This is a genomic window from Streptomyces sp. NPDC058157 (genome assembly GCF_042884105.1).
Classification (GTDB): Bacteria; Actinomycetota; Actinomycetes; order Streptomycetales; family Streptomycetaceae; genus Streptomyces.
This window is the reverse complement of sequence record NZ_JBHVUQ010000029.1, coordinates 1-55,994: the sequence shown is the minus strand read 5'-3', so window position 1 is coordinate 55,994 and position 55,994 is coordinate 1. Positions and strand designations below refer to the sequence as shown.

The window sequence follows — 55,994 nt, the reverse complement described above, 5'->3', positions numbered from 1 at the left end:
GGCGTGCGGGTCTGGCTGCGGCGGCTGCTGGAGGACTGCGACCAGGCCTTCTTCGCGGAGACCTGGCGGCGGATCGAGCCGCGCCAGACGGCCGACGCCCGGCACAAGACGGAGGTGCTGCGCCACCGGGGGCTGCCGGCGGTGCTGAAGGAGGTGTCCTCGGCGCTGGGCGTGGACGAGGCGCACACCGTGATCACCGCCGACAAGATGGTCAACGGCCAGGCCACCGCCACCGATCCGCAGGTCGGGCCGGGCCTGCTGTTCGTCCCGACGAACTTCGGCTGGCCGCACCTGCTCGTGCTGCACGCGCCGGGCTGGATGCCGGTGGTCCACTACCCGCTGGAGTCGCCGGAGCTGGCCTCGGAGCCGCCGTCGGTGGAGCAGGTGCAGCGCCGGATGGAGGCGCTGGCGCACCCCATGCGGATGCGGCTGTGCCGCAGCCTGGCGCGGGCCCCGTACACGACCAGTGAGCTGGCCCGGGTGTACGGGATATCGGCGCCGGAGGTCTCCCGGCACCTGGCCGTGCTGAAGCGGGCAGGGCTGATGCAGACCAGGCGTCAGGGGCGCTACGTGCAGCACCAGTTGGACCTGTCGGTGGTCGCGCGCATAGGCCCCGACCTCATCGAGGGGATCCTCCGCTGAACACCCGGTCCGGCGCCGGGCGATCCGGGGTGCGGACAGTGGCCGGATTTCGCCGTTCCCCGTCGGCGCGGACCGACCGATATCCGGATTTCACAAACCGGAAGCAGTGAAAAGTCTGGCGACGGCGGCCGATTGCTGCCTAACGTGCCCCCACCGCTCACCCCGCAGGTCGCTCCACCCGCAGTCGCCTCCGTGCCGTGAAAGGACTTTCATGCCTTCTCGCCGTATAGCCGCAGCCACCGCCGCCCTGGCGGCCGCGGCCCTCGTCTCCCCGCTGCTCCTCGCCGGCCCGGCCGGCGCGTCGAGCCCGCAGAGCGACGCCGCCCGGGGTGACGCCCTGGCCAGGAAGCTGGTCAAGGAGGCGACCGGCAAGGGTGCGAACAATCACCTGAAGGTCTTCCAGTCGATCGCCGACTACAACAACGGCACCCGCGTCGCCGGGTCGAAGGGGCACGAGCAGTCCGCCAAGTACGTCGAGGGCGTGCTGAAGGCCGCCGGGTACGAGGTCTCGCGGCACGAGTTCGACTTCGTGTACGTCGAGACGATCGCGGAGACCCTGAAGGTCGACGGGGCGAACGGACGGGACGTCCCGCTCAAGCTGATGACGTACACCGCGAGCGGCCCGGAGGGCGGGGTCACCGCCCCGGTCGCGGTCGTCCCGGTCGACGCGGACGGCTCCAACGGCTGCGAGGCCTCCGACTTCGCCGCCGGGGCCTTCACCGGCAGGATCGCCCTGGTCAAGCGCGGCGGCTGCACCTTCGCCACCAAGCAGGCCAACGCGGCGGCGGCCGGTGCGGTCGGCGCGGTGATCTACAACAACACCGCGGGCGCCCTGAACGGCACCCTCGGCGACCCGAACGTGGGCAAGGTCCCCACCGGCGGCATCAGCCAGGCCGACGGCGAGAAGCTGGCCGCCGAGGCCTCCGCCGGGCCGGTGGAGGTGACCCTCGACGTCCGCCAGTTCCGCGAGAACCGCAAGACCTGGAACGTCGTCGCCGAGACCAAGGGCGGCGACGCGGACAACACGGTCTTCCTCGGCGCGCACCTGGACTCGGTCGCCGCCGGTCCCGGCATCAACGACAACGGTTCCGGCTCGGCCGGCATCCTCCAGGTCGCGCAGCGCCTCGCGAGCGAGCAGAAGAAGATCAAGAACAAGGTCAAGTTCGCCTGGTGGTCGGCGGAGGAGTTCGGCCTGCTCGGCTCGGAGGCGTACGTGGCCTCGCTGACCCCGGAGCAGAAGAAGCAGATCAAGCTCTACCTGAACTTCGACATGATCGCCTCGCCCAACGCCGCCTACTTCGTCTACGACGGCGACGACTCCGACAAGGTCGGCTCGGGCCCCGGCCCGGAGGGTTCGGCGCAGCTGGAGAAGCAGATCACCGACTTCCTCGACGCGCAGAAGATCCCGCACGAGGGCAGTGACTTCACCGGCCGCTCGGACTACGGCCCGTTCATCGAGGCGGGCATCCCGTCCGGTGGCACGGACACCGGCGCCGAGGGCATCAAGACCGCCGCGCAGGCCGCGAAGTTCGGTGGTCAGGCGGGTGTCGCCTACGACGTGAACTACCACGGCAAGGGCGACGACATCACCAACATCGACCAGAAGGCCCTCGACATCAACGTCGACGTGATCGCGAACGCGGTCGGCCACTACGCCTACGACCTGGCCCCGCTGTCGCAGCCGGTCGTCTCGAAGCCGACCACCGGCTCGGGCAACGGCGGCGGTCTGCGCCCGGGCCACGACCACGAGGCCGCCGAGTAGCAGCGGCGGGGGGCGGTCACCGTCACGGAGGGGCCGGCGTTCGGGGGGATGCCGGCCCCTCCGCCACGCCCGGCGGGAGGGCCGGGAGGGCCTACCCGCCGAGGGCCGGGCCCGGGACGCCGACCGGCTGGAGCAGCCAGCCGAAGTCGCCGAGGCCGCCGCGCGCGGTGAGCTCGGCCGCCTCCCCCGCCGAGGCCAGGGCGCGCACGTAGCCCGCCGGGTCGGTGGAGGCCAGGGCCAGCGGGGGCCGGCCGCCCGAGACGCCGAGGGCCGTGAGCGCCTCGCGCTGGGTGAGGAGGCGGGCGCCCGGGCCGGCGCAGGAGTCGAGGGCGACGTGCGCGGTGACGTCGCGGCCGCCGTCCGGGACGGGGGCCACCTCGCGGCCCTCGCGGAAGCCGGTGAGGGTGCCGTACGGGGGGCGGGCGGCGCGGGTGTGGGCGTAGTCCACGGCCACCGCCAGCCCCCGCTCCAGGGTGGCGACGGCCGCCGCCCAGGCCTCGTCGCGAGCCCGGCCGATCTCCGCCCGGCCCTCCCGCTCCCCGCCCGGCCACCACCGCTCCAGCCAGGCCCGGTCGGCGGACTCCAGCGGGCCGCCCGGGGTCTCCGTGCCGTCGGGGGCGACCAGGACGTACCGGCCGTCCTCGGCGATGTCCAGCGGTACGTTGTCCAGCCACTCGTTCGCGAACAGCAGGCCCGTCGTCCCCGCGGGCGGCGCGTCCACCCAGCGGATCCGCGGGTCCAGCCCCTCGGGGGCGGCGGCGCGCTCGACGGCGTACGGGACCACCCGCGCGGCCGTCGCCTCCGGCAGGGCGGCGAGCACCCCGGCCAGCAGCTCGCCCCGCCCGGCGCCCACGTCCACCAGGTCGAGCCGCTCCGGATGCCCGAGCTCCGCGTCCACCGAGGCCAGCAGCCGGGCCACGGCCCCCGCGTACAGGGGGGAGGCGTGCACGGAGGTCCGGAAGTGCCCGGCGGGCCCGGGACCGCCCGGCCGCACGTAGAAACCGCCCGGCCCGTACAGCGCGGCCTCCATGGCCGCCCGCCACCGGACCGGCTCCCCGGCACCACCCTGAGCGTTCATCCCGCTCAGGTTAAGGGCACCCTCCACCTTGGGGAGTACTCCCCCGTCACAGGGATCGCACCTGTGGTTGACTCCAGCACCTATCCCCTTTCCCTACTCTGGGTTACGTGCAGCGCCTCTACGACTTCATCCGCAGACACCCGACGGGCGTCGACAGCTTCTGGGCTGTCCTCTTCTTCGGGTTCTCGATGCTGAACGTCGCCGACCTCGGCGGGGCGAGCCGGACGCTGCGGCTGGCGACGGTGCCCGTCGTGGTCGCGCTGACCGCCGTCATCGCGCTGCGCCGCAAGTGGACCGGGCAGATGTTCTGGCTGACGGTGGGGGCGGGCCTCTACCAGCTGGTCATCGGCTCGCAGGCGCAGTTCTGCGACATCGCGATGCTGGTGGTCCTCTACACGGTCGCCGCCTCCGGCGACGTCCCGCGCTGGATGTCGCGGACGGCGCTGGTCTCCGGGCTGCTGGCCTCCCCGCTCTACTTCGTGCGGTTCGGCGTCGACAAGAGCGAGAGCCCGGCGCAGGAGGTCCTGTTCGTCCTGTTCATGCTGGTGCCCTTCGCCCTCGCCTGGGTGCTGGGCGACTCGCTGCGCACCCGCCGCGCCTATTACGCCCAGCTCGTGGAGCGCAACCAGCGGCTGGAGAAGGAGCGCGAGGCGCAGGCGAAGGTGGCGGTGGCCGCCGAGCGGGCCCGGATCGCCCGCGAGCTGCACGACGTCGTCGCGCACAACGTGTCGGTGATGGTGGTCCAGGCCGACGGGGCCGCGTACGTCATGGACGTGGCGCCCGAGCAGGCCAAGGAGGCCCTCCAGACCATCTCGGGGACGGGCCGCCAGGCCCTCGCGGAGATGCGCCGGCTGCTGGGCGTGCTGCGCACGGGCGAGCCGCAGGAGTCCGAGGACTACGTGCCGCAGCCGGACGTGGAGCAGATCGAGGTGCTGGTCGAGCAGGTGCGGGCGGCCGGGCTGACGGTGGACTTCGAGGTGGAGGGCACCCCGCGCAAGCTGCCCAGCGGGGTGGAACTGACCGCGTACCGGATCGTGCAGGAGGCGCTGACGAACACGCGCAAGCACGGCGGTCCGGACGCGCGGGCGAGCGTACGGCTGGTCTACTTCGACGACGGGCTGGGCCTGCTGGTCGAGGACGACGGCCGGGGCGCCGCACACGAGTTGTACGAGGACGGCGGCGCGGACGGCGCCGGGCACGGACTGATCGGCATGCGCGAACGCATCGGTATGGTCGGAGGCACCCTGGACGCGGGCCCCCGGCCCGGCGGCGGCTTCCGGATCAGTGCGCTGCTCCCGCTCAAGAAAAGGTGATTGATGTCCATCCGAGTGATGCTGGTCGACGATCAGGTGCTGCTGCGCACGGGCTTCCGGATGGTGCTCGCCGCCCAGCCGGACATGGAGGTCGTCGCGGAGGCCGGGGACGGTCTGGAGGCGCTGGAGGTGCTGCGGGCCACGAAGGTGGACGTGGTGCTGATGGACGTGCGCATGCCCCGGCTGGACGGGGTGGAGGCGACGCGGCGGATCTGCGAGCCGGACGAGCACCCGAAGGTGATCATCCTGACCACCTTCGACCTGGACGAGTACGCGTTCTCCGGGCTGAAGGCCGGGGCGAGCGGCTTCATGCTGAAGGACGTCCCGCCGGCGGAGCTGCTGGCCGCGATCCGCTCGGTGCACAGCGGGGACGCGGTGGTGGCCCCGTCCACGACGCGGCGGCTGCTGGACCGGTTCGCGCCGATGCTCCCGACGACCGCGCAGGAGCCGGAGAACAAGGAGATCGAGCGGCTGACCGAGCGCGAGCGGGAGGTCATGCTGCTGGTGGCGCAGGGCCTGTCGAACGGGGAGATCGCGGGGCGGCTGGTGCTGTCGGAGGCGACGGTCAAGACGCACGTGGGCCGCATCCTGACGAAGCTGGGGCTGCGCGACCGGGTGCAGGTGGTGGTGCTGGCCTACGAGACGGGCCTGGTGCGGGCCGGGGGCGGCCCGCAGCTGTAACCCCGCGCGCGGTAACCCCGCGAGCGGTAATCCCGCGCGCTAGCCGCGCTGGACGTACTCGCAGGTGTTCGGGACGAGGTGGTCCAGGGCGGCCTGGTCGGCCAGGACGATGTCGGCGTCGGCGAGGCTCTCGCCGCAGTCGATCCGGTCGTAGCCGCCGTTGCGGCTGATGATCGTGTCGTTGCCGCCGCGTCCCTCGAAGGTGTTGGAGCCGGCCGGGGCGTTCCAGCCGTCGGAGTCGATGAGCCGGTCGGGGCCGCTGCCGCCGATGAGCATGTCGTCGCCCGGTCCGCCGGTCAGGTCGCCGGGGATGGACGTCTCGTTCCTGACCACGTCGTCCCGGTCGCCGAGGGACGCCTGCAGGCGGGTGACGGCCGCCGAGTGTCCGCAGCGGATGATGTGCGGGTTGTCGTTGAACCGGGAGCAGCCGGAGCCCGGGACCATCCGGCTGGTCTTGTCCTCCACTTGGAGCCAGCCGCCGGGGGTGCTGAAGGTGACGGTGTTCGTCGCCCCGGGCTGCGCGGTGAAGACCACCTGGTTGTTGTCGCGGGACACGATCGCCGGGGCGGCGGAGGCCGGGCTCGCGAGGACCGTGGTGAGGGTGAGCGCGGCCAGGGCGGGGGCGGCGAGGCGGGCCGGGCGGGAGAGGAGCATCGGGGCTGTCCTTCGGTTGCGGGGCGCGGACCGGATCGAGGGTCCGTCCCGTCCGGCCCTACCCCGCACAGCCGTGGGATTCGTGTGTTGATCGTGGAGTTACCCCGACCGGCCTACGGCAGCGGGGGGATCGCCGTGCGCAGGTGGGTCAGCAGGGTGGAGAGGGTCTCCCACGCGGCGGGGGCGGTGCCGTCCCCCAGCGGGTAGTGCAGACCGGGCCTGCGCTCCGGGCCCACCTGGACGGGCTTCAGCGCCAGCGGGGGCCGGCGGGCCTGCGTCAGGGTGACCTCGGTGACGCCGCGGGCGCCGAGGGTGAAGGACACGGGGACGGCGGGGGCCGTCAAGCGGGGGGTCAGGGTCAGGTCCCGGCGGCCGGGGCCCAGCGAGACCAGCATGCTGACCAGGCCGTGCCCGGAGACCAGGGCCCCGGCGAGCTCCTCGACGGCGTCGAGCGGTACGTCCTCGTCCGGCCCGTACCCGAGGGACAGGGTGGCGTCCTCCTCGACCCCGGTCGCGGTGCGGGTGACGCGGACGGTGGCCAGCGCGGGCCGTTCGGGGCGGCCGACGGCGGTGACGAGGGTGGGCTCGGGCATCCGGGCGCGGGCGAGGTCGGTGAACTGGCGCGGGGACCAGGGCAGGTTGACGGGTTCGGCGGTGCCCCAGCCGGCCGGGCCCGCGCCGGTGAGGGCCTGCCAGGCGGTCTCCAGGGCGCCGCCGAGCAGGGTGTCGGCGTCGGCGGGGTGCTCGGTGCGCAGGTGGACGGTCAGCCGCCGCTCCCCGGCCCCGCCGGCGGGCCGCCGGAAGGCGTCGGCGAGCCGGGCCTGGCCCTGCGCGTCGCGGGCGGGGGCGAAGGTGCCGTCCTGCCAGGCCAGGACGGCTCCGGAGAGGCCGTCGTAGTAGCCGCAGTCGGGGTCCTGGACCACCCACCGGTTCGGCACGCCGGTCAGCACGGTGCGCAGCGGCAGGCTGAGCCGGCAGTGGGCGGGGGTGACGATGTGCAGGGCCGCGCCGAAGGCGGCCGTGGTGCGCAGGACGTCCGACAGCCAGGCGGTCAGCGGGACCACGGGCCGGTCGGCGAGGACGACGGCGGTGGACTCGGTGACCACGTCGACGGTGGGCAGGGCCCCGACGGGCGCGGGCGCCGCCGAGGCCTCGGAGCCGACGGGCACGGTGGTGACCCGGCCGGCGCCCTCGGGCCAGACGGCCCCGCCGAGGACCTCGGCGAGCCGTCCGGCGACGGCCCCGGCGAGGTCGGCGGCCTCGGGCACGGCGGTGGAGGCGCGGGTCTCGGTCCACCAGACGGGGGTGGCGGACGGGGTGCCGAGGAGCCGCTGGGCCTCGCCGGGGACCTGGACGAGGACGGGTGCCTCCACCGAGACCAGGGGCCGGCCGCCCGCGCCGAGGAGCTGGACGACGGCCCCGTCGCCGGCGCTCGCCGCGTCCAGGTCGGCGCCGCCCGCCGCGAGGGCCACGAGCAGGGCGGCGGCGTCGGGCATCTTCGGGGTGAGGGCGATGACGTCCTTGGTCACGGTGTCACGGCGCTTCCTGGGTCGGCGGGGCGGCGAGGTCGGCGAGGGCGGTCTGGACGATCTGGTGCGGGCGGCCGCGCCGGACGAACGTGCCCCGGCCGGGCGGCTGGGCGCTGGCGTAGAGCCCCGGGAACAGCTGGCCCTCGGAGCGTTCGCCGTTCATGACGAGGGCGGTGGTGCCCGATTCGCGCAGGGTGGTCAGCAGCGGTTCGTACAGGGCGCGGGAGGAGCCGGCGACGCGGCGGGCGATGACGAAGTGCAGCCCGATGTCCTGGGCGGACGGCAGGTAGGGCACGAACGCCTGGAGCGGCTGCTGTCCGGCGGTGGTGAGGATGTCGTAGTCGTCGACGAGGACCACGATGCGCGGTCCGGTGAAGCCGGGGCCCTCGCCGGGGTCGGCGTCGGGGTCGAGGCCGTCCTCGGGGAGGCGCTTGTCGAGTTCCTTGGCGATCCCGGCCGACAGGGCGCCGGCGATCTTCGCGTTGTGGGCGTAGCCGCCGCGGTAGGGCTCGGGGACGACGCCGCGCAGGCCGCGCCGGGGGTCGTAGACGGCGAAGACCAGTTCGTCCTCGCCGTGGCGGGCGATGAGCTGGCGGGCGACGAGGGCGAGGAGGTTGGTCTTGCCGCACTCGTTGTCGCCGAGGACCAGCAGGTGCTGGTCCTGGCCGAACAGGTCGAGGAGGACGGGCGCGAGGACGTCCTGGTCCACGCCGACGGGGATGCGGTGCGGTTCCTCCCCGGCGGAGGGCAGCCGGTCGGCGGCCAGCCGGGAGGGCAGGACGCGGACGGGGGAGGCGAGTTCGCCGTGCCAGGTGGCGCCGATGGTGCCGGCGGCCTCCTCCAGGGCGGCGGCCAGGTCGGTGGTGCCCTCGCGGGAGTCGATGCGCGGCAGGGCGGTCTGGGCGAACAGCTTGCCGTCGGTGAGGACCCGGCCGGGGGTGTCCGGGGAGATGGTCTCGGACAGCTTGCGGTCGATGGCCGAGTCGGAGGGGTCGCCCAGGCGCAGTTCGACGCGGCCGCCGAAGAGGGACTGGTTGGCGATGCGGACGTCGTTCCAGCGCAGCATGCCGGCGACGACGTGGATGCCGTAGCCGCCGCCGCGCTTGAGCAGGTCGGTGACGGCCTCGTCGAGGGCGTCGAACTCCTCGCGCAGGGCACCGTACCCGTCGACGAGCAGGACGATGTCGGTGGAGCGGAGTTCGGGCAGCCGGCCCTGGGCGCGCAGGGACCGCAGCTGGTCGACGGAGTCGATGGAGTGCTCGCGGAACAGCTGCTCGCGGGCGGCGAGCATGGCCCGTACCTCGGCGACCGTGCGGGCGGCCCGTTCGCGGTCGGCGCGGCCGGCGATGCCGCCGACGTGCGGGAGCCCGGCGAGGGCGGCGAGGCCGCCGCCGGCCAGGTCGAGGCCGTATATGGCGACGTCCTGGGGGGTGTGGGTCAGGGCCAGGGAGAGGGCGAGGGTGCGCAGCAGGGTGGTCTTGCCGGACTGGGGGCCGCCGGTGACGGCGGTGTGCCCGCCGGCGACGGTCAGGTCGAGCTCCCAGGGGCCGCGCCACTGCCGGGCCGGGTCGTCGAGGACGCCGAGCGGTACGCGCAGCGGGGCGCGGCGCGGCTTGTCGAGGGGGCCGGTGCCGCCGGGGCCGAGCCGCAGCCCGTGCTCGGTGACGGACAGGGGTCCGGCGGCGGTGTCGAGGGGGACGGCGTCGGGCAGCGGGGGCAGCCAGATGCGGCGGACGGGCGGGGCGGCGTCGGCGAGCTGGTCGACGATGACGGAGAGCACGCTGGGCCCGGTCTCGCGGGCGGTGGCGGTGGGCTTCTCCTCGGCGGGCTCGGCGGGGCCGGTCTCGTCCTGGAGGGTGTTGAAGGTCGGGTAGGCCAGGGCGAGGGGGCCCTCTTCGGCGGCGCCGGGTCCGGCGGCCGGGCCCCGGTAGCGGCCGGAGACGTAGCCGGCCTTGAAGCGGGTGTAGGTGGAGGTGTCCACCTTGAGGTAGCCGAAGCCGGGCAGCGGCGGCAGCAGGAAGGCGTCGGTGGTGTCGAGGACGGTGCGGGACTCGTCGGCGGAGAAGGTGCGCAGGCCGAGCCGGTAGGAGAGGTAGGTGTCCAGGCCCTTGAGCTTGCCGCCCTCGATGCGCTGGCTGGAGAGCAGCAGGTGCACGCCGATGGAGCGGCCGATGCGGCCGATGGACAGGAACAGGTCGATGAAGTCGGGCTTGGCGGTGAGGAGTTCGCCGAACTCGTCGATGACGACGAACAGGTGCGGCAGCGGCTCCAGTTCGGGCTTCTCGGCGCGCAGGACGGCGTAGTGGCCGATGTCGGCGACGTTGCCGGCGTCCTTGAGGACCTGCTGGCGGCGCTTGACCTCGCCGGCGAGGCTGGTGTGGACGCGTTCGACGAGCCCGGCCTGGTTCTCCAGGTTCGTGATGACGCCGGCGACGTGCGGGAGCTTCTCGAAGGGGGCGAAGGTGGCGCCGCCCTTGTAGTCGACGAGGACCATGGCGAGGTCCTCGGGCGCGTGGGTGGTGACCAGGGCGAGGACGAGGGTGCGCAGCAGCTCGCTCTTGCCGGAGCCGGTCGCGCCGACGCACAGGCCGTGGGGGCCCATGCCGAGCTGGGAGGACTCCTTGAGGTCGAGGAGGACGGGGCCGTGGCGGTCGTCGACGCCGATGGGGACGCGCAGGAAGTCCCGCTCGTTGCGGGGGGCCCACATCCGGTCCACGTCGAGGCGGGCGGGGTCGTCGATGCCGAGCAGGCCCATGAAGTCGACCGGGCCGGAGACGGGGGTGCCCTCGGCGACGGACTCGGCGGACAGCCGCAGCGGGGCGAGCATCCGGGCGAGGCCCTCGGCCGTGGCGGGCCCGAGTGCGTCGGTGAGGCCTTCGGCGGCGGGGGCCTGCGGGGTGCGCAGGTCGCGGACGGTGACGTGGCAGCCGTCGGGGCCGCCGGAGCCGGTGACGGTGATCCGTATCGCCACCTCGTCGGGTTCGTGGACCTGTTCGGCGAGGAGGTGGATGACGGTGGTGTTCATGTCGGCCAGGCCCACCGCGCTGTCGGGGCGGGGCAGTTCGACGGCGTTGTCCCCGTACTCGTCGCTGACGACGAGCAGCCGGCCGGCGAGGGCCAGCGCGCGCCGGTCGGACAGGCCGCGGCGCACCTCGGCCGCGTACGAGGCGCGGCGGCGCAGGTCGGGGGCGAGAACCCCGGCGGCGAGCTGGGGCAGGCTGGGGGCGATCCGGCGGGCGGCGACCGGCCCGTCCTGTTCCTGCTGGTCGAGGACGTGGGGCAGCCACTTGGCCCACTCCCAGTCGTCGAGCCGCTCGCCGGGCACGCCGAGGGCGACGGCCACGTCGTCGGGGGCGTGCAGGACGGCGGTGTGGGCGAGGAGGGCGCGGGCGACGCCGAGGACGCCTTCGCGGTCGCCGATGATGCTGACGTTCCCGGCCCGGTCGAGGGGGACGGTCAGCGGGAAGTCGCTGGCGCGGGCGAAGCGGGCCATGAGGGCGCCGGCCTCGTTGAGCATGAAACGGTCGGGCGGGGTGAGGACGTTCCCGGCGCCCGGCGCGAGGGCGATCTCCTGGACGGCGACGGCTCCGGTGCCCAGGCGCGGGCGCAGGAAGTCGGCGTCGGCGCGGCGGCGTTCCCACAGCCGGGCGGGGTCCCGTACGAGGTCGTAGAGGGCTTCCGGCGGGGGGTTGAGGCGGCGGGCCTCGTCGCGCAGCGCCTTCTCGCGGGCGCCGAGTTCCTCGCGCTGCTCCTCCAGGTACTCCAGGTAGCGCTCGCGCTGGGCGCGGCGGGTGCGCTGGGCCTTGCCGCGCTGGGACCAGAACAGGGCGATGGCGCCCATCAGCGCGAAGACCAGGACGATCGCGCCGACGGCGGCGAACTGGCTGTTGCGGACGACGGTCATCATCACGACCGAGCCCATGACGCCGGCCATCGGCAGCAGGGCGGTGGCCGGGCTGCCGATCTTCCCCTCGGGGAGGTTCGGCGGGGCTTCGACGACGCGGGGTTCGGCGGGGGCGAGGGGGAGGGTGCCGCGGGCCGGGCGGTGGACGAGCTGCTGGGTCACCGGGCGCCGCCGGCCACCGGGAGGGCCACGGCCCGCTGGAGGACCTCGGCGGCCAGCCGGACGGCGGCCTGCCGGGTGCCCTCGCCGAGCAGTTCGGTGCGGACGGAGCCACCGGAGGCGAGGTGGCGGTCGTAGGGCAGGACGACGACGCCGGCGCCGGTCGCGGCGAGCTTCTCGGTGGCCTTGGCGAGGTCGACGGCCGGGTGCGGGGACTGCACGGTGAGCACGACGACGGTGCGGGGCAGGACGGGCACGGGCAGGGTGGCCAGCCAGTCGAGGACGGCGTGCGTGGAGACGAGGCCCTCGGCGGTGGCGGGGGTGGTGAGCACGCGGGCGTGCGCGGTGTCGAGGGCGGTACGGGCGACCTCGCCGGGGAGGGTCTCGCAGTCCACGACGGTGACGCCGAAGTAGCGGCGCAGGGCGACCATGACGGTCCGGTAGGTGGCGACGTCGACCTGGGCGCCGATGCGGCCCTGGCTGCCGGGCAGCAGCCAGCCGCCGTCGGGCAGCGGGACGAGGTAGCCGGTGATGTCGGTGAGCTGCATGGAGGGGCGGACGATCTGGGCGAGGTCGCCGCAGGTCCAGCGCAGGGACTCGACGCCGAGCCGGACGGGCAGGGTGCCGAGGGCGGCGTCGGCCTCCAGGGTGAGCACCGGGTCGTGGCGGAAGTGGTTGTAGGTGCGGCTGAGGAGGGCGGTGACGGTGGTCTTGCCGGAGCCGCCGCGGATGCTGGTGACGACGATCTGCCGCCCCGTGGTGACGGGCTGCTGCACCTGGGTGGCGAGCCCGGTCTCGGCGGTGACGGCCTTGGCGGCGGAGGACCCGAGGGCCCCGCGCAGGGTGCGCAGGGTGCGGCGCATCAGGGGGTCCCCGTGCCGGGGCCGCCCGACGGGCGCGCCGGCCCCGAGCACGGGCACGGTCTCGGGCGCGGCCCGGCGGGCGGTGTGGGGCTGCGGCTGGTAGGCGGCCTGCGGCTGCGCATACGGGCGCCCGGGCTCCTGCGCGACGCCCCCCTGCCCGCCGTCGGCGGGCCAGGGGCCGCGGGCGGGACCGACGGGCGCGGCGTGCCCGTCTGGCGCCGGGTACGCCTGGGCGGGGGACGCCTGGGCGGGGTCACCCGGCCAGTCGGCCCGGGCGGGGCTCTGGTGCGGGAGCGCGGCGTGCGCCGGGTCCAGGCCGTGCGCCGGGTACGCCCGGGCGGGGTCACCCGGCCACTGGCCCTGGCCGGGCCCGGCGGGCGCGGCCTGCCCGCCGTGCGCCGGGTACGCCCGGGCGGGGGCTCGGTCGGGGGTCCCGGGCGGAGCCGGGGTGGTGGCCGGGCCCGTGCCCGTCAGTTCGCCGAGGACGCCGGCCTGCCAGTCGTCCTGGCGGTTCGTGTCTGACATGTCTGAGTCGCAACCCTTACGCGAAGGTGCCGAGCAGCCGCCCGTACACGCCGAACACCCCGATGAGCAGCGGGAACAGCACGATGACGCCGAAGGACTCGGCGGCGTCCCCGAAGCGCCGCAGCCGGACCCGTACGTGCTCGGGCGGCTGGACGGCCAGCACCCCGAGCGCCGCCAGCGCCAGGGCGAGGAGGACGGCCAGCGGCCCGGCCGCACCGGCCCGCCCGGCCCACACCAGCAGCGCGGCCACGGCGACGGCGGCCCCGGCCAGCAGCAGCGCGACCACCTCCGCGACGAGCGGGAAGGCCCGCGCGCGCAGCCACAGCACGGCGGCGACCGCCGAGGCGAGGGACACCGTCCAGACATCGGGTTCCGTCAGCGCGAGCACCCCGGCCGCACCCGCCGAGACGGCGGTGGCGAGGGTGGCCAGGGCCATGCCCCGGTGGGTGGCGCCGAGGGCGGTGGCGACCTTGTACCGGCTGACGGAGGCCCCGCGGGCCCGCTGGTCGTCGAGGCCGGTGAGCCCGGCCGCGGCCAGCGCGAGCCGCGGCAGCACCCCGAGCAGGACGACGGAGACCACGGCGAGCACGGCTCCGGTACGGGCGCCCGCCTGCCCCTGGGCCAGGGCCACGCCCTCCCAGATGGCGGTCAGCCCGGCCACGGCGGCGGCCCCGACGAACCCGCCCCGCCCGAGCGGCGTGAACCACCCCAGCAGCGCGAGCGCCACGGCCAGCGCGAGCGCGACGGCGGCCAGCCGGCCCATCGCGTGCCAGTGCTGCGCGTCGCCCAGGGTCCACGCCCCGAGCACCCCGACCGCACCGGCGGTCGCGAGCAGCGCGGCGGCGAGCCCGGAACCCTTCATCCGGCCCGCGACGGCCCCGACGGCCCCGCACACGGCGGCGGTCGCCAGCAGCACCCCGGCGACGGTCCCCGGCGCGAACGCGGCCCGGGCGAACCAGGCGGCGACCAGCGCCCACAGCACCAGCCCGGCCCCGGCGGTGACCCGCCGCGCGGACGGCCGCCAGCGCCAGGCCCGTACGTCCAGGTCCTCGGCGGCCTCGTCGGTGACGTCGTGCACCACGGGCGCGGACGGCACGTCCTGCACCCGTACGAGCCGCAGCACGGCCCCGTCGGCGACGCCCGCGTCCTCCAGCGAGACCCCGTGCTCCAGCACGGACCCGTCCGCGGTGACCAGATGACGCAGCATCGGCTGCGTGGCCACCCGGTCGTCCAGCATCCGTATGACGTCGGGCAGCAGCCGCCCGACGGGCTCCCGGGAGGGGAGTACGAGATCCATCCGCCGCCGCTGACCGACCAGGGTCACCCGGCTGAGCGCCGTAGCGCTTCCCGCCCCCATGCTCACCACGCGTTCGAACCTATCACCGAGTTCTGACCTGTCCTGGCGTCCCGACCTTGCCGATCATCCGGTGCTGGATGAAGGACCAGCCGACGCATCCGGCGCACAGCACGGCCGCGATGACCAGCCCCGCGACGGCCTTGCCGATCCGCTCGTCCGCGACCCGCCGGCCCCGCTGCGCACCGAACAGCACGGCGTCGCGCAGCCGGCGCCGCCGCACCGCGACGGACTCCAGCAACTGGCTGTCGTAATCCTCAGCCGCCACCCCGGCCTCCCTTCCCCGTGTCGCCCCCGAACGCTAGTACGCCCCTTGACGACGGCGAAACCAGCACGTCCGGTTGCGCGGTGCGCCCGCCCGTCCGCGCGGGCGGGCCACAGGCAAGCGCTCAGCCGGAGACGGCCGCCACGATCTCCCCGATGAGGCGGGCCGCCTTGAGCTCGTCGAGCTCGGCCAGACCGGCCTCCTTCAGCTCCGTCTCGCCCGCGGGGATCAGGTCCGTCGGTGCCCAGCGCAGGTCGTGGCCGAACAGCTCGTCCCGCTGCCCGTCGCGCGGCGTCCGCCGCCGCATGAGGGGCCCCTGGCCGTCCTCCGCCGTGTAGTACGCGGTCCGCCCGTCCGCGTCGAGCGCGTCGAGGACGGTGTCGCCGAGCTGGGTGACGGGAGGGTTGCCGAGGTAGTCCGCGAGCGCGCCGAGCCGGAAGCTCACGCCCGTCAGGTCGAGGGCGCCGCGATTGTCCCGGAGGAACTCGCCGCCCCGCTCGTAGAAGAGGACCAGCGGCTCGTAGAGGTCGGGGAGGCCCGCGAAGGCGGCCGGGTCCTGCGCCCTGAGCGCCGCCAGGCGGACGGCGCCGGAGCAGGTGTTCCGTACCTCGGCGTCGGGCAGGCGCCGGAGGAATTCCGCGAGTTCGGCTTCCGCCTCCGGGGAGAGCCGGAACGCGGGGTCCACGTGGCCGGTGACGTCGGAGAAGGGCCAGCCCGCCTCGGCCGCCGGATACGCCCGGGCCCACACGGCCGCGCGCCGCAGGTACTCACGGAACAGCACCCGGCGCGACTTGACGTGCCCGAACGCGAAGTCCCAGTCGCTCGCCCACGGTACGGCGCGGAGGCGGTTCAGCACGGCGTCTGCCGTCCGGTCGGTCACTTGAGCTCAATTCCCTTCGCGCGCAGCATGTCCTTCAGAACCGCCACCACGTCGTCGATGTTGGACAGATCGGACGCCAGGTTGACCTCCGGGACGTCGAACCCTGCCCTCTCCCACTGGCTGAACCCGCCCCTGCGCTCGTTCACCGCGAGGTCGTGGGCACCGGCCTCGTCGGGCCTGCCGGGGAATTCGCGATAGTACTCGATCGGGCCGTCGCCGTTCTGGAACGACTCCCACAGCTGCGGGGCGTCGACGGTGTAGGGCAGACCTGCCTCCATCAGCTGGCTCTCGACGTATTCGTGCCCGATGTACCGCTCGAACTTCGTCGCCTCCTCCGGGGTCAGTTCGCGCTTGCCCGCGGCCTCCCAGATCTCCGCGATGTCGCTGCGCGGCGTGAAGTAGCCGTGCCGGGAGAGCGCGGGCCCCTCCGGCACCACGTGCTCGGTGAGGAAGAAGTGGGTGCGGACCCGGTCCAGCACCTTCGTGCTGATACCGGTGTTGTCGGAGATGGCGCCGATGTCCAGGTGTTCCGGGTTGGCTCGGACCTCGTCGTAGAACTTCGCCGCCTTGACGTGCTCGGGGGTGGGTTCCTCGATGTAGCGCGCACCGTCCGGCCGGGGCTCGGAGCCGCCGGGGAGGATCCCGTCGTCGGCGCCGCCGCCCGGACCGTCGTGGCCGCCACCGCCGCCGCCCGGGCCGTCGCCCTGGTGCGGGACGCCCGGACCGTCGCCGTGGCCGCCGCCGCCGTGGTCCCCGCCGTGGCCGCCGCCGTGGTCGCCGCCGGTGGAGGGGGTGTCGCCGTGGCCGCCGCCCGTGGGGGTGGTGTCGGTGCCGCCGTGGCCGCCGGTGGGGTTGTGGCCGCCGGGTTCGGTGTGGCTGTTGTGCGGGGTGTGGTCCGCGGTGCCGCCGGGGGTGTGGTCGGCCGCGCCGCCCGGGGTGTGGGTGGTGCCGCCCGCGATGGGGTGGTCGGCGGTGCCCGTGACGTGGTGGGTGTTGCCGCCGCCGACGGTGACTTCCTGCTTCTTGGGGAGTTCGGCGAGGGGGTGGTCGGGGCCCTTGGGGACTGTGGTGAGGTCCTGTTTGGGGAGGCCTTGGTGGTCGAGGAGTTGGTGGGTGGTCTTGTCGTAGAACTGGGGACGGCCCAGGGCGTCGTCGGGGAGGCGGACGGTGTCTTCGGGGTGGGGGAACTTGACGCCGGGCATGTCGGCCTTGGGCAGGTCCTTCCACACCACGTCGGTGATCTTCGGGAAGGCGCCGTCGGCTTTGCCGAGGTTCGTGAAGAGGTCGCCGATCTTGACCTTGGCGAGGGAGCCGGCCTTGCCGATGTAGGTCATGGGGTCGATGAGGCGGCCGGCTTTCCCGGCGACGCTGATGACCTTGGCGACCGTGCCGGCTTTCGCGGCGGTGCCGGCGCCGCCGGTGAAGACGGTGGTCAGGACGTTGAAGGTGACCGCGCCGGCCGCGCGGGCGGGGTTCTTGCCCCACTCGTCCCACGCGACGAGGGCTTTGCCGGTCTCCTTGACCGCGGTGCGCGAGTCGCGGATCCAGGAGGGGAGGTCCTTGTCGTCGGCCATCCAGAACGCGGTGCCGACGCCGGGGAGGGAGGCGATGGCCAGGCCGGTGGCGAGTTTGGCCAGGCCGGTCCAGGCCTGGCCGGCCTTGTCCCAGCCGTCGACGCCGACCAGGGTGCCAAGTCCGCGGATGGTGCCCCAGATCCCGTCGACGATCAGGCCGTCCCAGACGAAGGACTTGACCCAGTAGCCGATCTCCCAGGCGCGGTGGGTTTCTTCGAGTTGGGAGCCCCAGGGCAGGTCCTGTGCCTTGTTGAGGTCCTCGCCCTTGTAGCCGTACATGTTCGCGCCGTGGGAGCCGTCGTCGGCGGTGAGGGGGGCGGCGCAGTAGAGGGCGCGGATCTTGTTCGCGCAGGTGCGTTCGGCGGCCCAGAACGCGGAGACGGCGGCGTTGACGTCGTGGATCAGATCGTTGTTCTCGTCGATCTTGTCGCCGTCGTCCTTCCAGTGCTTGTCGCCGCTGATCTTGCTGCTGAAGGTGGTGGCCTTGGCCTGGAGTTCCTTCAGGCGGGCGACGATCGGCCTCGCCTCGGTGATGTATTCACCCAGTGCCTTCGACGCGGATTCCAGCTGGTCGGCGAAGAAGTCGCTGTCGGTCTTGACCGGTTTGGTCGTCGCGAACAGCTTCTCCGCCTCGGGAGCGGAGTAGAACGCGGACAGGCCCTGGAACTCGGAGTCCACGTTCGACCCCGCGTCACGGAACGTCCCAGCCGCCGTGTCGATCGCCGTCTTGTTCTTCTCCAGCGCGTCCAGGTCACCCGTGAACAACGGAATCGTGCACGGATTGATCGGTACGTGGTCGGTCATTTCTTGTCCGCCCCCGGCAGGTCGATCTTCGGCTCCTTGAGCGCCTCGTTCTGGGCGTTCTGCGCCTGTTCGATGTTGCCCTGGACGTACGCCGTCGTGGCCTTGATCGCCCCGTTCAGCGAGGCCTCCGTGCGCGCCGAGATGAAGGCCAGCCGCTGCTGGTGGGAGGCCATGAGCTCACCCAGCGCGCCGGCGATCGGCCCCATGCCGCCGCTCTCGCCGGCGCCCCCGCCGGGCGAGACGGTGCCGGCGTGCTTGGCCGCCTCCGGCAGCTCCTTCTGGAGCGACGTGCCCGCCTTCTGGAAGCCTTCCGCTGCGGTGATCGTCTTGTTGACGACCCCCTGCACACCGGACGGCTTGATGTCCCAGTCCATGACCTACCCCCGTGTCCCCGTGAACCTGCGTCCGGTGCTCCGGCCGGCGTCAGCCGATGCCGTCGACCGCCGCCTTGGCCTTCGCGAGCGTCGCCTGCGCGGTCGCGTCGTTCTGCTCCAGCGTGCTGCGCACGAGGCGGATGATGTCGCGCACCTCGTTGGCCGCCTTGTTCCAGCGGACTTCCTTGCCGTGGTACTCGTCCGAGACGCCGTCGGCCGTGAACTCGGCCATCGCCGCCTTCACCGCCGCGTCACGGTCGCCGAGCACCCGCTCCAGCTGGCCGATGATCCCGCCGAGGCCGCCCTGGACCTCCACGGAGGCGGCGACGTCGTACGAGGTGCGGTCCTGGTTCTGTCCCATGTCTCCTCAATCCCCCGGGTTTCAGCGGGCGCCGAAGCGGGCGGCGTCGAAGTTGGCGGAGCCCATGTTCTGGTGGGCGTTGTCGCCCTGCTCGTGGGCACCGCTGGTGAAGGACGTGTCCATGCCGCGCTGGCCGCCGAGGATGCCCTGCAGCGAGCTGTTCAGCTCCGCGGTGATGGCGTCCGAGCGCCGCTTGAACGAGTCGAACGCGGTCCGGCCGACCCCGTTGAACTTGCCCTCCAGCGGGTCGGCGGCCGCGACCAGCAGCTTGATCAGCGTGCCGAGGTCGTCGCTGGAGCCGCTCGTGGCCTTGCCCAGCTCGGACAGCGTGGTGCTGCCCATGTCGAACTTCATTCACCCACCCCTGACGTGTTGAGCCGTCACTTGCGTTCGTGACCTGTCTACCGAAGGGACGTTGCGAACACAAACACGGTTTCAGCTGGCCGGAACCTCTGTCCGAAAATCGACCTGGGCGCTGTTTCAGGCCATCCAGCGGTCGGGCCTCGCCGACGCGCGGGAGGTGCGGGAGCGGTTCGCCTGGGCGTACAGCAGGGCGCCGGCCTCGTCCGCCGCGCGGAGCCGGGCGGTGACGGTGTTGCCCGCGCCGGTGTCCACGTGCACGTCGGCCACCCCGCGGATCCGCTCCCAGGGGCCCCGGGTCAGGCGCACGCTCTGCACTTTCGCGTGCGGGACGATCTCCGTGCGTCGGCACAGCAGCCCGCGCCGGGCCGCGAACAACTCCGGCGAAACGGCCAGCCCGTACCCCCTCCACCACACCGGCACCACCCACCGCGCCCCGCGGCGCGGCGACGGCGCGAAGACCAGGGCCGCCGGGTCGGCGCCCGGCAGCACGCGGGCGATCAGGGCGTGGGCGGCCTCGCGGCCGGCGACCGGGACCAGGATCCCGTTCTTGGAGCCCGCGACGTTCAGCTCCACCCGCACCCAGCCGCGCCGCCGCCACAGCAGCGGCTCCACGATCCGCACGGTCTGCACCCGCCCCGGCGGGACGGTCTCGTGGGCCCGGTCCAGCAGCCCGTGGTCCAGGCGCAGCCCGTCGGGGGACTCGGCGACCCGCCAGTCGTACCCGGTGAGGAAACGGGTGGCGCTGCCCTTCCAGCCCGCGCCCAGCAGCGGCAGCAGGGCGACCAGGGCCGCCCAGGGGTTGGAGCTGAGCGCCCACACGAGCACCGGCCCGCCGACCCCGGCGGCGACGGCGGCCCACACGTCGAGGCTGAGCAGCAGGGAGACCACCAGGTCGCGGACCGGGACCCGCAGCAGCTCGCGCTCGGGGGCCTCGCCGAGGGCGGTGGCCTCGGCGGGGGCGAAACCCGCGGCCCGGGCCAGCAGCTCGGCGCGCAGGGCGACGGCGTCGCGTTCGGCGAGGAAGGCCAGCTCGTCCTTGTCCTCGGTGCCGATGACGTCGATGCGCAGGGCGGCGACCCCGGCCACGCGGGCCAGCAGCGGCCGGGTGACGTCGATGGCCTGGACCCGGTCGAGGCGGATGTGGGCGGTGCGCCGGAAGACCAGGCCGGTGCGGATGCGCAGCTCGGTGTCGGTGACGGCGTAGTGGGTGAACCACCAGCTGAGGAAGCCGTACGTGCCGAAGACGAGGACGAGCCCGGCCAGGACGGCCAGGCGCAGCCACACGGGCAGGGCCAGCGCCCACTCCTGGGCCCGTTCGCCCTGCTGGGCGACGAGGCCGACGGTGGCGCCGATCGGCACCCAGGCCCGGCGCAGCGGGGTCAGGACGTGCAGCCGCCGTTCGGCGCCCGGCGGGGGCGGGGTGGCGGGGGCCGGGGCGGGGGCCGGGACGGGGGCGGTCACAGGCCGGCCGATCGGGCCTCGCCGAGCTCCGTGAGCCGGTCCCGGAGGCGTTCCGCCTCGTCCGGGGCCAGGCCCGGGATCTTGGCGTCGGTGGCCGCCGCGGCCGTGTGCAGCTGGACGGAGGCCAGCCCGAAGCGCCGCTCCAGCGGGCCCGAGGTCACCTCCACCAGCTGCATCCGCCCGTACGGGACGACCGTCTCCTGCCGCCACAGCACCCCCCGGCTGATCAGCAGGTCGTCGGCGCGTTCGGCGTAGCGCCAGGAGCGCCAGTTCCGCCCGAGCAGCACCCAGCCCCAGACCAGCGGCAGCAGCCATATCGCGCCGAAGGCCGCCCATCCCGCCCCGGCGAGCAGCCCCAGCGGGAGGGCGGTCGCGAGCGCGAGCACGACCGTCCACACCACCAGCAGCAGCCGCCGGAGGGACAGCAGCCCACCCGGCAGTCCGGCCCATGCGGGCCGCTCCGTCTCACCCGTCGTCCCCGTTTCCATGGGCCCAGCGTAGGGCTGCGACAATGCGCGCATGACGGAGACCACGGTCGGCATCGGCGGCGCGGCGGAGAGCACCGACATGGTGCTCAACATCGGACCGCAGCACCCTTCCACCCACGGCGTGCTGCGGCTGCGGCTCGTCCTGGACGGCGAGCGCATCGCGAGCGCCGAGCCCGTGGTCGGCTACATGCACCGTGGCGCGGAGAAGCTGTTCGAGGCCCGTGACTACCGGCAGATCGTCATGCTCGCCAACCGCCACGACTGGCTGTCCGCGTTCTCCAACGAGCTCGGCGTGGTCATGGCCGTCGAGCGGATGCTCGGCATGGAGGTCCCGGAGCGGGCGGTGTGGATGCGCACGCTCCTCGCCGAGCTGAACCGGGTCCTGAACCACCTGATGTTCCTCGGCTCCTACCCCCTGGAGCTGGGCGGCATCACCCCGATCTTCCACGCGTTCCGGGAGCGCGAGGAGCTCCAGGCCGTGATGGAGGAGATCTCCGGCGGCCGCATGCACTACATGTTCAACCGGGTCGGCGGCCTCAAGGAGGACCTCCCGGCCGGCTGGCTGGGCCGGGCCCGGGCGGCGATCGCCGACGTCCGCACCCGGATGGACGTCTACGACAAGCTGGTCCACGGCAACGAGATCTTCCGCGGCCGCACCCGCGGCGTCGGCGTCCTGTCGGCGGAGGCGGTGCACGCGTACGGGGTCTCCGGCCCGATCGCCCGCGCCTCCGGCGTGGACTTCGACCTGCGCCGCGACGAGCCGTACCTGGCGTACGGGGAGCTCCAGGACGTCCTGAAGGTGGTCACCCGCACCGAGGGCGACTGCCTGGCCCGCTTCGAGGTGCTCCTGGACCAGACGCACAACGCCCTGGACCTGGCGGTGGCCTGCCTGGACCGGATGGCGGAGCTGCCGCCGGGCCCGGTCAACCAGCGGCTGCCCAAGGTGCTGAAGGCGCCCGAGGGCAGTACGTACGCCTGGACGGAGAACCCGCTCGGCATCAACGGCTACTACCTGGTCTCCAAGGGCGAGAAGACCCCGTACCGGCTGAAGCTGCGCAGCGCCTCCTTCAACAACATCCAGGCCCTGGCGGTGCTGCTGCCGGGGCAGCTGGTCGCGGACATGGTGTCGATCCTCGGCTCGCTGTTCTTCGTGGTCGGCGACATCGACAAGTAGGCCGGCGGCCCGGACCTGACAGTCGGCGGCCGATCGCCGACGGGCCGGCGCGAGGGCGCCCTACCGTCGCCCGCATGACCACAGTCACCCGCGACGACCTCACCGCCTACCTGCGCAGACTCGGCGTCGCCGATCCCGGCTCCCCCTCCGTGGAGGGGCTGTACGCCCTCGCGCGCGCCCACGTCGAGCGCGTGCCGTTCGAGAACCTCGACATCCAGCTCGGCCGGCCGCCGGGCATCGACCCGGCCCTGTCCGTGCGCCGGATCGCCGCCGGGCTCGGCGGCTACTGCTTCCACCTCAACGGGGCCTTCGCGGCGCTGCTGGAAGGGCTCGGGTACGAGGTGACGCGCCACCTCGGCGGCATGCACACCGACCCGGGCGCCCTGGACGCGGGCGGCGACCACCTCGCCCTGACGGTACGGGTCGGGGGCCGGGAACTCTTCGTGGACGTCGGCATGGGCGACGGCCCGTACGAGCCCCTGCCGCTGCGCGCGGGCGCGTACGAGCAGGGCTTCGCGTACCGGCTGGAGGCCGCGGCCGTGACCTGGGGGGAGGGCGGGAGCGGGGGCGAGGGCTGGAGCCTGCTGCGGGACGGGGTGCCGACGCCGCGGATGAACTTCCGCGCGGCGCCCGCCGCCATGGCCGACTGCGAGCCGGCGCACCGGTTCCTGTCCACCGCCGAGGACTCTCCGTTCCGGCAGTCGCTGATCATGCTGCGGCGCGGCGCGGACGGCATCGACCGGCTGCACGGGCGGATGCTCATCCACACCGCTGTGGACGGCGCGCGCACGGTCCGGGAGCTCACCGGCGCCGAGGAGTTCCACGGAGCCGTCACGGAGGTCTTCGGCCGGACCCTGGACGACGTCACCCGCGAGGAGCGCGCCGCCCTGTGGGACCGGGTGACCCGGGCGCACGAGGCGTGGCGGGCGGCCATGGCCGCTTCCGCGCCGGCCGCCGCTCCCGCTCCCGCCGGCTGAGGGACGGGCCGGCGGGGTCGATGTCGGTGCGGCAGGGCAGACTTGGGGCATGTCCGCTTCCCCCCGACGGGCCTGCCCGTCCTGCGGCCGCGACTGCGCGGTGACGGCCGGCCGGATCGCCCGCCACGACCCTCCGGCGGGCCGCCGCGCCGGACTGGTGTCCTGCCCCGGCTCCCGGGCGCGCGTCGTGCTGGGCGCCTCCGCCCCGACCCTGGACGGCTTCGCCCTGGGCCCGCACCCGGGCCAGCTCCCGCTGTTCTGAACCGCCCGGGCTAGGGGGTGGCGAGCAGGTCGAGGAGGCGGGTGGTGCCGTCGGCGCCGAAGCCCGCGTCGACCCCGCGCCGGTACAGCTCGGCGTGGGCGGCGAGGATCCCGGTGTCGACGCCGGAGTCGGCGGCCGTGTGCAGGACGTGCTCCAGGCTGGCCGCGCACATCGCGAGCCGGGCGGCGGTGCCGTCGTGGTCGTCCGCGTCGGCGAGCGGCGTGGTGCCCTCGTAGAAGGCGCGCATGCTGTCGGCCGTGTAACCGGCGTAGGGCAGGATGTCGGCCGCCGTCAGGCCGTTGGCGCGGGCGACGGCGACGGCCTGGTACCAGCCGGTGTACGCGGTCCAGAACATGATCATGTTGAGCTGGTAGTACAGCTGCGCGTGGCCGGGGTCGGCCCCCCGGTAGTCGGTGGCGGCGAGCACGTCGAGGGCGGCGCGCTGCTCCTCGTACACCTCCTCCGGGCCGCTGACGAAGATCGACGCACCCTCCTGGCCGATGCCGGTCGGCGGGACGTTGACCCCGCCGGTGAGGTACGAGGCCCCGCGCTCCCGGGCCCACCCGGCGGCGGCCCGCGCCTTCTCCGGTACGTCGGAGGACAGGTTGGCCAGCACCCGGCCGTCGAGGTCGGCGTCGCCGAGCGCGGTGTGCACGGCGTCCACGTCGATGAGGCTGACGACGCTCAGCCGGCTCGCGGCGACGGCCTCGGCCGCGGTGGCGGCCCGCCGTGCGCCAAGGGCCACCAGGGCGGCGTCCTTGCCGGGGCTGCGGTTCCAGACGGTGACGGCGTAGCCGGCGTCGAGGTAGGCGGAGGCCATGGCCTGGCCCATGGGACCGAGACCGATGATCGAAACCTGGTTCATGACGGAGTTCTCCCCACGAAGTGACCCTGAAAGGCACTAGAACGAACGCTCTATCCAGCGCTCGGCACGACCGTAGCACGGGACTAGAACGAGCGCTCTATCCAATTCCGGGGGTAGACTCCCCCGCATGGCAGCGACAGCGGCGGACACGACGGAGCGGCGGAAGCGGAAGCAGGAGGCGGAAGCGGGCACGCGCGACCGGCTGGTCCGCACCGCCTCACGCCTGATGCAGCACGGCGGCTACGAGAGCACCCCGGTCAAGCAGCTCGTCCGCGAGGCGGAGGCCACGCTGGGCTCGCTCTACCACTTCTTCCCGGGCGGCAAGCAGGAGCTCGCGGTGGCCGCGATCGGCTACGGCGACGGGGAGTTCGCGGACATGCTGGGCGCGGCGCTGGACTCCGACCCGGACGCGGCCCGCGCCGTCGAGGCGACGGCCGGGGTCCTGGCGGACGCCCTCGCGGCATCGGACTGGCGCGACGGCTGCCCGGTCACGGCCACCGCCCTGGAGTCGGTCGGGCGGCTGCCCGAGCTCCAGGAGGCGTGCGCGCGCTCCTTCGGGCACTGGCAGGAACTGGTGGCGGCGAAGCTGCTGGCCTCCGGCATCCCGGAGGGGGACGCCGGCGACCTGGCGGTCACCGTCATCGCCACCCTGGAGGGCGCGGAGATGACCTCCCAGGTCACCCGCTCCCGCACCCCGCTCCTCCTGGCGGGCCGCCACCTCGCCCGCCTGGTGGGGTCGTACGCCCCCTGACGGGGGGCGGGGACCGGCTAGGAGATGGCCGTGCGGAGGCGGACCACCTCGATGGGCTCGGTCTCGTCGTGGGCCGTCAGGTCGATCACCTGGCCGGCGGCGTCCTGCGCCCCCTCCGGCTTCGGCTCGGCCTCGCCGTCCGCGGACTCGGCCTCGGCCTCGTGCGCGGCCAGCGCCTCCGCCCCGACCACGTCCGCCAGGTCCTCGTTCTGCACGGACTCGATCGCGGCCCGCGCCTGGGCGGCGTTCTTCGTACCGAAGAAGTCGAAACCCCCCTCGACCCGCGAGGTCGTCCGCCGCTGGGCCGCGTACGGGGCCACCGGCGCCGCCGGGCGCCGCGCCGGAACCGGAACGGGGGCGGGGGCCTCGGAACCGGCCGCCGGGGCGAGCTCCTTCGGGGCGAGCGCCTTCGGGGTCGCGGCGGCGGCCTCCGCGGCCGCCCGCGCCTCGGACTTCCGCAGCAGCGCGGCCATCGCCGCGTTGGCCCGGGCGTAGCCCACCGCGGTCGGCGCCCCGCTGCCGGTCCGCTCCTCCGAGACCGCCGGGAGCTCCTTGGGGCTGCCCGCGTTCTCCAGCGCCAGCAGCCGCCGCTTCTCCAGCGCGCCGGCCCGCTCGGTCTCGGCGGTGGCGTACCGGCGCAGCAGCGCCGCGTGCTCCCCGCGCAGGCCCGCGAGTTCGACCCGCTTGGCCCGCAGCTTCGCGTCCAGCTTGGCGCGCAGCTGCCGCGCTTCCTCGAGGTCGGATTCGAGCTCGGCTATCCGCTCGTCCGTCTTCCACTCGTCCTTGACCCGCTCACGGGCCAGCTCCGCGACCCGGCGGCCGGCCGCCCGGTCCCAGGAGCGCATCAGGACGGCGCCGCCGGCGCCCGCGGCCGCCGTGAGGGCCACGAGCAGGCGCAGCGCGAGGGGTTCCGCGAGGAGCCAGGCCGCGCCGGCGCTGGCGACGGAAACCCCGCCGACGGCCGTCGGCGTGAGAAGTCGGTGCAGGGGCTCGGGATTGCGGTGACGTCCACGGGGCATGGCCTGAAATTTACAGGGCGTGGGCCCCGCGTGGGGTACCCGCCCGGCAATCTCTGCCGGGCGGTTGCCCCGCGATTCCCCATCGATCGCGTAACCGTTACTTCGTCAGAAGTCCCTTGGACTCCAGATAGGCCTTCGCGACGTCCGCCGGCTTCGCCCGCTCCGCGTCCACCTTGCGGTTGAGTTCGACGAGGTCGGCGGTGGTGAGCACCTTGGTGAGGTCGGCCAGCGCGATCGCGACCTCCGGGGAGCCGGCGCGCTTGATGTTGACCACCGGCAGGACGTTGTCGGCGTTCTGGAGCTTCTTGTCGTCCTCCAGGAGGACCAGACCGTAGCCGTCCAGGGTGGCGTCGGTCGTCGTGGTCAGCACGAGCTGGTCCACCCCGTCCTTGACGGCCTGCTTGGCCTGCGGGGTGCCGACGCCCTTGGGGTCGATACCGGAAACCTGGATTCCGTACGTCTTCTCCAACCCGGGGGCGCAGAAGGGGCGTACGGAGCATTCGTCCCCGGCCGCGATCTTCACCTTCAGCCCCGACTTCCCGAGATCGGAAAGCGTCTTGAGGTTGTTCTTCTGGGCGAATTCCCGGCTCACGGCGAAGGCGTTCTGGTCGACGGCCTCGCCCGCCTCCAGGGGCTTGATGCCGAGCGGGGCCGCGAGCTTGTCCAGCGCCGCCACCGTGGCCTTGGCGTCGCTGGAGGCCACCGGCTTGTCCTTGGGCGCGTCCTTGCCGTTGACCTTGGCGTTCAGGAACTCGGCGAGCGTGGCCGCGTACTCCGGGACCACGTCGATCTCCCCCTTCTCCAGGGAGGGTTCGTACAGCTCACGGTTGGCGACCGTGGTGATCGAGGTGCTGTAGCCCGCCTGCTTGAGGAGCTGCGCGTAGAGCTCGGCCAGGACGTTGGACTCGGTGAACCCGGCCGCGCCGATCACCAGCTTCCCCTTGCCGCCCCCGGCGGCCGAGGCGGCGGCGGAGGAGCCGCCGTCCTTGCTCTTCTCCAGGCTGTCGCCCCCGCAGGCGGTGAGCGAAACGGTCAGGGCCACCGCGCCCAGGGTCGCGCCGAGGATGCGCGTGGACTTGCTCATCATGCTCCTTGGAGATCAGGGGAAACCGGTGTGGCTGCGGAAGGGGGCGGGGCTCTCAGCGCGGCGCCGGGCGGCCGCGGCGCAGCAGCAGCCGGTCCGCCGCCACCAGCAGCCCCTCCACCAGCAGGGCCAGCAGCGCGACCAGCAGGGCGCCCGCCACCACCTGCGGGGTGTCGTACGTGTTGAAGCCGGCGGTGATGATCCGGCCCAGGCCGCCCTGGCCGACCATCGCGGCGATCGTGGCGGTGGCGATGACCTGCACGGCGCCCGAGCGCAGCCCGGTCATCACCAGCCCCCGGGCCAGCGGCAGTTCCACCCGCCAGAACAGCTGCCGGCCGGACATGCCCATGCCCCGGGCGGCCTCGACCACCGAGCGGTCCACCTCGCGCACGCCCACGTACGCGTTGGTCAGCAGCGGCGGCACGGCGAACAGCACCAGGGCGACGACGGTCGGCAGGTAGCCGGCCGTGCGCAGCGGCGAGACCATGAACAGGGCCAGCACCGCGAACACGGGCACCGCCCGGCCCACGTTGGAGAGGTTCACGGCGAGCGCGCCGCCCCGGCCGACGTGCCCGAGCCACAGCCCCACGGGCAGGGCGACGGCGCAGGCGACGCCCAGGGCGATCCCGCTGACCAGGAGGTGTTCGGCGAGCCGGTGCCAGACACCGCTCTCGCCCGACCAGTTGGCCCCGTCGGCCAGCCAGTCGACGGTCGCACCCAGGACTCCCACCGGCTCAGGCCCCCTTCGCCCGGGCCGGACGGCCGCCGGCCCGGGTCCACGGCGTGAGCAGCCGCTGGAGGCCGAGCAGCAGCAGGTCGGCGACCAGGGCGAGCAGGACGCACAGCACGGAGGCGGTGAGCACCTGCGCCTTGAAGGAGCTGCTCACGGCCGGGGCGATCAGGTTGCCCAGGCCGCCCTTGCCGACGATCGAGCCGACGGTGGTCAGCGCCACGGTGGAGACGGTCGCGATCCGCACCCCGGCGAGCAGGGCGGGCAGCGCCAGCGGGAGTTCGACCTGCCACAGCAGCCGGACCGGGCCGTAGCCCATGCCGCGCGCGGCCTCCCGCACCTCCTCGGGGACGGCTTCCAGGCCGGCCAGCACGTTGCGGACCAGGATGGTCAGCGAGTACAGGACCAGACCGGTCACCACGAGCGCCGCCGAGAGCCCGAAGAAGGGGAGCAGCAGGGAGAACATGGCGAGGGAGGGGATCGTGTAGAGCAGGGTGGTCAGGCCCAGGACGGGGGCCGCCCAGCGGCGGCCGCGGCGGGCCAGCAGCGCCAGGGGGACGGCCACGGCGACGCCGATGAGCACCGAGACCGCCGTGATCCAGACGTGTTCGAGGGTGGCGTCGGTGAGTTCCGGGGCGCGGGAGGTGACGTAGTCCCAGCAGAACCAGTCGTTCGCCACCAGGCAGTTCGACACCGCCACACCGCTCACCCCCTTCCCTGCTCGCACACGCGTACCCGAAAACCCGGCCAGTGCGACCATAACCCCCGGTGCCCGCTCTGGCCGGAATCATTCGCACACGTGCAACACTCCCCTCACAAAGCCTTCGCCCATCCGTGCGCACCGGTGGGGGAGGATGGCGGGGTGATCCGATTCGAGCATGTGACCAAGCGGTACCCCGACGGGACGACGGCCGTGGCGGACCTGTCGTTCGAGGTCGCGGAGGGCGAGCTGGTCACGCTGGTGGGCCCGTCCGGCTGCGGCAAGACGACCACGATGAAGATGGTCAACCGGCTCATCGAGCCCACCTCGGGCCGGATCCTGCTCAACGGCGAGGACATCTCCACGGCCGACCCGGTCGAGCTGCGCCGCCGCATCGGGTACGTCATCCAGCAGGTCGGCCTCTTCCCGCACAAGACGGTGCTGGAGAACACGGCGACCGTGCCGCAGCTGACCGGCACCCCGAAGGCGAAGGCCCGCGCCCGGGCGGCCGAGCTCCTGGAACTCGTGGGACTGGATCCCGCCGTCTTCGGCGACCGCTACCCCGAGCAGCTCTCGGGCGGGCAGCGCCAGCGCGTCGGCGTCGCCCGGGCCCTCGCGGCGGACCCGCCGGTGCTCCTGATGGACGAGCCGTTCGGCGCGGTGGACCCGGTGGTGCGCGAGCGGCTGCAGAACGAGTTCCTCGCCCTGCAGCGGACCGTCCGCAAGACCATCCTGCTGGTCACGCACGACCTGGAGGAGGCCGTCCGGCTCGGCGACCGGATCGCGGTCTACGGGGAGGGCACCATCGAGCAGTTCGCCCGCCCGGCGGCCGTCCTCGGCGCGCCGGCCACCGACTACGTGGCCTCCTTCGTCGGCGCCGACCGCGGCCTCAAGCGGCTCGCGGTCACCCCGGTCGGGGAGGCCGACCTCACGGCGGCCCGCGACGGGGAAGCGCCGGCCGCCTCGGTGGCGCTGGGGGCCTCCCTGCGGGAGGCCCTGGCGGCCCTGCTCCAGGAGGACGCCGGCCGCGTCGGGGTCACCGACCCGGCCTCCGGCGCGCTGGTCGGCGTACTGACCCCGGAGGGCGTCCACCGGGCGCTGCGCCGGGCCGAGCCGCCCGCGGCATGACGAAGGGCCCGACGGACGTCGGGCCCCGATGGACGCGCGGGCGGGATCCGCCCGGTACTGCTCCGGCCTCAGGCCTGCATGCGGCTGCTCATCCACACCAGCATCGGCGGGATCTCGCGGCGCCAGGTGTTGAAGTTGTGGCCGCCGCTGTCGAGGATGATCGAGGAGACCCGGTCCGGACCCTTGACCAGCTTGATGAACTTCTTGGTGTCGTTCAGGTTGTCCTCGCCCTTCTCGCTCGTGGTCACGAGGAAGGAGGTGCCGGTCGGCTTCTTGTTCTCCACGCTCCACAGCACGTCCGCGGCCTTCTTCAGCTTCTCGTCGCCGTGGAAGAGGTCACCGGTCGTCGGGTCGTCCGCCGCCTTGTAGTACGCGGACAGGCCCGCGGCGGCACCGAAGATCTGCGGGTGGTGCGCGGCGATCTTCAGGGCGCAGTAGCCGCCCGTGGAGTTGCCGATGAAGCCCATGTTCTGCGGCTTCTTGCCGACCCGGAAGGTGCTCTGGATGGCCTGCGGCAGGTCCGTCGCGAAGAAGGTCTCCGTCTGCGGGCCGCCCGGTATGTCCACGCACTCGGTGTCGCGCGGCGGCGCGATGGTCGGGCGCAGCATGACCAGGATCATCGGCTTCATCTTGCCCTGCTTGGCCTGCTTGAAGGCCGTCATGGGGTAGTTCAGCCCTTTGATCAGGTTTTCCGCCGTACCCGGGTAACCCGTCAGGACGATCGAGGCGGGAAAGTTCTTGTCCTTGTGCTGCGGCTGGAAGTACTCCGGCGGGAGCCAGACGTAGCCGGGACTCGTTATCTTCGACTTCTCCCCGGTGATGGCGACCTTCAGTATCTGACCACCGACCTGGGGCTGGGCACCGCCGGGGACGTCCAGCTTCTGCTTGTCGAGGACCTTGATGTCCTTGCTGCTCATCGAGTGGTCGACGACCTTGCCGATGGCCGTCTGCTGGCCGAACAGGTCGGCCCAGGAACCGTAGAAGAGGAACGACTTGTTGGCGGCGAGACCGACTGCCGAGAACAGCGCCAGCTGGGTCGCGAGCAGGAGGCCGACCCGGCCGAGGAGGGCCCGGAACGTGCGGCCCGAGAGCTTCGGCCAGAGCCAGACCGTCACCGCGAACAGCGCTACACCCGCGATGATGGCCAGGACCAGAACGGCATTACTGGTGAGACCCATGAGCAGTCAGTCGACTTTCTGATGGCAGGACCGGATTTTTCCGAGGGAAGAGTGAACCCGCTCCTCCTCGATGTCGTCCTAGTGGACGCACCACACCCCGGAGGCTGTCGCGGCCTTCGGCCACATGATCTCTCGCGGAGCAACGGGAAGCGATGTCTAGCAGGATAGATGGCGATAAGTCGGGGCAGGTTCCGAGTAAGGTCCGGCGAATCTTCCGCGGACCCAGGCCGGAGTCGGTGCCCGGTCTCGTAGGTACGGCCGTCATGATCGTCGGCCTTCTGGACATCGCGGCGGGCGTCTTCCCGCGATTCCGCCACAGCCGGTTCCACGCGGTCACCGAGGTGCTGCCCGGCTCCCTGGGCCCGTTCGCCGCGGCCCTCTCCATCAGCGCGGGCGTCCTGATCCTGCTGCTCGCGCACGGACTCAAGCGCAACAAGCGGCGCGCCTGGAGGGCCTCGGTCATCCTGCTGCCCGCCGGCGCGGTCGCGCAGTTCGCCTACCGCCACTCGTTCGTCAGCGTGGTCATCTCGGCGGTGCTGCTCGCCCTGCTCGTACGCCACCAGGGTGAATTCAAGGCCCTGCCGGACCCGCGCAGCCGCTGGAAGGCGCTCGCGAACTTCGTGCTGATGAGCGCCGGCTCCATCGGCCTGGGCCTGGTCATCGTCAACGTCCACCCGAACAAGGTCGTCGGCCACCCCAGCCTCTACGAGCAGATCACCCACGTGGTCTACGGCCTCTTCGGCTTCGAGGGCCCGGTCGACTACGCCGGACGGGTGAGCTGGACCGTCGGCTACTCCCTCGGCGCCCTCGGCATGCTGACCGCCGTCACCACGATCTACCTCGCCTTCCGCCCCGAGCACCCGGCGGCGCAGCTCACCGCGGACGACGAGGCCAAGCTGCGCGAGCTCCTCACCCGGCACGGCGGCCGCGACTCCCTCGGCCACTTCGCGCTCCGCCGCGACAAGGCCGTCGTCTTCTCCCCCAGCGGCAAGGCCGCCGTCACCTACCGCGTCGTCTCCGGCGTGATGCTCGCCTCCGGCGACCCCGTCGGCGACGTCGAGGCCTGGCCCGGCGCCATCGAGCGGTTCATGGAGGAGGCCAAGGCCCACTCCTGGACCCCGGCCGTCGTGGGCTGCAGCGAGACCGGCGGCGAGGTCTGGACCCGCGAGACGGGCCTGGACGCCCTGGAGCTCGGCGACGAGGCCATCGTCGACGTCAAAGACTTCTCCCTCGCCGGCCGCCCCATGCGCAACGTCCGCCAGATGGTCAAGCGCATCGAGCGCAACGGCTACACCACCAAGGTCCGCCGGGTCAGCGAGCTGAACGAGTTCGAGCTGTCCCAGGTGCGCGGCGCCGCCGAGGCCTGGCGCGGCACCGACACCGAGCGCGGCTTCTCCATGGCCCTGGGCCGCATCGGCGACCCGGGCGACGGCGACTGCATCATCGCCACCGCGCACCGCGTCGAGGAGGGCGACAGCAGCCCCTTCGGCGACCTCAAGGCCATCCAGCACTTCGTGCCGTGGGGCAAGGACGGCATGTCGCTGGAGATGATGCGCCGCGACCGCGGCGCCGACCCCGGCATGAACGAGCTGCTGATCGTCGCCTCCCTCCAGCAGGCCCCCGAGCTGAAGATCGAGAAGGTCTCCCTGAACTTCGCGATGTTCCGCGCGGCCCTGGCCCGCGGCGAGAAGATCGGCGCCGGCCCGGTCCTGCGCGCCTGGCGCAGCCTGCTCGTCTTCCTCTCGCGCTGGTTCCAGATCGAGTCGCTGTACAAGTTCAACGAGAAGTTCCGCCCCCGCTGGGAGCCGCGCTTCATGGTCTACCGCCACCACCGCGACCTGCCCCGCATCGGCATCGCCGTGATGCAGGCCGAGGGCTTCGTCACCCTGGCCCTCCCCCGCCTCTTCGAGAGCCGCCGGCGCCCGAAGCAGCCCCGCCCCTGCGCCCACACGCACGCCGAGATCCCCGCACAGACGGACCGCGAGGTCCAGGCGGCGTAACCGCCCCGGCACCCCGAACGCCCCCGCGCCCACCAGGGCCCGGGGGCGTTCCGCCGTCCGGGATCTACCCTGGACCCCATGAACACGAACCGCGGGCCCGCACCCCGGGGCCTGGTGGCCGGGCTCCCCGACTGGGACCGCTGCGCGGTCATGGGCGTCGTCAACGTCACCCCCGACTCCTTCTCCGACGGCGGCCGCTGGTTCGACACCACCGCCGCCGTCAAGCGCGGCCTCGACCTGGTCGCCCAGGGCGCCGACCTCGTGGACGTCGGCGGCGAGTCCACCCGTCCCGGCGCCACCCGCGTCGACGCCGAGGAGGAGCTGCGCCGGGTCGTCCCCGTCGTCCGGGGCCTCGCCTCCGAAGGCGTCACCGTCTCCGTCGACACCATGCGCGCGAGCGTCGCCGAGCAGGCCGTCGCCGCCGGCGCCCGCCTCGTCAACGACGTCAGCGGCGGCCTCGCCGACCCCCGCATGATCCCCGCCGTCGCCGCCGCCGACGTCCCCTTCGTCGTCATGCACTGGCGCGGGTTCAGCGACAACATGAACAGCCTCGCCGTCTACGACGACGTCCTCGGCGAGGTCACCGCCGAGCTCCGCGCCCGCATCGACGCCGTCGTCTCCGGCGGCATCGCCCCCGAGCGGATCGTCGTCGACCCGGGCCTGGGCTTCGCCAAGAACGCCGAGCACGACCTGGCCCTCGTCGCCCGCCTCCCCGAACTGCGCGCCCTCGGCTTCCCCCTCCTCGTGGCCGCCTCGCGGAAGCGCTTCCTCGGCCGGGTGCTGGCCGGCGCGGCCGACGCCGCCCCGCCGCCCGCCCGCGAACGGGACGCCGCCACGGCCGCCGTCTCGGCCATCGCCGCCCACCAGGGCGCCTGGGCCGTCCGGGTGCACGAGGTACGGGCGACCGCCGACGCGGTTCGGGTGGCCCGCGCCGTGGAAGGGGCTCTGTGACCCGCCGGACCGAGGGGACCGACCGGACGCACAGGGAAGGGGAACGGTGAGCCTTACCGACATCGAAGCCGTCGAAGGGGTGAACGCGGCCTTCTACGAGGCCATGGAGCGGGGGGACTTCGACGCACTGTCGGCGCTCTGGCTCGAGGACGAGATCTCCTGCGTCCATCCCGGCTGGCCGGTGCTCTCCGGCCGGGGCGAGGTGCTGCGCTCGTACGCGCTGATCATGTCCCACACCGAGTACATCCAGTTCTTCCTCACCGACACCAAGGTGACCCTCATAGGCGACACCGCCCTGGTCACCTGCACCGAGAACATCCTCAGCGGGGGCCCCGCCGAGGAGGCCGGGGAACTCGGTCCGCTCGTCGGCCAGCTGGTGGTCGCCACGAATGTGTTCCGACGCACACCGGAGGGCTGGCGGCTCTGGTCCCACCACGGTTCTCCGGTGCTCACGGACTCCGATGACGAGGAGGAAGAGGCCTCCGACTGACCCCAAGGGCGGGGGCGGAGGGTTGTCGCAGGTAAATTCGAAGGTGGACGACGCCGACCGCACTCGGCGTAGGCCCAAGGGCCCGGGCAGTCCCGGGACCGGAAGCACCTACGAAAGCAGGAGTGATTCGCGTGGATCGTGTCGCGCTGCGCGGCCTCAAGGCTCGCGGGCACCACGGCGTCTTCCCCCGGGAACGCGAAGAAGGCCAGACCTTCATCGTCGACCTCGTGCTGCACCTGGACACCCGCCCGGCGGCCGCCGGGGACGACCTGGCCAAGACCGTGCACTACGGGGTCGTGGCCGAGGAGGTCGTCGACGTCGTCCAGGGCGAGCCCGTGGACCTGATCGAGACCCTCGCCGAGCGGATCGCCCAGCAGTGCCTCAAGCACGAGGCGGTGGCCCAGGTGGAGGTCGTCGTCCACAAGCCGGACGCGCCGATCACCGTCCCCTTCGACGACGTGACCATCACGATCACCCGGAGCCGCGTGTGAACAACGGACAGCACGCCCAGAGCGACCCCACGGTCCAGCCCGTCCCCGCGTCCGTCGTCCAGGCGGTCGACGCGGCCGACGTCACCCTCTCCAACCCCAAATGGGCCGTGATCGCGCTCGGCGCGAACCTCGGCAACCGGCTGGAGACCCTCCAGGGCGCCATCGACGCCCTCGGCGACACGCCCGGCCTGCGGGTCAAGGCCGTCTCCCCGGTCTACGAGACCGAGCCGTGGGGCGTCGAGCCGGGCTCGCAGCCCTCGTACCTCAACGCGGTCATCGCCCTGAAGACCACCCTCCCGCCGTCCTCGCTCCTGGAGCGGGCGCACGCCGTCGAGGAGGCCTTCGACCGGGTCCGCGAGGAGCGCTGGGGGCCGCGCACCATCGACGTGGACATCGTCACCTACGCGGACGTCGTCTCCGACGACCCCGTCCTCACCCTCCCGCACCCGCGGGCGCACCTGCGGGCCTTCGTGCTGGCCCCCTGGAACGAGATCGACCCCGAGGCCCAGCTGCCCGGCCGCGGCCCCGTCGCCGGCCTGCTGGCCGCGATCGGCATGAGCGGGGTCACGCCGCGCACCGACCTGGAACTCCGTCTCCCGGAATAGCCGTTAGCGTGTTCAGGTAGCCGACTGCACTGAACTGGGGACGGGCAACGTGAAGCAACTGAGGCCGGCGGTCCTGGCGGGCATCTTCGTGATCGCCGGGGTGCTGTCCTGGGCGGGCGCCCGCCTGTGGAACGCCTACGGCACCCTGCCGGGCGTCCCACTGGCCGCGCCGGTCGTGCTGGCGGTCATCGCGGTGGTGCTGTTCGCCACGGCCCTGTCCCTGCGCGCCCGCCTGAAGGCCCAGCGCGAGCGCCGTCCGGGGGCCAAGGGCGTGGAGCCGCTGATGGCGGCCCGCGCGGTGGTCTTCGGCCAGGCCAGCGCCCTGGTGGCGGCCCTGGTCGCCGGCATGTACGGCGGGGTCGGCGTCTTCCTCCTGACGGACTCCCTGGACGTCCCGGCCCGCCGCGACCAGACCTGGTACGCGGGCGGCTCGGTCCTGGCGGGCGCCGCGGTCGTCGCGGCCGCCCTCTTCCTGGAACACGTCCTGAAACTCCCGGACGACGAGGACCCCACCAAGGCCCACGCGGCGGCCTAGCGGCGGCCTGGGGCCGGCCCGGCTCAGCCGTGGCGGGGGCCCAGCCACTCCCAGAGCGGGCGCGGCCCGGGCCCGCGGTCCTCCCAGTCGCAGAACTGGAGGTCCTCCAGGACACCGTCGTACGCGAACAGCGTCGCCTCGCCGTCGTAGCCGCCGTCCGCGGCCAGCAGGGGGGCCGACGCCACCGGCCCCAGCCCCGGGCCCGTCGGGGCGGCCTCCAGGGCCTCCGGGGCCTCCACGGCCACCCGCAGGTACACGCAGGGGCAGGAGCAGCCGCTGTCGCGCATCTCGGCGTACGGGATCTGCGCCCGCAGCGCCCGGTGGAGGTCGGACGGGCCGTCGAGCAGCAGCTCCAGCGTCCGCCGGACGTCCTCGCTCAACGGCTCCCAGCCGGCCGGACCGGCCACCGGGTCAGCGCGCCATGATCAGGCTCATGGCCTCGTTGCGGGTCGCGGGGTCGCGGAGCTGGCCGCGGACCGCCGAGGTGATGGTCTTCGCGCCCGGCTTGCGGACCCCGCGCATCGTCATGCACATGTGCTCGCACTCGATGACCACGATGCAGCCGCGCGGGTCCAGGATCTCCATCAGGGAGTCGGCGATCTGCGTGGTCAGCCGCTCCTGCACCTGGGGACGGCGGGCGAAGACGTCCACGAGCCGGGCCAGCTTCGACAGGCCGGTGATCTTGCCGTCGGTGGACGGGATGTAGCCGACGTGGGCCACGCCGTGGAACGGGACCAGGTGGTGCTCACAGCTCGACATGACCTCGATGTCCTTCACCAGGACCATCTCGTCGTGGCCGAGGTCGAACGTCGTCGTCAGGACGTCCTCGGGCTTCTGGTACAGGCCGGCGAATATCTCCTTGTACGCCCGCGCCACGCGCGCGGGGGTCTCCAGGAGGCCCTCGCGGTCCGGGTCCTCGCCGACCGCGATCAGGAGCTCGCGGACGGCCGCCTCGGCGCGCTTCTCGTCGAACTCGCCGATCGTGCCCTCGTCACCGGTCAGGGTCACTGGGTCGGTCATCTCTTCCTCGTTCCTGTGTGCGCGGGCGGCGTACAAATGTGCCGCGCCCCCCAGGCTAGAACCTGGGGGGCGCGGCATCCATTCCGGACCTGATCAGGCCTCCGGGCGCTCCTCCGGGGAGGGCTCCGGGGACTTCTCCACCGACACGGCGGTCTGGGCCGAGGCCGAGGTGCCGTTGGCGGCGTTCGTCAGCTGGAGCTCCTTGGGAGAGAGCACCGGCGGACGGGTGGAGGGGGTACGGCGGGCCGAGCCGGTCCACGCCGGGCGGGCCGGGCGCTTCACGATCGTGGAGAAGATCTCGGCGATCTCCTCCTTGCCCAGCGTCTCCTTCTCCAGGAGGGCGAGGACGAGGTTGTCCAGGACGTCCCGGTTCTCGACCAGGATCTCCCAGGCCTCGTTGTGCGCGGTCTCGATGAGCTTCTTGACCTCTTCGTCGACCAGCGCCGCGACCTCTTCCGAGTAGTCCCGCGGGTGCGACATCTCGCGGCCCAGGAACGGCTCGGTGTTGTCCCCGCCGAACTTGATCGCGCCGAGGCGCTCGGTCATGCCGTACTGGGTGACCATCGCGCGGGCCGTCGCCGTGGCCTTCTCGATGTCGTTCGCGGCGCCCGTGGTCGGGTCGTGGAAGACCAGTTCCTCGGCCGCGCGGCCGCCCAGCATGTACGCGAGCTGGTCGAGCATCTCGTTGCGGGTGGTCGAGTACTTGTCCTCGTCGGGCAGGACCATGGTGTAGCCCAGGGCCCGGCCGCGGGACAGGATCGTGATCTTGTGTACCGGGTCGGAGTTCGGGGAGGCCGCCGCGACCAGGGCGTGTCCGCCCTCGTGGTACGCGGTGATCTTCTTCTCCTTGTCGGACATGATCCGGGTCCGCTTCTGCGGGCCCGCCACGACGCGGTCGATCGCCTCGTCCAGCATCGAGTTGTCGATCAGCTTCTTGTCCGAGCGGGCCGTGAGCAGCGCGGCCTCGTTCAGCACGTTGGACAGATCGGCACCCGTGAAGCCGGGGGTGCGGCGGGCGACGGCCGAGAGGTCGACGTCCGGTGCGACCGGCTTGCCCTTCTGGTGGACCTTGAGGATCTCCAGACGGCCCTGCATGTCCGGCCGGTCGACCGCGATCTGCCGGTCGAAGCGGCCCGGGCGCAGCAGCGCCGGGTCGAGGATGTCGGGGCGGTTCGTGGCGGCGATCAGGATGACGCCGCCCTTCACGTCGAATCCGTCCATCTCGACGAGCAGCTGGTTGAGGGTCTGCTCGCGCTCGTCGTGGCCGCCGCCGAGGCCCGCACCGCGGTGCCGGCCGACGGCGTCGATCTCGTCGACGAAGACGATCGCCGGGGCGTTCGCCTTGGCCTGCTCGAACAGGTCGCGGACACGGGAGGCGCCGACACCGACGAACATCTCGACGAAGTCGGAACCGGAGATCGAGTAGAACGGCACGCCGGCCTCGCCCGCGACGGCGCGCGCGAGCAGGGTCTTGCCGGTTCCGGGCGGGCCGTAGAGCAGCACACCCTTGGGGATCTTGGCGCCGACGGCCTGGAACTTCGCCGGCTCCTGCAGGAACTCCTTGATCTCGTGGAGTTCCTCGACGGCCTCGTCCGAGCCCGCGACGTCGGCGAACGTCGTCTTCGGGGTGTCCTTGGTAATGAGCTTGGCCTTGGACTTGCCGAAGTTCATGACCCGGGAGCCGCCGCCCTGCATCTGGTTCATCAGGAACAGGAAGACGACGACGATGAGGACGAAGGGCAGGAGCGAGAGCAGCACGCTCAGGAACGGGCTGGTCTTGTCCGGCGTGACGGAGTAGCCGTCCGGGATCTGACCGGCTTCGAACTTGGTCTGGAGGTTCTGGGCGAGCTGGACGCCCTGGTCCCCGATGTAGTTGGCCTGGAACTTGGTGCCGCTGTTGTTGTCGAGCTTCTGGCCCTTCTTCAGCTCGATCTTGATCATCTGGCTGTCGCCGGTGGTCAGCTTGGCGCTCTCGACCTGGCCACTGTTGATCGCCTTGATGACCTCGCTGGTCTCCACCGACTTGTAGCCGCCGCCGGAGCCGACGACGTTCATCAACACGACCACGGCGAGGACGGCCAGCACGATCCACATGACCGGCCCACGGAAGTATCGCTTCACGTCCATCCATACGGGGTGCCGGGCACCCCGTCCCTCCTGCCCGTAGGTAAATGCTGCTGTGAGTAAAGACTGTTCTTCGGAATGTACCCCTGTATTGTCACCCGCCGCCCCGCGGGACGGCCGACAGACCCGCCTTCTCCTCCAACGGCGGGAATCGCCCCCGGGTTCCCCCCGGGGGCGATCGTGGTGACGACGGGGGTTCAGCCGCCGTACACGTGCGGGGCGAGCGTCCCGACGAACGGCAGGTTGCGGTACTTCTCCGCGTAGTCGAGGCCGTAGCCGACGACGAACTCGTTGGGGATGTCGAAGCCGACCCACTCGACGTCGATGGCGACCTTGGCGGCCTCGGGCTTGCGCAGCAGCGTGACGACCTTGAGGGAGGCCGGCTGGCGGGATCCCAGGTTCGACAGCAGCCACGACAGGGTCAGGCCGGAGTCGATGATGTCCTCGACGATCAGGACGTGCTTGTCCTTGATGTCGGTGTCCAGGTCCTTGAGGATCCGCACCACGCCCGAGGACTGGGTCCCGGCGCCGTAGGAGGACACCGCCATCCAGTCCATGGTGAGCGGGGTGGACAAGGCGCGCGCCAGGTCCGCCATCACCATCACGGCGCCCTTGAGCACACCGACGATGAGCAGGTCCTTGCCCGCGTACTCCGCGTCGATCTTCGCGGCCAGCTCGGCCAGCTTCGCGTCGATCTCTTCCTTGGTGATGAGCACCGACTGGAGGTCGTTGCCCATGTCCTTCTCGTCCACCCGCATCACTTTCGTTGTCGGCCGGGGGCTCCGGAGTGTGCCCCCGGAGGACTCAGCCGTGTTTCAGCACCAATCAGCCCTGCCGGATGACAAGTCTGCCACCCTGCCGCTGGGCCTCGACGCGGCCGGGCAGGTTGATGGCCCCCTGGCCGCGCCATCCGGTGATGAGCCGGTCGACTTCCTCGATGTGGCGGGCGAAGAGGGAGCCGGCGGGGGAGCCCGCCGCGACCACGGCGCGGCGCAGCACGCGGCGGCGCACGGCGGGCGGCAGGGCGTACAGCTTGGCGCACTCCAGACGGCCGTCCGCGTCGCGCACGCCGGCCTCGGCGTCGGCGGCCCAGGCGTCGAGGGCGTCGGCGTCGTCGCGGGAGAGCTGGGCGGTGCGGGCGAGCGCCTCCACGACCCCCTTGCCGAGCGCCTTTTCGAGGGCGGGCAGTCCCTCGTGGCGCAGCCGGGAGCGGGTGTAGGCGGGGTCGATGTTGTGCGGGTCGTCCCAGACGGGGAGGGACTGGACCATGCAGGCCTTGCGGGCGGTCTGCCGGTCGACCTGGAGGAAGGGGCGGCGGTAACGCCTGGTGCGGCCGGGGCCTCCGGAGACTTCGGCCATGCCGGACAGCGAGCGGATGCCGGAGCCGCGGGCGAGCCCCAGCAGGACGGTTTCCGCCTGGTCGTCGCGGGTGTGGCCGAGCAGGACGGCGGCGGCGCCGAGCCGGTCGGCGGCCTCGTCGAGGGCGGCGTAGCGGGCGTCACGGGCGGCGGCCTCGGGTCCGCCGTCGCGGCCGACGCGCACGGCGACGGACTCCACCGGGTCGAGGCGGAGCGCGGTCATGCGGCTGACGACCTCCGCGGCGCGCAGGTCGGAGCCGGGCTGGAGGCCGTGGTCGACGGTGATGCCGCCGGCCCGGATGCCGAGCTTGGGGGCTTCGAAGGAGAGGGCGGAGGCGAGCGCCATGGAGTCGGCGCCGCCGGAGCAGGCGACGAGGACGAGCGGCGGGGTGGCGGCCGCGCGGCCCGTGGGGTCGGTCAGGTCGGTGAGGACGTCGTGGAGTACGCGGCGGACCGCCAGGCGTATCGCCGCGACCGCAGGATGGGGACCCATGTCCGGTGCCCTTCGTGGAGTTCGGATGCTCGGAGGCTTCGGGGTGTGGCTCGCGCGGGAGTGGTCACTCAGAGTGCGTCGATGGTGACAGAAGCGAGCCGTTCCCCGAGCATCGCACGCCCTTCAACGGCTCACGGTCCCTCGGAAGGGTGATGCTGCTTCCCCCAGTGGGACATGTTTACGCCTCCCGAGTCACCCCTCTTCGCGCCCCGCGCTCCCCCTGCGGTGCACGCGCGCCACCCAGTCCGAGGGCTTGGCGATCTCCGATTTGGTCGGCAGCGTGTTGGGCGAGGTCCACACGCGGTTGAAGCCGTCCATCCCGACCTCGCCGACGACGGCGCGCACGAACCGCTCGCCGTCGCGGTACTGGCGGAGCTTGGCGTCGAGGCCGAGGAGCTTGCGCAGGGCGGCGTCCAGCCGGCCGGCGCCGGTGGCGCGGCGCTGCTGGAACTTCTCGCGGATCTCGGCGACGGAGGGGACCACCTCGGGGCCGACGCCGTCCATGACGAAGTCGGCGTGTCCCTCCAGCAGGGACATGACGGCGGTGAGCCGGCCGAGCACCTCGCGCTGCAGGGGGCTCTGGACGAGTTCGACGAAGGAGTGGGCCTCGTCGCCGCGCTCGCCGTCGGGGCGGGCGCCGGTGAAGGACTGGACGGCTTCGCGCAGCCGCTCCAGCAGGGCTCCGGGTTCCATCTCGGTGGCGCCGAGGAAGGCCTGGATCTCGCCCTCCAGGTGGGCGCGCAGCCAGGGGACGGCGGTGAACTGGGTGCGGTGCGTCTCCTCGTGGAGGCAGACCCAGAGCCGGAAGTCGTGCGGGCTGACCTCCAGCTCGCGCTCCACGTGGACGATGTTGGGGGCGACGAGCAGCAGCCGGCCGCCGGTGGCGGGGTCGCCCGGCAGGGCTCCGGCGACCGGCGCGAAGGTCTCGTACTGGCCGAGGACGCGGGAGGCCAGGAAGCTGAGCAGCATGCCCAGCTCGACGCCGGTGACCTTGCCGCCGACCGCGCCGAGGACGGCGCCGCCGGGGGCGGTGCCGCGGCGCTCCTGCATCGTGGCGAGGAGCGGGCCGAGCAGTTCGCGGAAGCCCTCGACGTTGGCCCGGACCCAGCCGGCCCGGTCGACGACGAGGACGGGGGTGTCGGGGAGGGGGGCGCCCTCGGGCATCATCCGGGTGAACGCGCGCACGTGCTCCTCGGAGGTCCTGGCGTGCCGGCGGAGTTCCGCCACCACGGCCCGGGCCTCGTCGCGGCTCACCTCCGGACCCGGCCGTACGAGCCGGGTCGCGGTCGCCACCGCGAGGTTCCAGTCGACCATCTCCGCACCACCGATGCTCGTCATGCGTCAACGGTACGTGGACCTGCGCCGTTGCGGATCCCCCCGGCGCGGGGGCCCGGGGTCAGGGGGTGGAGGCGACGGCGGCCGCGAGCTTGTCGAGGCCCTTCTCCGCGGCGGAGCCGTCGGGGGCGTTCGCGGTGAGGAAGGCGAAGGCCAGGAGCCGCCCGGACGGGGCGACGACGGTGCCGGCGAGGGAGTTCACGCCGGTCAGGGTGCCGGTCTTGGCGCGGAGCAGGCCGGCGGCGGGTGAGGTGCCGGCGTTGCGGGTGCGCAGGGTGCCGGTGAAGCCGGCGACGGGCAGTCCGGTGAGGACGGGCCGCAGCTCCGGGTGCTGGGGGTCGGCGGCCTTGGCGAGGAGGCCCGCCAGGAGGCGGGCACTGACCTTGTCGGCCCGGTTGAGGCCGCTGCCGTCCGCGAAGCGGGTGCCGGTGAGGTCGACGCCGAGGGAGCCGAGCCGCTGGGTGACGGCCTGCTCGCCGCCCTCGAAGCTGGCGGGTTTGCCGGTGGCCAGGGCGGTCTGGCGGGCGAGGGCCTCGGCGATGTCGTTGTCGCTGTTGGTCAGCATCCGTTCGACGAGCCCGGCGAGCGGGGTGGAGAGGGTGGTGGCCAGCGGGCGGGCGTCGGCGGCGGGCTTGGCGGGGGCGGGTTCGCCGGTCACCTTGATGCCCCGGTCGCGCAGCAGGGCGGCGAAGGCGCGGGCGGTGTCCTTGGAGGGGTCCTCGGTGCGTTCGACGGGTCCGGCGGTCGAGTCGTCGGGGCGGCCCTCGTCGGCGGTGAGGGCGGTGACGGGCGCGAGGTTGTCGTTGCGGCCGATGGGGTGGCGGACGGGGCCCGAGTAGAGGCCGTCGTCGTAGCCGAGGGCGACGGTGTCGGTGCCGGCGGCCTTGAGGGCCTGGGCGGTGTCGGCGGCGAGGGCGACGAGGCTGCCGCCGGAGCCGGCCGGACTCTTCTTCTTGGCGGTGAGGGAGGGGTCGCCGCCGCCGACGAGGACGACCTGGCCGGCGTCGGGGCCGGGGACCACGGTGGTGCGGATGCGGTGCTCGGGGCCGAGGGCGGCCAGCGCGGCGCTCGCGGTGGCGATCTTGACGGTGGAGGCGGGGGTCATGGGCTCGGCCGCCCCGGATTCGTACAGCACGGCGCCCGTGGCGGCGTCGATCACGGCGGCCCCGCGCACGGTCCCGAGCGCGGGGTCGGCGAGCAGCGGCCCGAGGACCCCGGCGAGGGCCGCGGAGGGGGCGGCGGAGCGCGGGGCGATGCCCTGGAGCACCCCGGGGGCGCTCGGCGCGGCCTGCGGGAGGGATCCGGCCGCGTGATCTGCGCCACCCGTCGGGTTCCAGGAGGCGGCCCTGTCCCGCTCGGCCTTACGCTGGCCGGAGTCCCAAGGGCCGGCGGCGGTCACGGCCACCGCCGACAGGGCGAGGCCGGCGACGGCCGACCCCGCGATGAGCTGCCACGTCTTGACCAATGGCACCTCGGACCAGCCCCTTTCGCGATCACACATATGCGTGAGGGACACTTAACCACTGCGTCTTGCCGCGAGCATGGCACCCCACCCCAGGGATGGGCCGGACGCGCACGCTTTTGAATCGAAAGCCATCTCGGAGCAGTCGAGCTCCGGCACCGGGCCGGAGCTGATCATGGAGGAGCAGGACGTGGAGTTCGACGTCACCATCGAGATCCCCAAGGGTTCGCGGAACAAGTACGAGGTGGACCACGAGACCGGCCGGATCCGTCTGGACCGTCGCCTCTTCACCTCGACCAGCTACCCGACGGACTACGGCTTCGTCGAGAACACCCTCGGCGAGGACGGCGACCCGCTGGACGCGCTGGTCATCCTGGACGAGCCCACCTTCCCGGGCTGCCTGATCAAGTGCCGCGCGATCGGCATGTTCAACATGACGGACGAGGCGGGCGGCGACGCCAAGCTGCTGTGCGTCCCGGCCTCGGACCCGCGTGTCGAGCACCTGCGCGACATCCACCACATCTCGGAGTTCGACCGCCTGGAGATCCAGCACTTCTTCGAGGTCTACAAGGACCTGGAGCCGGGCAAGTCGGTCGAGGGCGCCAACTGGGTGGGCCGCGCCGAGGCCGAGGCCGAGATCGAGGCCTCGTACAAGCGCCTCGAGGCCCAGGGCGGCCACCACTGAGCTCCGCTCGGTGAACGCTAGAGCCTGAGCAGCGGGCGGCGTCCCCCACGGGGGTGCCGCCCGCTGTGGCGTTCCCGGGGTCTCCCGGCGGCCTGTCTCGCCACGGAGGAAACGATTCCGCATACTGATACCGCCAGGTGATCAAGGGTGGGAGGATGCGTGGCGGAGGCCGAAGGGCCCGGTCCCGAAGACCGGAAGCCGAAGTCCGACGAGGCGCGCAGCGCCTTCACCCCGCCGCCCGGGATGGAACCGGAGCTCCCCGACGAGGACCAGGCCACGTCGGAGTTCGCCCTCCCCGAGGGGCTGGCGCCGCCGCCCGTCGGACCGGAGGGCTCCGGCTTCAGCACCCCGGCCACCTACAGCGCCCAGCACGCCCCGCCCGCGCACACCCCGGCCCCGCTGCCCCCCTTCACCGCCTCCTCCCCCTGGCAGGACCGCATGCGCACGATGCTGCGCATGCCGGTGGACGTCCGCCCGGTCCCCGAGGCGGCGCAGCGGCAGAGCGAGTCCGGCCCGGCCGTGGGACGCGTCCTCGACCTCACCCTGCGCATCGGGGAGCTGCTGCTGGCCGGCGGCGAGGGCGCCGAGGACGTGGAGGCCGCGATGTTCGCCGTGGCCCGCTCCTACGGCCTCGACCGCGCCGAGCCGACCGTCACGTTCACCCTGCTGTCGATCACCCACCAGCCCTCCCTGGTCGGCAACCCCGTCTCGGCCAGCCGCACCGTGCGCCGCCGCGGCACCGACTACACCCGGCTCGCCGCGGTCTTCCGGCTGGTCGACGACATCAGCACGCCGGAGGTGGAGATCTCCCTGGAGGAGGCCTACCGCCGCCTCGCCGAGATCCGCCGCAACCGCCACCCGTACCCCACCTGGGTGCTCACCGCCGCCGCCGGGCTGCTCGCCGGAGCCGCCTCCACCCTGGTGGGCGGCGGGGTGACGGTGTTCTTCTGCGCCGCCCTCGGCGCCGTGCTGGGCGACCGGCTGGCCTGGTACTTCGCCGACCGCGGGCTGCCGGAGTTCTACCAGTTCGTGGTCGCGGCGATGCCCCCGGCCGCGATCGGGGTGGCCCTCAAGCTCGCCGAGATCGACGTCCGCGCCTCCGCCGTGATCACCGGCGGCCTGTTCGCCCTGCTGCCCGGACGGGCCCTGGTCGCGGCCGTGCAGGACGGCCTGACCGGCTTCTACATCACCGCGTCCGCCCGGCTGCTGGAGGTGATGTACCTCTTCATCGGCATCATCATCGGCGTCCTCGTGGTGATCTACGTGGGCCTCCAGTTCGGCGCCTCCCCGAACCCGGACGAGGTGCTCCAGATCCCCCACCGGCCGGTGCTGCAGACCCTCGCCTCGATGGTGCTGGTGTTCACGTTCGCGATCCTGCTCCAGCAGGAACGCTCCACCGTGTGGATCGTGACCCTGAACGGCGGGGTCGCCTGGATCACCTTCGGCGCGCTGCGGGCCGCCGGCCTGCCGCCGGTCCCGTCCACGGCGATCGCGGCCGGGCTCGTCGGCCTGTTCGGGCAGCTGTTCTCCCGGTACCGGTTCGCGTCCGCGCTCCCGTACGTCACCGCCGCCATCGGCCCGCTGCTGCCGGGTTCGGCGACCTACTTCGGGCTGCTGTCGATCGCCGAGAACCGGCTCGACAAGGGGCTGGCCTCGCTCACCAACGCCGCCGCGATCGCACTCGCGATCGCGATCGGCGTGAACCTGGGCTCCGAGGGCTCCCGGCTGTTCATGCGGATCCCGGGGGCCCGCAGCGCCGCCAAGCGCCGGGCGGCGGCGAAACGGACCCGCGGCTTCTGAGGCCCCCGGGGCGGGCCGGACGCACGTGTGCCCCGGAGACGGGCGTCTCCGGGGCACACGGGGCGTTGCGGGGCGCCCGCGGGTCAGCGCTTGGCGTGGCGGCCGCGCTGGCCGGGGGCGGGCGGCTGCTCCTCCACCGGGTAGCCGGGCTGCGCCGGGGCGGAGGCGGCGGCCTTCTTGGCCTTGCGGGCCTTCAGGAACTCGAAGATCACCGGGATCACGGAGATCAGCACGATGACGATGAAGATCGCCTCGATGTTGTTCTTGATGACGTCGAAGCGGCCGAGCTGGTAGCCGAGGACGGTGACGCCCGCGCCCCACGCGATGCCGCCGATGACGTTGTACGTGAGGAAGACCCGGTACTTCATCGCGCCGGCGCCCGCGACCATCGGGGCGAAGGTGCGGATGATGGGCACGAAGCGGGCGAGCACGATGGCCTTGGGCCCGTGCTTGTCCATGAACTCGTGCGCCGCGTCCAGGTTCTCCCGCTTGAAGACCTTGCTGTTCGGCCGGTTGAACAGCTTCGGGCCGAAGAACTTGCCGATCAGGTAGCCCACCTGGTCACCGATGATCGCGGAGGCCGCGATCAGCGTGCACACCAGCCACAGCGGCTCCTTGATGCTCCCGCTGGCCGTGAACAGACCCGCCGTGAACAGCAGGGAGTCACCGGGGAGGAACGCGAAGAGACCCGATTCCGCGAAGACGATGACCAGGATGCCGATCAGGCCGAACTCCCCGATCAGGTAGTCCGGCGACAGCCAATGCGGGCCGAGGGCAAGCGTGTAGAGGGGTTCCACGTTTCCGGGCTCTCCTGGATCAGCAGGGGGACGTCTGCGGTGGGGGACGCGACGATGCAGGCGGTCTCAATTATGAACGCACACCGCCCCCACCGGGTTCCAGGGACCGGAGGGGGCGGTACGGTGACGCCGCGACTACGCCTTGCGCACGGCGTTGGCGGTGATCGAGTCCCTCAGGTGCTCGGCCACCCCCTCGCCCATGGCCTCGTAGAACGCCTTGAACCGCTCGTCGGCGACGTACATCTCGCCCAGGCAGACGTGCATCTCGTAGCCGCACTCGTAGTAGCGGTCGCAGATGTGCCGCCGGTGCTCCTCGGCCATGTCCATGGCGGCCCCGCCGTCGGCGGGCTCGCCGGCCGCCACCAGGGCCGCGTACCGCGCACCCCAGTCGGCGACCTCGTCCTGGATCCGCTGCCAGTCCTCCTTGGTGTACGTGGCCGCCCGGCGCTGCGACTCGGCGTAGGCCTCGGTGCCGCCCCAGCGGCGCTCGGCCTCCTCCGCGTACTGCTCCGGGTCCTTGTCCCCGAACACCTCGAACCGCTCCTCGGGCGTGAGGTCGATGCCCATCTTCTTCGCCTCCATGGCGTGCTCCACGGCCTTGGCCATCTGCTGGAGCCGGGCGATCCGGTCGGTCAGGAGGGCGTGCTGCCGGCGCAGGTGCTCCCTCGGGTCCGATTCCGGGTCGTCCAGCAGGACCGAGACCTCGTCGAGCGGGAAGCCGAGCTCCCGGTAGAACAGGATCCGCTGCAGCCGGTCCAGGTCGGCGTCGTCGTAACGCCGGTGGCCCGCGCCGCTGCGGCCGCTCGGGGAGAGCAGGCCGATCTCGTCGTAGTGGTGCAGGGTGCGCACCGTCACTCCGGCGAAACCGGCGACCTGGCCCACGGAGTAGCCCATCGCTTCCGCTCCTTCGGTTGGGTACGCACTCCACTGTGGTTCCTCACGCCGCGTGAGGTGCAAGCCCCTTTTTCCCGGGGAGGGGCGGCCCGGGGAGGGGCGGCGGGCTCAGCCCATGGCCTTCGTGCCGTCCAGGGTCTCGCGGATGATGTCCGCGTGGCCCGCGTGCCGGGCGAACTCGCGGACCAGGTGCAGCAGCATCCAGCGCATGGAGACCGTGGCGTCCTGGGGGAACCACGGGGCCGGCGGCAGCGGGAACTCGTCGTCCAGGCTGGGGAGCGACTCGACGAAGCCGGTCGTCTGCTCCTTGACCGTGTCCCAGAAGGCGAGGGCGGACTCCAGGGTCTCCCCCTCGGTCAGCCGGAAGCCCTCGTGCCACTCCTCGGGGGCGCGCCGGTGCTCGTTGGGCTTCTGCTGGGCCAAGCGGAGCCAGTTCAGCTCCACCTCGGCCACGTGCTTGACCAGCCCGGCCAGGGACAGCTCGCTCGCGGTGGGCCGGCTCGCGGTCTGCTCCGCCGTCAGACCGGCCGCGGCCCGGCGCAGCGCCTCGCGCTGGTCCTCGACGAACAGGAGCAGGGTGGCGCGCTCGTCTCCCGCGACTTCCTGGGTGGGGTGTGCCATGACCGACCGCCTTCTCCGTGGTGGGGTGCGGGGTCTCCCCCGCCGACACCCACCACGTTACGAACCCTTGCGGTCAGAGCCTGTCCTTGATCGGGCCCTAGAACGGAAAAGTCGTCCGGCCGTGCTGGACGGAGATCCACTTCTGGGTGGTGAAGGCCTCCACCGTGGCCTCGCCGCCCAGCCGCCCCAGGCCCGAGGCCTTCTCCCCGCCGAAGGCGGCCAGCGGCTCGTCGCCGATGGTGGAGTCGTTGACGTGGATCATCCCCGTCTCGACGCGCTGCGCGAAGCGGACCCCGCGCTCGACGTCACGGGTGTGCACCGCGCCGCTGAGCCCGTACGGGGTGGCGTTGGCCAGGCGTACCGCCTCCTCCTCCCCGTCGAAGACGACCAGCAGGGCGACGGGGCCGAAGATCTCCTGCCCCAGCAGCGGGGAGTCCTCGGGGAGGCCGGCCAGGACGGTCGGCTCGACCAGGTTGCCGCGCGTAGAGCCCCGTACGAGGGCCGTGGCCCCGGACTCGACGGCGCGGTCCACGAGGGCGGTCAGGGCGTCGGCCTGGAAGGAGTTGATCAGGGGGCCGATGTGGGTGTCGGCCTCGCGCGGATCGCCCGTCTTCAGGGCGCGGACCCGGGCGGTGAACTTCTCGGTGAACTCCTCGGCGACGGCGGCGTCGACGAGGATCCGGTTGGCGGCCATGCAGACCTGGCCCTGGAAGACGAAGCGGCTGAAGACGGCCGCGTCCACGGCGTAGTCGACGTCGGCGTCGTCGAGGACGACCAGGGCGCTGTTGCCGCTGAGTTCCAGGACGGTCCGCTTGAAGTGGCGGGCGGCGACCGCGCCGACGTGCCGTCCGGTGCGGTCGGAGCCGGCGAAGGAGATGACCTTCGGGACGGGGTGGGTGAGGATCGCGTCGCCGATCTCGGCGATGTCCGTGACCAGGACGTTCAGCAGGCCGGCGGGCAGGCCCGCGTCCTCGAAGATCTTGGCGATGATCCCGCCGCCGGAGACGGGGGCGTTCTGGTTGGGCTTGATGACGACCGCGTTGCCGAGGGCCAGCGCCGGGGCGACCGACTTGAGGGTCACCAGGAGCGGGAAGTTGAAGGGGCTGATCACGGCGACGACGCCGACGGGCAGGCGCTGGACGCGGTTCTCCTTGCCCTCGATCGTCGAGGGCAGGATGCGGCCCTCGGGCCGGACGGCCAGCCGGATCGCCTCGCGCAGGAACTCCATCGCGAGGTGGACCTCGTACTCGGCCTTGGGACGGGTCCCGCCGAGCTCGTCGATCATCGCCTCGACGATCTCCTTCTGGCGCTCCTCGGTGATCCGCAGGGCGCGCTCCAGGACGGTGCGTCTCGCGTAGGGGTTGGTGGCGGCCCAGTCGCGCTGGGCCCGCTCGGCTGCCCGGTAGGCCCGGTCGACCTGCTCGACGGTGGCCACGGTGACGGCCGCGAGCTTCTCCCCGTTGTAGGGGTTGACGTCGATGATGTCCCACGAACCGGTGCCGGCCAGCCATTCGCCGTCTATGTACTGGTGAGCCAGGTCGGTGAATATGGACATGCCATCCCTTACTGCGAGCGCGCACCCCTGCGCTGCACCGGAGACCGATCGTTCTTCGTCGAGCACTGATCAGACGTCATAGTACGTGCGGTTCAAGACAGTTGGAGCAGTCCGCGCAGGAGATCCCGCGTCTGTCCGGGGTCGGGGCAGTCGGCCTGGAGCCGCTGCATCGCCCGGGCGTACTGCCCCACTTCCTCTTCCTTGTCCAGGTAGAGCGCGCTGGTCAGCTGTTCCAGATAGACGATGTCCTGCAGGTCGGACTCGGGGAAGCGCAGCAGGGTGAAGGCGCCGCTCTCACCGGCGTGGCCGCCGAAGGAGAAGGGCATCACCTGGAGCTGCACGTTGGGCCGCTGACTGATTTCGATCAGGTGTTCCAGTTGACCGCGCATCACGTCGCGGTCGCCGTACGGGCGGCGCAGCGCGGCCTCGTCGAGGACGGCGTGGAAGACGGGCGCGTTCTCGGAGACGAGCACCTTCTGGCGCTCCAGGCGCAGCGCGACCCGGCGGTCGATCTCGGCGGCGGAGGCGTTCGGCATGCCGCGCTTGACGACGGCCTGGGCGTAGGCCTCGGTCTGGAGGAGGCCGTGGATGAACTGCACCTCGTAGATGCGGATGAGGGAGGCCGCGCCCTCCAGTCCGATGTAGGTCTGGAACCACCCGGGGAGCACGTCCCCGTAACTGTGCCACCAGCCCGCGGCGTTGGCCTCGCGGACCAGCCCCAGGAGGGACTCCCGCTCCGCGCCGTCGGTGACCCCGTAGAGGGTCAGCAGGTCTTCGACGTCCCTGGCCTTGAAGCTCACCCTTCCCAACTCCAAGCGGCTGATCTTCGATTCGGATGCGCGGATCGAGTAGCCGGCCGCCTCACGGGTGATGCCGCGGGATTCTCGGAGTCGCCTGAGCTGTGAGCCCAGGAGGATGCGGCGCACCACAGAACCGCTGGCTTCTGCGGTCACTAGTCCTGCCCTCCCCATCGCAATGGTGTGCGCGTGGTGTGCGCGTGCCTCGTCGGGGCCCCCGTATCCCCGGTGCCGCAGTCTGCCACCAAAACGCATCGGCCCGTACTCGTTCTGTAACGGAATCCGGCGTCCCGGAAAAGAAGTCCGTAAGTATGCGTAGGAAGAAATGAGCAAGAACCGTCACGGGAGTGGACAGGTCCGGCGCGTGCACGTGCATCTGCCCTTGCATCCGGCTTCCGCATTCGGAACGATGGTGCCGCGCACCTGCGTGCTCTTCGCGCCGGCGCCGGACCCACCCCGCAGTTCTCTTTGGCCGAAGCCGACCGCTTCGTCCGCGAATCCCGGGAGTGCCTCGCATGGGGACGATTGGATCGGTCATGCTCGAGCCGTTACGGCAGGGGCTGCCCCCGGTCGATCCCACGGCCGTCTCCGGGTCCGCCTCCTGTGCCCTGCCGGCCCGCTTCGAAGCGGTGCGGGGCGCCCGCTCCTTCACCAGATCGACCTTGTCCCAGTGGGGCCTGGACGAGCGCTTCGACGACGTCGCGCTGGTGGTCTCCGAACTCGTCACCAACGCGCTGCGGCACGCCCTCCCCGACGACCCGCGGCCCTGCGGCGGCGAACAGCCGGAGTCGGCGGCGGTGCGGCTGCACCTGATGCGGTGGAGCACCCGGCTGGTGTGCGCGGTGCGGGATCCGAGCGAGGACCGGCCCGGGGGCTCGTTCGCGCCCGAGCGCACGGACGAGAACTGCGACCTGGAGTCGGGGCGGGGGCTGTTCCTGGTGGACTCCTACAGCGACAGCTGGGGCTGGCACCCGCTCGCGGGACGGCTCACCGGCAAGGTGGTCTGGGCGCTGTTCCTGCTCCGGGACTGACCGCGCCCCCAGGGGCTCATGACACGTACAACCGGCCGGGCCCGATCCTTTCGATCGGTCCCGGCCGGTGCACGTGCATGGCCTGATTCTCCGCGCTGTGCTTTCAGCCGATCAGATGATCGAACTCGCCGTCCTTGACGCCCAGCAGCAGCGCCTCTATCTCGGCCGGCGTGTAGACGAGCGCCGGTCCGTCGGGGAACCGCGAGTTGCGCATGGCGACGTCGCCGCCGGGCAGTTTGGCGAACTCCACGCAGGATCCCTGCGAGTTGCTGTGTCTGCTCTTCTGCCAGGTCAGCTCATACAGGGAAGTGAGTTCTGCAGCTGCCGTCCCGTTGTACGCGTGGTCCACAGGAAGCCCCCGATAGTGCAGATGTCAACTCCACCGGATCATAGCTGTGTTCACCACCGCATGCATGGGCAGATGCACGTGCACGCGCGGTACCGCAGTGATCACAGTCAGGGGCGGAGGGCCTGCGAGACCTCGTCCAGCGAGTCCAGCAGCCGCTCCGCCGCCTGGCGTACGACGCCCGATTCCGGCACGCGGTTCCCCCCGTCCAGCAGGGCCCGTACCCCGTCCCACTCCGGAACCCGGCGTTCCCGCACCGCCCGCGCCGCCTCCCCGGTCGCCTCCCGCAGCGCCCCGGCCAGCTCGGCCGCCCCCGGCGCGGGCGCGTGCGCCCGGTCCGGGAGGTGGGCCTCCAGCAGCATGGCGCCCCGCCCGAAGGCGGCCACCGCCTCCCCGGCCCCGTCGGCGGCCGCCCGGGACAGGCCCCGGTGGCGGACCGGCTCGCCCTCCGCCCGCGCGAGCGCCTCCTGCCAGGCGATGCGGGCGTCCCTGGCCGCCAGCAGCGCCTCCCGCACGTCCGCGCGCCGGGCCCCGGCCGGGTCGGCGTACTGCCCGAGCACCGCGGCCGCGTACCGCCCGTCGGCGGCGAGCCAGTCGGCCAGGCGGGTGCGCAGCCGCGGGGTCTCCCAGGCCGGGTACACGGCGTAGGCGAGCATCGCGAGGACCCCGCCGACGAGGGTGAGGGCGATCCGGTCGGGGACGGTCTGGTCCCAGCGGACCCCTCCCATGCCGAGCAGGAATACGACGTACGCGGAGACGAACACCTGCGAGACGGCGTACCCGGTGCGCATCAGCGCGTACATCAGCCCGGCGCTGACCACCGCGAGCAGCCCCGACAGGTACATCCCGGGCCGGGCGAGCTGGACGACCGCCGTGGCCGCGCCCACCCCGACCAGGGTCCCGCCGAAACGGGCGACGGCCCGGGACCAGGTCTGCGTGAAGTCGGGCCGCATCACCATCACCGACGCCATCGGCGCCCAGTAGCCGTGCCCGAACGGCAGCGCCTGCCCGATCAGGTACCCCGCGCACGCCGCCCCCGTCACCCGGACGGCGTGCCGCAGTACGGGTGAGCCCGGCCGCAGCTCGGCCCGTACCGCGCGCAGCACCAGCGGCACCAGGGCCGGCACGGTGGGCCGCAGCCGGGCCTCCCCGGGGTCGGCGGTGCGCCCGGTGCCCGGCTCGGCCGTCTCCAGCACGTCGTCCAGCAGCGCGGCGAGCCTGCGCGCGGCCCGCAGCGGCGCCCCCTCGAACACCTCCGGCGGGCCGGGGTCCTTCAGCACCTCCAGGGCCGGCCCGGGCAGCCGGACCGGGTCCCCGTGGCGGATGGCGTGCGCGGCGGCGTCGAGGACGGTCCCGGCGGCGTCCAGCAGCGCCCGCACCCGGTCCCGCCCCGGCCCCTCGGCGGGGGCCCCGACGGCCGGGTCGGCGAGGGAGGCCAGCACGGGCCGGATCCGCTCGGCCAGCCCCCGGGCCCCGTGCAGCTCGGCGGGGCGCCGACGGGCCTGGCGGGCGGTGACGGCGGCGGCGTCGCGGGCCTTCATCAGCGGCGCGGGGTCGAAGGCGCTGACGGGGTCGTGCCGCAGCCGGCGGGCGTAGTCGGCCTCGGCGGCGAGGGCGTCGGCCAGGGCGTCGCGCTGGGCGCCCCAGCGGCGGACGGGGAAGAGCACGATCAGCAGCGCCTGCACCACCCCGCCCGCGGCGATCATCGCGGCGTGCCCGGCGGCCTGCGGGACGGAGGTCGGCAGGGTGACGGTGACCAGCATGACGGCGACGTTGCCGGAGGCGATCATCCCGGCGGTGGGGCCGGCCGCCCACAGCAGCCCCGCCCCGAAGGCCCACAGGGCCAGCATCGGCAGGAACAGCCCCACGTCGGCGGAGCCGACCAGGTAGCCGAGGAAGGTGGAGACGGCCAGGGTCAGCCCGGACGCCAGGGCGAGCACCGGCCGGGGGCGCCAGCTCTGCTGGAAGGTGGCCACGGCGGCCATGAAGGCCCCGAACGCGGAACTCGCGGCCGCGCCCGGCCCCAGGAAGGCCAGCCCGGCCCCGATCACCACCGCCAGCCCGGCGGCGGCCCGCAGCGCGACGAGCGGCTCCAGCTTGCGCCGCTCGACGGTCATGGCCGCGCGCCCGGTGTCCTTCAGCGCGCGGAGCCAGCCCATGGCGCCGAGCCTAACGGCCCCGAAGGTTTTCAGGATTTCTTCAGATTTGTACGGGACCCTTGCCGCGCTGTTCGATGAGCCGAATCATCGATGCGTCCCCTGTCCCGCGCCCCTCACCCGAATGTAGGTACCCCATGCTGCGCAACGGCCTGGAGCCCTGGCACCTGATCATCGTCCTGGTGGTCTGCCTGATGCTGTTCGGTTCGAAGAAGCTGCCCGACATGGCCCGCTCCCTGGGCAAGTCGGCCCGCATCCTGAAGTCGGAAGCCCGGGCCATGCGCTCGGAGAACTCCCAGGACCCGGCCTAGCTAGCGCCCCTCCGGCAGGGAGGCCCGCTTCCCGCCCACGTGGGCGGCGTCGGCGGCCGCGGTCCCGTCCTCCCAGCCGGCGTGGTCGGTGGCCCCGCGCAGCCGCGTGGTCGTGGTCCGCGGGAACATCTCGTCGGCCCTGGACGTCACGGCCACGTCCCGGGCCACCAGCGCCGGCAGGTTGTCCGGGGCCTCGCCGGCCGTGTGCTCGGCGGTCTCGGCGAGACGCCGGCCGAGCCGGCTGGCGTAGGCGAGCAGGAACGACTGCCGGAAGGTCTTGGTCCGCTTGCGCCCGCCGGCCCGCTGGGCGGCCTCGGCCCGCGTCATGGCGGCCGTCCCCTGCACGAGCAGCGAGGTGTACAGCAGCTCGACGGCCTCCAGATCGCTCTCGAACCCGACGACGGTCGAGAACTCGAACGCGCTGTTCCACACCGCCCGGCAGCGGTTCGCGGTGGCCACCGCGTCCAGCAGCACCGCCTTGGCCTCCTCGTACGGGGGCTCCACCCCGATCCGGCAGGCCCCCGGCACCCGCACCGGCCCGCCGCCGCGCACCGCGAGCAGCGCCTCGTCCACGGTGTGCCGCGCCATCAGCTCCTGGGCCTTGGCACTGAGCGCCTCGGCCTCCTCCGGATAGGTGGTCGCCTCGGCCTTGGCGAGCAGCGCCCGGATCCGCCCGAGCATCCGCGGCTCGATGTGCGCGTGCTCCGCGAGGTCCCCGGCCGGGTCCCCGGGGACGGGCCCCACCGGCTCGATCGACGGCAGCCGGACCAGCAGCCGGTACAGCTCCAGGACGGCGGTGGCCAGGGTGAACCGGTCGGCCCGCTCACGCCGCGCGAGCGCCTCGGCGTACGCCTCGTCCCCGGACCACCACACCTCCCCGGCGCCCCACCCGTCGGGCAGCCGCCCGTACCGCCGCGCCTCGGCGGCGACCAGGTCCGCGAGGACCCGCTGGTGCACCTCCCCGAGGTCCCGCCGCACGAGCCGCTCCACATCGGCGGGCCGCCACCCCCGCTCCCAGCCCCGCCGCAGGAACCCCTCCCCGCGCCGCACCAGCTCCCGCCCGACGTCCCCCCACACCCCGGCGGCCAGCACGGAGGCCCCGCTGTCGAGCCCGGCATCGTCCTGGGCGTACAAGGCGGCGGCAAAGGCCCGGTCAACGAGGGCGGCAGTCTCACTCACCCTTTCAGGGTGTCACGGCCACATCAGCCAAAATCCAGCCCCGCCGGCGTTTGAGG

At 72.9% G+C, this 55,994-nt stretch carries 54 protein-coding genes (1 of these 54 running past the window's edge); 19 read left to right on the top strand and 35 right to left on the bottom strand.

Translation table 11 applies throughout. The features are described 5' to 3' along the window. On the top strand, nt 1-642 hold the 3' portion of the coding sequence (locus ACFVXK_RS10550; RefSeq protein WP_389611113.1) for a DUF5937 family protein. It extends 483 nt beyond the left edge of the window; only the last 642 of its 1,125 coding nucleotides appear in the window; its start codon lies beyond the left edge, outside the window; it ends in the stop codon at nt 640-642. A gap of 211 nt (nt 643-853) precedes the next feature. Further along, on the top strand, nt 854-2,404 hold the full coding sequence (locus tag ACFVXK_RS10545; RefSeq protein WP_389611112.1) for a M28 family metallopeptidase: 1,551 nt from the start codon (nt 854-856) through the stop codon (nt 2,402-2,404). A gap of 91 nt (nt 2,405-2,495) precedes the next feature. Here ACFVXK_RS10545 and ACFVXK_RS10540 read toward each other — a convergent pair whose 3' ends face one another. Next, nucleotides 2,496-3,482, bottom strand: a complete 987-nt coding sequence (locus tag ACFVXK_RS10540; RefSeq protein ID WP_389611111.1) for an SAM-dependent methyltransferase — start codon at nt 3,480-3,482, stop codon at nt 2,496-2,498. A 107-nt stretch (nt 3,483-3,589) separates the two neighbouring features. Between ACFVXK_RS10540 and ACFVXK_RS10535 the strand changes: the two genes are divergently transcribed. After that, nucleotides 3,590-4,795 carry a sensor histidine kinase gene (locus ACFVXK_RS10535; RefSeq protein WP_389611110.1) on the top strand — a complete coding sequence of 402 codons (1,206 nt, stop codon included), beginning with the start codon at nt 3,590-3,592 and terminating at the stop codon, nt 4,793-4,795. A gap of 3 nt (nt 4,796-4,798) precedes the next feature. Next, nucleotides 4,799-5,476 carry a response regulator gene (locus ACFVXK_RS10530; protein WP_389611109.1) on the top strand — a complete coding sequence of 226 codons (678 nt, stop codon included), beginning with the start codon at nt 4,799-4,801 and terminating at the stop codon, nt 5,474-5,476. A 39-nt stretch (nt 5,477-5,515) separates the two neighbouring features. Here ACFVXK_RS10530 and ACFVXK_RS10525 read toward each other — a convergent pair whose 3' ends face one another. From ACFVXK_RS10525 to ACFVXK_RS10465, 13 genes are all read right to left on the bottom strand, one after another. Next, nucleotides 5,516-6,130, bottom strand: a complete 615-nt coding sequence (locus ACFVXK_RS10525) for a hypothetical protein (protein ID WP_389611108.1) — start codon at nt 6,128-6,130, stop codon at nt 5,516-5,518. Nucleotides 6,131-6,243: 113 nt separating this feature from the next. Further along, nucleotides 6,244-7,659 (bottom strand): DUF6177 family protein, encoded by a 1,416-nt coding sequence (locus ACFVXK_RS10520; protein WP_389611107.1) that lies wholly within the window; start codon nt 7,657-7,659, stop codon nt 6,244-6,246. A 4-nt stretch (nt 7,660-7,663) separates the two neighbouring features. Continuing rightward, the gene (eccCa, locus tag ACFVXK_RS10515) at nt 7,664-11,725 is read right to left on the bottom strand and encodes a type VII secretion protein EccCa (RefSeq protein WP_389611106.1); all 4,062 of its coding nucleotides are present in this window, start codon (nt 11,723-11,725) and stop codon (nt 7,664-7,666) included. Next, nucleotides 11,722-13,110, bottom strand: coding sequence for a hypothetical protein (locus ACFVXK_RS10510; RefSeq protein ID WP_389611105.1), 1,389 nt, complete (start codon nt 13,108-13,110; stop codon nt 11,722-11,724). Before ACFVXK_RS10510 ends, eccCa begins: the two co-directional genes overlap by 4 nt. A gap of 16 nt (nt 13,111-13,126) precedes the next feature. Further along, nucleotides 13,127-14,467, bottom strand: a complete 1,341-nt coding sequence (gene eccD, locus ACFVXK_RS10505; RefSeq protein ID WP_389611116.1) for a type VII secretion integral membrane protein EccD — start codon at nt 14,465-14,467, stop codon at nt 13,127-13,129. Between the two features lie 22 nt (nt 14,468-14,489). Next, on the bottom strand, nt 14,490-14,732 hold the full coding sequence (locus ACFVXK_RS10500) for a hypothetical protein (protein WP_385872668.1): 243 nt from the start codon (nt 14,730-14,732) through the stop codon (nt 14,490-14,492). A gap of 121 nt (nt 14,733-14,853) precedes the next feature. Beyond that, complete coding sequence (locus tag ACFVXK_RS10495) at nt 14,854-15,609, bottom strand: hypothetical protein (RefSeq protein ID WP_389611104.1); 756 nt, start codon at nt 15,607-15,609, stop codon at nt 14,854-14,856. Next, nucleotides 15,606-17,987: a hypothetical protein gene (locus tag ACFVXK_RS10490; RefSeq protein WP_389611103.1), complete on the bottom strand. Its 2,382-nt coding sequence runs from the start codon at nt 17,985-17,987 to the stop codon at nt 15,606-15,608. Before ACFVXK_RS10490 ends, ACFVXK_RS10495 begins: the two co-directional genes overlap by 4 nt. Beyond that, entirely contained in the window at nt 17,984-18,361 is a 378-nt protein-coding gene (locus ACFVXK_RS10485) for a DUF6507 family protein (RefSeq protein WP_389611102.1), read from the bottom strand. Before ACFVXK_RS10485 ends, ACFVXK_RS10490 begins: the two co-directional genes overlap by 4 nt. A gap of 49 nt (nt 18,362-18,410) precedes the next feature. After that, complete coding sequence (locus tag ACFVXK_RS10480; RefSeq protein ID WP_389611101.1) at nt 18,411-18,722, bottom strand: pore-forming ESAT-6 family protein; 312 nt, start codon at nt 18,720-18,722, stop codon at nt 18,411-18,413. 21 nt (nt 18,723-18,743) lie between these two features. Then, nucleotides 18,744-19,076: a hypothetical protein gene (locus tag ACFVXK_RS10475; protein WP_389611100.1), complete on the bottom strand. Its 333-nt coding sequence runs from the start codon at nt 19,074-19,076 to the stop codon at nt 18,744-18,746. Between the two features lie 126 nt (nt 19,077-19,202). After that, entirely contained in the window at nt 19,203-20,546 is a 1,344-nt protein-coding gene (locus tag ACFVXK_RS10470) for a PH domain-containing protein (RefSeq protein WP_389611099.1), read from the bottom strand. Further along, nucleotides 20,543-21,034: a PH domain-containing protein gene (locus ACFVXK_RS10465; RefSeq protein ID WP_389611098.1), complete on the bottom strand. Its 492-nt coding sequence runs from the start codon at nt 21,032-21,034 to the stop codon at nt 20,543-20,545. Before ACFVXK_RS10465 ends, ACFVXK_RS10470 begins: the two co-directional genes overlap by 4 nt. A gap of 31 nt (nt 21,035-21,065) precedes the next feature. Here ACFVXK_RS10465 and ACFVXK_RS10460 point away from each other — a divergent pair, with 31 nt between their 5' ends. From ACFVXK_RS10460 to ACFVXK_RS10450, 3 genes are all read left to right on the top strand, one after another. Beyond that, on the top strand, nt 21,066-22,208 hold the full coding sequence (locus ACFVXK_RS10460) for an NADH-quinone oxidoreductase subunit D (RefSeq protein WP_045946160.1): 1,143 nt from the start codon (nt 21,066-21,068) through the stop codon (nt 22,206-22,208). A 74-nt stretch (nt 22,209-22,282) separates the two neighbouring features. Further along, nucleotides 22,283-23,185 (top strand): arylamine N-acetyltransferase, encoded by a 903-nt coding sequence (locus tag ACFVXK_RS10455; protein WP_389611097.1) that lies wholly within the window; start codon nt 22,283-22,285, stop codon nt 23,183-23,185. A 49-nt stretch (nt 23,186-23,234) separates the two neighbouring features. Beyond that, a complete protein-coding gene (locus tag ACFVXK_RS10450) occupies nt 23,235-23,447 on the top strand; it encodes a hypothetical protein (protein WP_365149964.1) in 213 nt (70 codons plus the stop codon). A 10-nt stretch (nt 23,448-23,457) separates the two neighbouring features. Here ACFVXK_RS10450 and ACFVXK_RS10445 read toward each other — a convergent pair whose 3' ends face one another. Next, entirely contained in the window at nt 23,458-24,312 is an 855-nt protein-coding gene (locus ACFVXK_RS10445) for an NAD(P)-dependent oxidoreductase (RefSeq protein ID WP_389611096.1), read from the bottom strand. A 127-nt stretch (nt 24,313-24,439) separates the two neighbouring features. Here ACFVXK_RS10445 and ACFVXK_RS10440 point away from each other — a divergent pair, with 127 nt between their 5' ends. Next, nucleotides 24,440-25,063 (top strand): TetR/AcrR family transcriptional regulator, encoded by a 624-nt coding sequence (locus tag ACFVXK_RS10440; RefSeq protein ID WP_389611095.1) that lies wholly within the window; start codon nt 24,440-24,442, stop codon nt 25,061-25,063. Between the two features lie 17 nt (nt 25,064-25,080). Here ACFVXK_RS10440 and ACFVXK_RS10435 read toward each other — a convergent pair whose 3' ends face one another. From ACFVXK_RS10435 to ACFVXK_RS10420, 4 genes are all read right to left on the bottom strand, one after another. After that, the gene (locus ACFVXK_RS10435) at nt 25,081-26,082 is read right to left on the bottom strand and encodes a hypothetical protein (protein ID WP_389611094.1); all 1,002 of its coding nucleotides are present in this window, start codon (nt 26,080-26,082) and stop codon (nt 25,081-25,083) included. Nucleotides 26,083-26,179: 97 nt separating this feature from the next. Then, a complete protein-coding gene (locus ACFVXK_RS10430) occupies nt 26,180-27,166 on the bottom strand; it encodes an ABC transporter substrate-binding protein (protein WP_389611093.1) in 987 nt (328 codons plus the stop codon). Nucleotides 27,167-27,221: 55 nt separating this feature from the next. Beyond that, a complete protein-coding gene (locus ACFVXK_RS10425; protein WP_358895927.1) occupies nt 27,222-27,896 on the bottom strand; it encodes an ABC transporter permease in 675 nt (224 codons plus the stop codon). Between the two features lie 4 nt (nt 27,897-27,900). Further along, nucleotides 27,901-28,596, bottom strand: a complete 696-nt coding sequence (locus ACFVXK_RS10420) for an ABC transporter permease (protein ID WP_389611115.1) — start codon at nt 28,594-28,596, stop codon at nt 27,901-27,903. A gap of 162 nt (nt 28,597-28,758) precedes the next feature. On the opposite strand from ACFVXK_RS10420, the gene ACFVXK_RS10415 reads away from it, so the two are divergent. Continuing rightward, on the top strand, nt 28,759-29,724 hold the full coding sequence (locus ACFVXK_RS10415) for an ABC transporter ATP-binding protein (RefSeq protein ID WP_389611092.1): 966 nt from the start codon (nt 28,759-28,761) through the stop codon (nt 29,722-29,724). Between the two features lie 68 nt (nt 29,725-29,792). Here ACFVXK_RS10415 and ACFVXK_RS10410 read toward each other — a convergent pair whose 3' ends face one another. After that, nucleotides 29,793-30,902 (bottom strand): alpha/beta hydrolase, encoded by a 1,110-nt coding sequence (locus ACFVXK_RS10410; RefSeq protein ID WP_389611091.1) that lies wholly within the window; start codon nt 30,900-30,902, stop codon nt 29,793-29,795. A gap of 152 nt (nt 30,903-31,054) precedes the next feature. Here ACFVXK_RS10410 and ACFVXK_RS10405 point away from each other — a divergent pair, with 152 nt between their 5' ends. The 6 genes from ACFVXK_RS10405 (at nt 31,055) to ACFVXK_RS10380 (ending at nt 35,974) form a co-directional block, all read left to right on the top strand. Further along, nucleotides 31,055-32,902, top strand: coding sequence for a phosphatidylglycerol lysyltransferase domain-containing protein (locus ACFVXK_RS10405; protein WP_389611090.1), 1,848 nt, complete (start codon nt 31,055-31,057; stop codon nt 32,900-32,902). A gap of 78 nt (nt 32,903-32,980) precedes the next feature. Continuing rightward, complete coding sequence (gene folP / locus ACFVXK_RS10400; RefSeq protein ID WP_389611089.1) at nt 32,981-33,853, top strand: dihydropteroate synthase; 873 nt, start codon at nt 32,981-32,983, stop codon at nt 33,851-33,853. Nucleotides 33,854-33,899: 46 nt separating this feature from the next. Continuing rightward, nucleotides 33,900-34,343 carry a nuclear transport factor 2 family protein gene (locus ACFVXK_RS10395; protein ID WP_389611088.1) on the top strand — a complete coding sequence of 148 codons (444 nt, stop codon included), beginning with the start codon at nt 33,900-33,902 and terminating at the stop codon, nt 34,341-34,343. A gap of 131 nt (nt 34,344-34,474) precedes the next feature. Continuing rightward, the gene (folB, locus tag ACFVXK_RS10390; RefSeq protein ID WP_042809414.1) at nt 34,475-34,834 is read left to right on the top strand and encodes a dihydroneopterin aldolase; all 360 of its coding nucleotides are present in this window, start codon (nt 34,475-34,477) and stop codon (nt 34,832-34,834) included. Then, nucleotides 34,831-35,439, top strand: coding sequence for a 2-amino-4-hydroxy-6-hydroxymethyldihydropteridine diphosphokinase (folK, locus tag ACFVXK_RS10385; protein WP_389611087.1), 609 nt, complete (start codon nt 34,831-34,833; stop codon nt 35,437-35,439). The genes folB and folK overlap by 4 nt, the downstream gene beginning before the upstream one ends. A 49-nt stretch (nt 35,440-35,488) precedes the next feature. After that, nucleotides 35,489-35,974: a DUF3180 domain-containing protein gene (locus ACFVXK_RS10380; RefSeq protein ID WP_389611086.1), complete on the top strand. Its 486-nt coding sequence runs from the start codon at nt 35,489-35,491 to the stop codon at nt 35,972-35,974. A gap of 23 nt (nt 35,975-35,997) precedes the next feature. Here ACFVXK_RS10380 and ACFVXK_RS10375 read toward each other — a convergent pair whose 3' ends face one another. The 7 genes from ACFVXK_RS10375 to dacB form a co-directional block, all read right to left on the bottom strand. Next, nucleotides 35,998-36,354 (bottom strand): hypothetical protein, encoded by a 357-nt coding sequence (locus tag ACFVXK_RS10375; protein ID WP_389611085.1) that lies wholly within the window; start codon nt 36,352-36,354, stop codon nt 35,998-36,000. A 31-nt stretch (nt 36,355-36,385) separates the two neighbouring features. Further along, nucleotides 36,386-36,994 carry a GTP cyclohydrolase I FolE gene (folE, locus tag ACFVXK_RS10370; protein WP_389611084.1) on the bottom strand — a complete coding sequence of 203 codons (609 nt, stop codon included), beginning with the start codon at nt 36,992-36,994 and terminating at the stop codon, nt 36,386-36,388. A gap of 93 nt (nt 36,995-37,087) precedes the next feature. Beyond that, nucleotides 37,088-39,121, bottom strand: coding sequence for an ATP-dependent zinc metalloprotease FtsH (gene ftsH / locus ACFVXK_RS10365; protein WP_389611083.1), 2,034 nt, complete (start codon nt 39,119-39,121; stop codon nt 37,088-37,090). Between the two features lie 194 nt (nt 39,122-39,315). Beyond that, nucleotides 39,316-39,876 carry a hypoxanthine phosphoribosyltransferase gene (gene hpt / locus ACFVXK_RS10360; protein ID WP_007264874.1) on the bottom strand — a complete coding sequence of 187 codons (561 nt, stop codon included), beginning with the start codon at nt 39,874-39,876 and terminating at the stop codon, nt 39,316-39,318. A gap of 67 nt (nt 39,877-39,943) precedes the next feature. Next, nucleotides 39,944-40,969 carry a tRNA lysidine(34) synthetase TilS gene (tilS, locus tag ACFVXK_RS10355; RefSeq protein WP_389611082.1) on the bottom strand — a complete coding sequence of 342 codons (1,026 nt, stop codon included), beginning with the start codon at nt 40,967-40,969 and terminating at the stop codon, nt 39,944-39,946. A 192-nt stretch (nt 40,970-41,161) separates the two neighbouring features. Further along, the gene (locus ACFVXK_RS10350; protein ID WP_389611081.1) at nt 41,162-42,307 is read right to left on the bottom strand and encodes a zinc-dependent metalloprotease; all 1,146 of its coding nucleotides are present in this window, start codon (nt 42,305-42,307) and stop codon (nt 41,162-41,164) included. Between the two features lie 58 nt (nt 42,308-42,365). After that, entirely contained in the window at nt 42,366-43,805 is a 1,440-nt protein-coding gene (dacB, locus tag ACFVXK_RS10345) for a D-alanyl-D-alanine carboxypeptidase/D-alanyl-D-alanine-endopeptidase (RefSeq protein WP_389611080.1), read from the bottom strand. A 151-nt stretch (nt 43,806-43,956) separates the two neighbouring features. Between dacB and ACFVXK_RS10340 the strand changes: the two genes are divergently transcribed. Beyond that, nucleotides 43,957-44,451 carry an inorganic diphosphatase gene (locus ACFVXK_RS10340; protein WP_042818871.1) on the top strand — a complete coding sequence of 165 codons (495 nt, stop codon included), beginning with the start codon at nt 43,957-43,959 and terminating at the stop codon, nt 44,449-44,451. Between the two features lie 159 nt (nt 44,452-44,610). Then, complete coding sequence (locus ACFVXK_RS10335) at nt 44,611-46,251, top strand: threonine/serine exporter family protein (protein ID WP_389611079.1); 1,641 nt, start codon at nt 44,611-44,613, stop codon at nt 46,249-46,251. An 83-nt stretch (nt 46,252-46,334) separates the two neighbouring features. On the opposite strand, the gene ACFVXK_RS10330 is transcribed toward ACFVXK_RS10335, so the two are convergent. The 5 genes from ACFVXK_RS10330 to ACFVXK_RS10310 form a co-directional block, all read right to left on the bottom strand. Further along, nucleotides 46,335-47,048 carry a DedA family protein gene (locus ACFVXK_RS10330; protein WP_389611078.1) on the bottom strand — a complete coding sequence of 238 codons (714 nt, stop codon included), beginning with the start codon at nt 47,046-47,048 and terminating at the stop codon, nt 46,335-46,337. A 135-nt stretch (nt 47,049-47,183) separates the two neighbouring features. Further along, complete coding sequence (locus tag ACFVXK_RS10325; RefSeq protein WP_389611077.1) at nt 47,184-47,942, bottom strand: MerR family transcriptional regulator; 759 nt, start codon at nt 47,940-47,942, stop codon at nt 47,184-47,186. Between the two features lie 108 nt (nt 47,943-48,050). Beyond that, nucleotides 48,051-48,563 (bottom strand): DinB family protein, encoded by a 513-nt coding sequence (locus ACFVXK_RS10320; RefSeq protein WP_389611076.1) that lies wholly within the window; start codon nt 48,561-48,563, stop codon nt 48,051-48,053. A gap of 97 nt (nt 48,564-48,660) precedes the next feature. Beyond that, entirely contained in the window at nt 48,661-50,118 is a 1,458-nt protein-coding gene (locus ACFVXK_RS10315) for an aldehyde dehydrogenase family protein (RefSeq protein ID WP_389611075.1), read from the bottom strand. Nucleotides 50,119-50,210: 92 nt separating this feature from the next. Further along, nucleotides 50,211-51,089, bottom strand: coding sequence for a helix-turn-helix domain-containing protein (locus ACFVXK_RS10310; protein WP_389611074.1), 879 nt, complete (start codon nt 51,087-51,089; stop codon nt 50,211-50,213). A gap of 362 nt (nt 51,090-51,451) precedes the next feature. Between ACFVXK_RS10310 and ACFVXK_RS10305 the strand changes: the two genes are divergently transcribed. Further along, complete coding sequence (locus ACFVXK_RS10305; RefSeq protein WP_389611073.1) at nt 51,452-51,946, top strand: ATP-binding protein; 495 nt, start codon at nt 51,452-51,454, stop codon at nt 51,944-51,946. 103 nt (nt 51,947-52,049) lie between these two features. Here ACFVXK_RS10305 and ACFVXK_RS10300 read toward each other — a convergent pair whose 3' ends face one another. Both ACFVXK_RS10300 and ACFVXK_RS10295 read right to left on the bottom strand, forming a co-directional pair. Next, nucleotides 52,050-52,295 carry a DUF397 domain-containing protein gene (locus ACFVXK_RS10300; protein ID WP_045946130.1) on the bottom strand — a complete coding sequence of 82 codons (246 nt, stop codon included), beginning with the start codon at nt 52,293-52,295 and terminating at the stop codon, nt 52,050-52,052. A 107-nt stretch (nt 52,296-52,402) separates the two neighbouring features. Then, entirely contained in the window at nt 52,403-54,451 is a 2,049-nt protein-coding gene (locus tag ACFVXK_RS10295; protein ID WP_389611072.1) for an FUSC family protein, read from the bottom strand. Nucleotides 54,452-54,585: 134 nt separating this feature from the next. Between ACFVXK_RS10295 and tatA the strand changes: the two genes are divergently transcribed. Next, a complete protein-coding gene (gene tatA, locus ACFVXK_RS10290) occupies nt 54,586-54,759 on the top strand; it encodes a Sec-independent protein translocase subunit TatA (RefSeq protein ID WP_045946127.1) in 174 nt (57 codons plus the stop codon). Here the strand turns inward: tatA and ACFVXK_RS10285 are convergent, their stop codons facing one another. Next, a complete protein-coding gene (locus ACFVXK_RS10285) occupies nt 54,760-55,938 on the bottom strand; it encodes a DUF2786 domain-containing protein (protein ID WP_389611071.1) in 1,179 nt (392 codons plus the stop codon). Nucleotides 55,939-55,994 lie beyond the last annotated feature (56 nt).

Bases quoted from the DNA above. Each gene is read 5' to 3' on its own strand.
- ftsH (WP_389611083.1), bottom strand. From the start codon at position 39,121: ATGGACGTGAAGCGATACTTCCGTGGGCCGGTCATGTGGATCGTGCTG.
- ACFVXK_RS10405 (WP_389611090.1), top strand. From the start codon at position 31,055: ATGTCTAGCAGGATAGATGGCGATAAGTCGGGGCAGGTTCCGAGTAAG.
- ACFVXK_RS10315 (WP_389611075.1), bottom strand. From the start codon at position 50,118: ATGTCCATATTCACCGACCTGGCTCACCAGTACATAGACGGCGAATGG.
- ACFVXK_RS10450 (WP_365149964.1), top strand. From the start codon at position 23,235: ATGTCCGCTTCCCCCCGACGGGCCTGCCCGTCCTGCGGCCGCGACTGC.
- hpt (WP_007264874.1), bottom strand. From the start codon at position 39,876: ATGCGGGTGGACGAGAAGGACATGGGCAACGACCTCCAGTCGGTGCTC.
- ACFVXK_RS10530 (WP_389611109.1), top strand. From the start codon at position 4,799: ATGTCCATCCGAGTGATGCTGGTCGACGATCAGGTGCTGCTGCGCACG.
- dacB (WP_389611080.1), bottom strand. From the start codon at position 43,805: ATGTGTGATCGCGAAAGGGGCTGGTCCGAGGTGCCATTGGTCAAGACG.
- ACFVXK_RS10490 (WP_389611103.1), bottom strand. From the start codon at position 17,987: ATGACCGACCACGTACCGATCAATCCGTGCACGATTCCGTTGTTCACG.
- ACFVXK_RS10305 (WP_389611073.1), top strand. From the start codon at position 51,452: ATGCTCGAGCCGTTACGGCAGGGGCTGCCCCCGGTCGATCCCACGGCC.
- ACFVXK_RS10480 (WP_389611101.1), bottom strand. From the start codon at position 18,722: ATGGGACAGAACCAGGACCGCACCTCGTACGACGTCGCCGCCTCCGTG.
- ACFVXK_RS10540 (WP_389611111.1), bottom strand. From the start codon at position 3,482: ATGAACGCTCAGGGTGGTGCCGGGGAGCCGGTCCGGTGGCGGGCGGCC.
- ACFVXK_RS10525 (WP_389611108.1), bottom strand. From the start codon at position 6,130: ATGCTCCTCTCCCGCCCGGCCCGCCTCGCCGCCCCCGCCCTGGCCGCG.
- ACFVXK_RS10435 (WP_389611094.1), bottom strand. From the start codon at position 26,082: ATGCCCCGTGGACGTCACCGCAATCCCGAGCCCCTGCACCGACTTCTC.
- ACFVXK_RS10440 (WP_389611095.1), top strand. From the start codon at position 24,440: ATGGCAGCGACAGCGGCGGACACGACGGAGCGGCGGAAGCGGAAGCAG.
- eccD (WP_389611116.1), bottom strand. From the start codon at position 14,467: ATGGGGGCGGGAAGCGCTACGGCGCTCAGCCGGGTGACCCTGGTCGGT.
- ACFVXK_RS10445 (WP_389611096.1), bottom strand. From the start codon at position 24,312: ATGAACCAGGTTTCGATCATCGGTCTCGGTCCCATGGGCCAGGCCATG.
- ACFVXK_RS10455 (WP_389611097.1), top strand. From the start codon at position 22,283: ATGACCACAGTCACCCGCGACGACCTCACCGCCTACCTGCGCAGACTC.
- tilS (WP_389611082.1), bottom strand. From the start codon at position 40,969: ATGGGTCCCCATCCTGCGGTCGCGGCGATACGCCTGGCGGTCCGCCGC.
- folE (WP_389611084.1), bottom strand. From the start codon at position 36,994: ATGACCGACCCAGTGACCCTGACCGGTGACGAGGGCACGATCGGCGAG.
- ACFVXK_RS10430 (WP_389611093.1), bottom strand. From the start codon at position 27,166: ATGAGCAAGTCCACGCGCATCCTCGGCGCGACCCTGGGCGCGGTGGCC.
- ACFVXK_RS10510 (WP_389611105.1), bottom strand. From the start codon at position 13,110: ATGTCAGACACGAACCGCCAGGACGACTGGCAGGCCGGCGTCCTCGGC.
- ACFVXK_RS10460 (WP_045946160.1), top strand. From the start codon at position 21,066: ATGACGGAGACCACGGTCGGCATCGGCGGCGCGGCGGAGAGCACCGAC.
- folP (WP_389611089.1), top strand. From the start codon at position 32,981: ATGAACACGAACCGCGGGCCCGCACCCCGGGGCCTGGTGGCCGGGCTC.
- ACFVXK_RS10545 (WP_389611112.1), top strand. From the start codon at position 854: ATGCCTTCTCGCCGTATAGCCGCAGCCACCGCCGCCCTGGCGGCCGCG.
- ACFVXK_RS10320 (WP_389611076.1), bottom strand. From the start codon at position 48,563: ATGGCACACCCCACCCAGGAAGTCGCGGGAGACGAGCGCGCCACCCTG.
- ACFVXK_RS10295 (WP_389611072.1), bottom strand. From the start codon at position 54,451: ATGGGCTGGCTCCGCGCGCTGAAGGACACCGGGCGCGCGGCCATGACC.
- tatA (WP_045946127.1), top strand. From the start codon at position 54,586: ATGCTGCGCAACGGCCTGGAGCCCTGGCACCTGATCATCGTCCTGGTG.
- ACFVXK_RS10310 (WP_389611074.1), bottom strand. From the start codon at position 51,089: ATGGGGAGGGCAGGACTAGTGACCGCAGAAGCCAGCGGTTCTGTGGTG.
- ACFVXK_RS10325 (WP_389611077.1), bottom strand. From the start codon at position 47,942: ATGGGCTACTCCGTGGGCCAGGTCGCCGGTTTCGCCGGAGTGACGGTG.
- ACFVXK_RS10350 (WP_389611081.1), bottom strand. From the start codon at position 42,307: ATGACGAGCATCGGTGGTGCGGAGATGGTCGACTGGAACCTCGCGGTG.
- ACFVXK_RS10465 (WP_389611098.1), bottom strand. From the start codon at position 21,034: ATGGAAACGGGGACGACGGGTGAGACGGAGCGGCCCGCATGGGCCGGA.
- ACFVXK_RS10410 (WP_389611091.1), bottom strand. From the start codon at position 30,902: ATGGGTCTCACCAGTAATGCCGTTCTGGTCCTGGCCATCATCGCGGGT.
- ACFVXK_RS10475 (WP_389611100.1), bottom strand. From the start codon at position 19,076: ATGAAGTTCGACATGGGCAGCACCACGCTGTCCGAGCTGGGCAAGGCC.
- ACFVXK_RS10485 (WP_389611102.1), bottom strand. From the start codon at position 18,361: ATGGACTGGGACATCAAGCCGTCCGGTGTGCAGGGGGTCGTCAACAAG.